Raw genomic sequence first — 57,539 nt, 5'->3', positions numbered from 1 at the left:
TAGAGGTTGGCGAGGGTCTGGGCCTCGATGCCCTGGGCGGCGTCGACGAGGAGGACGGTCCCCTCGCACGCGGCAAGCGACCGCGACACCTCGTACGTGAAGTCCACGTGCCCGGGGGTGTCGATCATGTTGAGGATGTGGGTGTTGCCCGGATCCTCGGTCGGGGCCCAGGGCAGTCGGACCGCCTGGGACTTGATCGTGATGCCGCGCTCGCGCTCGATGTCCATGCGGTCGAGGTACTGAGCGCGCATCTGCCGCTGATCGACCACCCCGGTCAGCTGGAGCATGCGGTCGGCGAGCGTGGACTTGCCGTGGTCGATGTGCGCGATGATGCAGAAATTGCGAATCAGAGCCGGGTCGGTACGGCTCGGCTCGGGCACATTGTTAGGGGTCGCGGGCACGCAGGGTCCTGTCTCTTGAGGCGCCTGTCGCCTCGGGTCGGATCGATACGTAGGCTCCATGGTCCCACGGGTGGGGAGCTGCGACCGGTTTGGGCCGGTCGTGCGGCTACTGGTAGCCTGAGTGGCTGTGTCTCGTGCCCTCTCTGCAGGAGACACACCCCAAGGAAATCAAACGGCGAGTGAGACGTGCTGTCTCGCGCGCCTGAACCTGTAAAGGCTCATTCGTGGCGAACATCAAGTCCCAGATCAAGCGGATCAAGACCAACGAGAAGGCCCGGCTGCGCAACAAGTCCGTCAAGTCTTCTCTGAAGACCGCGATCCGCAAGGCCCGCGAGGCCGCTGCCGCGGGTGACGTCGAGAAGGCCACCGAGTACACGCGCGAGGCTTCGCGCAAGCTCGACAAGGCCGTCTCGAAGGGCGTCATCCACAAGAACCAGGCCGCCAACAAGAAGTCGGCGCTTGCTTCGAAGGTCGCTTCCCTCAAGGGCTGAGTCGGCTGAGCCCTGCTGGGCTCAACCCCTGACTTGACCGTCGGCTGGACCCGAGCGGGCCCTCTCTCTCCGCTCCCATCCGACACCCCCGGACCTGTGCGCGGCCTGCGTTCGCCACGCGGGCACGGGTCCACCATCTTTAAGCGACGGCCCCGCTCCTCCTCCTTCCCCAGGAGGGCGAGCGGGGCCGTCGGCGTTTTGGTGCTTTCAGCCGGTCCGGCGCTTGAGCTTTTTCAGCCCGTCCGGCGCTGGAGCTTTCCAGCCCGTCCGGCGTTTGAGGACGAGCGCGGAGCGCGATACGGGGGGTCTGGGGAGCGGAGCCCCCCAGGTACGGGACGGGTAGGGGCGGAGGGGGCGAAAACCCGCCTACGCCGGCACCCGCGCCGGGAACTCAACCCCGCCGGGACCGGGCGGCCCGAGCAATGGCCACGACCGCCTTCTCCAGGGCGTACTCGGCATCATCCCCGCCCCCCTTGACGCCCGCGTCGGCCTCGGCGACGGCTCGCAGGGCGACAGCGACCCCGTCCGGAGTCCACCCCCGCATCTGCTGCCGAACCCGGTCGATCTTCCAGGGAGGCATACCCAGCTCACGGGCAAGGTCCGCGGGACGGCCCCCCCGCGCGGACGACAGTTTCCCAATCGCCCGCACCCCCTGCGCCAACGCACTGGTGATCAAGACTGGCGCGACCCCGGTCGCCAGAGACCACCGCAACGCCTCCAACGCCTCCGCGGCCCGCCCCTCCACCGCCCGATCGGCCACGGTAAAACTCGACGCCTCGGCCCGCCCGGTGTAGTACCGCCCGACAACGGCCTCGTCGATCGTCCCCTCGACATCCGCCGTCAGCTGGGACACCGCGGAAGCAAGCTCCCGCAGATCACTCCCGATGGAGTCGACCAGCGCCTGACAGGCCTCCGGCGTGGCAGACCTCCCCAGCGCCCGGAACTCACCGCGCACGAACGCCAGCCGATCCGCCGGCTTCGTCATCTTGGGGCACGCCACCTCCCGCGCCCCCACCTTGCGCGCCGCGTCGAGCAGCCCCTTGCCCTTGGCCGCCCCCGCGTGCAACAGCACCAAGGTGATTTCCTCGGCCGGTGCCTCCAGGTACGCCTTCACGTCCTTGACGGTGTCGGCCGACAGATCCTGCGCATTGCGTACGACCACGACCTTGCGCTCGGAGAAGAGCGACGGACTTGTCAGCTCGGCGAGCGTGCCTGGCTGCAACTGGTCCGGGGTGAGGTCCCGCACATCCGTGTCGGCGTCGGCGGCCCTGGCGGCGGTCACCACCTCCCGCACGGCACGGTCGAGCAGGAGATCCTCCTGGCCCACGGCAATCGTGACGGGGGCGAGAGGGTCGTCATTAGCAGTCTTCCTGGCCATCCCGGAAAGCATCCCACGCGCCACTGACAACGCACGCCGCGCGGCCCGTCCCCGGCGACAGCGCCGCCGGGGCGACAGCACCGCCGGGGCGCAGGGCCGCCGGGCCACCAGGCCACCGACGCGCCGGGCACAGGCACGCCGGGCACAGCAAAGGAGAGAGGAGGCGCGCCGGGCAGCGAAGGACGAAGGAGGCGCGCCGGGCGCGGCGAAGGAGGGAGGAGGCCGGTCACGTCCGCGCGCGGCGCGGCCCCACGTCACCCTCCCTCAGGTGAGGCAAGAGGCCAGTCGCATCCACGCGGCAAGGCCCCGTCTCACCGCCCCCATCGGAGCGTTACGGCTCTTCGCGCCAGCCGTCCCACTCCCCCGCGAACTCGTCCAGCTCCTTCGGGTCGAGTCGCTCGTCGGGATCGGTCAGGACCAGCAGCCACTGCGCGTCCTCGGCGTCGTCCTCGCCGGCCAGGGCGTCCCGTACGAGCTGCGGCTCCTCATGGAGCGCGAAGCGGTCGCCGAGCGCCTCCGCCGCCTCTTCCGCGGCATCGCGGTCGGGCAGTACCAGCACATGTCTCACATCGCTCACGTGCACATTTTCCGATACGCCCGGCAGACCTGACGACGGGGTCGGCCATCACGGCAGCCGATGCCCGAACGATGTGACCTACCGTGCCTCCCTCACCTCCGGCACCTGCTCCAACGTGATCCCGAAGCGCTCTCGATACGTGGCCAGCACCTCCTCCTCCGTGCCCAGTTCCGACACCTCCTTCGTCCCCGTCGCCGCCGTCACCGTGAACTTCCGGCCGCTGAGCGTGATCCTCCCGCCGTCCTCCGTGACCCGTGAGCAGACCAGCGACTGGGCGAAGTGCGACGCCGGCGAGGTGCTGTGCCACCACGCCCCGGTGACGAAGTCCCCGAGCACCCGCGGCCGCACCTCGAGGCGGTACTGCGCCATGCCGTCCCGCATGACGTCGAGGTCGTCGCCCTCCCGTGCTCCGCCGACCCCCCGCACCCCCGCCCCGTCCGGCCCCGACTCGACAACCCGGAACATGCCGCCGGGATCACGCTGTTCGCCCCGCTCCCCGAAGGCCAGCGGATAGTGGCTGTGCGCCCCGAATCCGACATCGGTCAGCCAGTCGCCTCCGTCCACCGTCCGCACCCGCAGCGCGAGGTGGTCGTAGGGGATCCCGAGCCGTCCCTGCTCGCCGTACACCCGCGCCGCGAGCAGCGTCACGTCGAAGCCCAGCGCCCCCAGCAACGCCCCGAACGCCCCGTTCAGTTCGTAGCAGAAGCCGCCTCTGCGAGCGCCTACCAACTTGTCCAGCAGCCTGTTCTCCTCCAGCACGATCTCCTCACCGAGGTGGATCGACAGGTTCTCGAACGGCACCGTCTCCAGATGGCGCAGCTGGAGCTCGCGCAGTGCATCGGACGTGGGCCACGCGGGGTGCGGGGCCCGGATCCGGCGGAGGTAGGCGTCGGCCTGTGCGGAATTCATGGGTTCAGTCTCTCGCTACACTCAGTCCCGCGCCCGCACCGGCGACGGCCAGCGCACCGTCCTCGTCCGTACGCAGCACCACCGCGCCCCCGGCCCGCAGCGCCGCGACCGTACTTGGCGCGGGATGCCCGTACGGGTTGTCCCTGCCGCACGAGATCAACGCCAGCCGCGGGGCCACCCTGCGTATGAGGTCAGGGTCCTGGTAGGCCGATCCATGATGGGCGACCTTGAGGACGTCCACCGCTCCCAGCTCCGCGCCGGCGGGCGACCTCAACAGGGCTCGCTGGGCCGGGGGTTCGAGGTCCCCGAGCAACAAAAGCCTCAGCCCCGCGGACCGTACGAGCAGGGCGACACTGGCATCGTTCGGGCCGTCCGGTGTAGGTGCCGGGCTCGGTGGCGGCCACAGCACCCGCCAGTCGAGGCTTCCGGTGCGCCGCCGCTCCCCCGCCACGGCCCGGGTCACGGGAATGCGCCGTGCGGCCGCCTGTCTCCGTACGAAATCGGCCTGGTCCAGCGGCTCTTCGAAGCCCGTCGTCTCGATCGCGCCCACCGAGCGCCCGTTCAACACGCCCGGCAGGCCCGCCACATGGTCGGCGTGGAAGTGCGTCAGTACGACGAGCGGAATCCTGGTGACCCCGAGCGCGCTCAGACAGCGGTCGACCAGCACCGGGTCGGGCCCGGCGTCCACCACCACCGCGCTGCCGTCGCCCGCCGCGAGTACCGTCGCGTCCCCTTGTCCGACGTCGCACATGGCGAACCGCCAACCGGGCGGCGGCCACCCCGTGATCACCCTGGTGAGAGGCGGCGGCTGCACCACGGCCAGCAGGAACAGCACACCGCAGGCACCACACAGCCACGGGTGTCTCAGGAGCCGTCGCCCGACGACCACGACGACCACCGTGACAAGACCCAGCGCAACCGCGCCCGTCCAACTGCCCGGCCAGTCCACTCCCCCGCCGGGCAGCGCCGCGCCGGTCCGCGCGATGTCCGCGATCCACCGGGCGGGCCAACTCGCGCACCACGCCAGCCCCTTGGCTGCGGGCATCGCCACGGAGGCCGTCGCCAACGTCGCGAAGCCCAGCACCGTGGCCGGCGCGACCGCCAGCTCCGCGAGGAGATTGCACGGCACCGCCACCAGGCTCACCCGGGCCGACAGAACGGCGACCACTGGCGCGCACAGGGCCTGCGCGGCGGCAGCGGCGGCGAGCGCCTCGGCCAGGCGTGGCGGCACACGGCGCCTTTGGAGCGCCGCACTCCATCGTGGGGCGAGGGTGAGCAGGGCGCCGGTCGCCAGGACGGAGAGCAGGAAGCCGTAACTGCGGGCCAGCCAGGGGTCGTACAGCACCAGGAGCAGGACGGCCGTGGCCAGCGCGGGGATCAGCGATCTGCGGCGCCCCGTCGCGATGGCGAGCAGCGCGATCGATCCGCAGGCCGCGGCGCGCAGCACACTCGGATCCGGTCGGCAGACGATCACGAAGGCGAGCGTGAGCCCTCCACCGAGCAGTGCGGTGGCTCGGAGCGGAACACCGAGCCGGGGCGCGAGACCGCGCCGCTCGGCACGCTGGGCGAGGCCCGGAGGTCCGATGAACAGAGCGAGCAGGATGGTGAAGTTGCCCCCACTGACGGCCAGGAGGTGCGTGAGGTCGGTCGCCTTGAACGCGTCGTCCAGCTCCGGCGTGACACGCGAGGTGTCCCCGACGACGAGCCCCGGCAGCAGCGCCCGCGCATCCGCCGACAGCCCGTCGGTCGCCTTCCTCAGCCCTTCGCGCAGTCGGCCGGCGAACCGCTGCGGTCCGGACGGCTCCCCCACCACGTCCGCAGGCGCGCTCCCCCGCACCCGCAGCACGGCCGCGATGTCGTCCCCACCCGACAGGGCGGGCACGAGCCGCGCCGGTACGCGCAGCCGAGTGGACGGCAGCAGCGACAGCCAGGGCGAGCGCTTAACGGAGAGCCGAGGCGAACCTCGTGGCGAGTGCGCGTCGACGATCATCAGCACCGGTGCGCGCGTGGCCCATTCCGTCCCGTCCTCCCGGGTCACCCGCCTGACCTCGGCGTCGAGCAGCACAGCTGTGGGAGCCATGTGATCCCCCTTGATCCGGGGCCGGGTGAGCCGTGGATCGGAGGTGATCTCCACCTCGGCGGTCACGGTGGCGAACTGCCTCGCCAGGGAAGGAACTGGCCCGCGTCGCAGATCCGCCCCGTGCAGTCCCGCGGAGGCGGCGGCCGCGGCGGCACACAGCAGCACAGCGGCAACGGAGACCCGCCGCCATGAACGCGACCGCCCTGCCCCGCGCCGGTTCGCCGCGCGCGCCCCTCTCCGCCCGACCAGCAGCAGTGCGAAGCCCGCGACCAGGCAGACGACCACCGCACCCGTGGCCCATGCCGATGGGGCGCCCACCGTCACGGCCGCCGTCACCCAGGCCGCCAGAGCGGGCGGCACGAGTCGAAGATCCGTCGGTCCTTCCTCCCTCGGGTGCGACGCACCTAGCCGCTTCCCCGAGGCCGCATGCACGGCGGCCCGTCGACTCACGGCGCCGGAAACCTCTGGTCGGTCCGGTGCCGCGAGCTCCGGGCCGTCTGGTCCCTTTCCCTGCTCCGGTCCGCTCATGGCCGTACCAGATTCCGCAGATCGGCGAACCGGCGATCCCCGATGCCGTTCACCTCGCGGAGTTCGTCGACCGAACGGAAGCCGCCGTGCTGGGTGCGGTAGGCGATGATGTGCTGGGCCAGCACGGGGCCGACGCCGGGGAGGCTGTCGAGCTGGTCCACGGTGGCCGTGTTGAGGGGGACCGGAGCGGAGGGGGCCGCACCGGCGGCGGATCCGCCTGTGCCGCCGCCTGCGCCGACCGGGCCCGTGCCGCTCGTGCCGGGCCCCGTCACGGATGCGGGGGCTCCGACCAGGATCTGTTCGCCGTCCACGAGGAGACGCGCGCGGTTGAGGCCGTCGGTGTTCGTGCCGGGACGCACCCCGCCGGCGGCGCGCAGTGCGTCCGCGACGCGGGAACCGGCCGGCAACCGTTGGAGCCCGGGGCTGCGCACCTTGCCGCTGACGTCCACGACCAGCACGGTCCCGGTCGCGCCCACCGCGCTCGGCGCCCCGGGCGACGCCTCCGGGCCCGCGTCCGACTGTTCGGCCGACCCGCCCTTTTCCCCGAAGGGAGCCGCCGCCCGCACCACCTCGGGGGCCCGGACCGACTGAGTCCTGCCGGCCCAGAAGTGCTGGACGGCGAAGACCCCGGCGACGACAAGCAGGACAGTGAGTGCGGCCACGCTCCTGCGCTCAAGACCGCACCTCGACTGCAGCCACAACGGCAGCCGCTCCCGCACGGCAAGCCCGACCCGATCCCGCCAGGGCCCCGGCTCCACCGCGCTCGAAGCGACGTCGACGTGCGCGTCGGCATGAGCGTCTGCGTAGGCGTTGCCATGCCCGTCGCCATGCGCGTCTCCGTAGGCGTCGCTATACGCGTCGCCATGCGCGTTGCCAAGCGCGTCTGCGTAGGCGTCGCCAAGCGCGTCTCCATGAGCGTTGCCATGCCCGTCGCCATGCGCGTCTCCGTAGGCGTCGCCATGCCCTTCGGCATGCGCGTGGGCATGAGCCAGAGTCTCGGCGCGGGCGTCGACCCGCGCGTCGGCGAGAGTTTCGGCGTCAGCAGCCCCGCCCGCGCCCAGCACGCCGTGGTCCACAGCCGCACTTGCCTGGCCGCCGTCAGGGCGCACGACTCTGCTCGTCCTCGGGGCGTCGCTCCCCACATCCCGGTCCGCCGCCCCCGGCGGTCCGTTCCCCAACTCCCCTAGCGCGCTGGCCCTTTCCGCGAAGAGCGCCTCCGCGCGCAGACGGAGAGTCTCGGCCGACGCCTCGTGACGTCGGGTCCGGCTTCGCGGGTGGTGACGGCGATGACGGGTGCGGCTGTCGGATAGGGGGCCGCGGCCCGGGCCGCTGGTCGGCGCGGCGGTGCGTGAGCGTGATCGAAGTGCCATGCGACGAGGGTCCGGCACCTCGCCCCTCGCGCGATGATCTTGCTCAATTCCGGTGGACTACCGCCCAGTTGTGGATAACTCCATCACCCACAAGAAGCACACCCGAGCAGTGCCCGCCTCACCGAGGCGAGACAACTACCCCCAGCAGCCCTGGCCCCGTATGCGCCCCGATCACCGCGCCGATCTCACTGACGTGCAGGTCCGCGAGCCCGGGCACCCGCGCCCGCAACCGGTCGGCGAGAGCCGACGCCCGCTCGGGAGCGGCGAGGTGGTGGACGGCGATGTCGATCTGGGCGCTGCCCGCACGCTCGGCCACGATCTCCTCGAGGCGGGCGATCGCCTTGGACGCCGTCCGTACCTTCTCCAGGAGCTCGATGCGGCCGTCGTTCAGTTGCAGCAGCGGCTTCACCGCGAGGGCTGAACCCAGCAGCGCCTGAGCGGCCCCGATCCGGCCGCCGCGGCGCAGATAGTCGAGGGTGTCGACGTAGAAGTACGCGGAGGTGCCCGCGGCCCGCTTCTCGGCGGCCGTGACCGCCTCGTCGATGGTGCCTCCCGCCTCCGCGGCCTCGGCCGATGCCAGCGCGCAGAACCCGAGGGCCATCGCGACCATTCCGGTGTCCACCACGCGCACCGGCACCGGGGCATCCCGGGCCGCGAGCACCGCGGCGTCGTAGGTGCCCGAGAACTCGGACGACAGATGGAGGGAGACAATGCCGGTGGCACCGGACTCGGCGATCTCACGGTAGGTCTCGGCGAAGACCTCGGGGCTCGGCCGGGACGTGGTGACGGGGCGCCGCTTCTGCAGCGCCTGGGCCAGGGAGCGGGCCGAGATCTCGGTGCCCTCTTCGAGTGCCTGGTCGCCGAGGACGACGGTCAGGGGCACCGCTGTGATGCCGTGGCGCTCCATCGTCCGCGGCGGCAGGTAGGCCGTTGAATCGGTGACGATCGCGACATGGCGGGACATGAGCTGGAGGTTACCTGCCAGGACGGGTGGGCGGCAGACCGGCCCCTCCCACCTGCACCTGGAGCGGCCGAATCGCGTCGTGCTCGAGCGGCGGGATCAAGTCGTGCTCTCGGGGCGGGGTTTCTTCTGCCAGGGGTAGGTGGGCCGTCGGCCCGGCGGGGTGATGGCCGAGCGCGTCGGCTCCTCGGCCGTACGGGACTGCGGGCCTTCCGGCCAGGTCTGGCCGCCGGAAGCCGCGCCGTCCGGCGCAGGTGCCTCCGGCCAGGACGCCGCGGGCCTCGGCTCCGTCGTCCAGTGCCTCAGTGCGCCGGCCTCGACGTCTATCTGGGCGCTCAGCGAGTCCAGGTCGTCGTCTGCGAAACGGCGGGCCCGGTCGCGCGCGGCCCAGCGCAGCGAGTCCGCCGACTGTGTGATCCGCTCGGTGCGCCCGCGCAGTCCGGGCAGTCGCGAGGCGAGGGCTTCCCGGTCGGGCTCGGTCTCCAGGCGCTTGAGCTCGTCGTCCAGTTCGCGCCCATGCGCGCTGAGCCGCTCGAAGAGGCCCAGGGACTCCTTCAGGGACTCGTCCTCCGCCACGCCCGCGTGCAACGCGTCCTGGGTGGCCCGCATCGATGTGCGCAGCTTCAGGCGGAGCTGGGCCACCTCGCCCAGCGGGCCCGGCTGGGCGAGGGTCTTGGCGCGCAACGTGGTGTCCTCGACCGTGCGGCGCGCCTGCGAGATCGTGCGGTCCACACCGCGCTTGGCGGCGCCGACCACCTTCACCGTGGCGTACGCGCCGAGCACCACGAACAGCAGGAAGAGCAAGGCGATTACTGCGATCACGGCTTCCACCACGCTCCTCCTCCGGCCGGGCACGACGGCTGCCGCCGCGCTCTTCAACGGTAAACGCAGCGGGCAGATCCGGAGTTCCGAACGAACCCCGAACCTGCCCGTAGGGGACTACCCCGAGTCGGTTCACGTCATCGGTGCCGACCCGGCGCAGACCGTTACGCCGTGACGATGTTCACCAGCTTCGGCGCCCGCACGATCACCTTGCGGATCCCCACGCCGCCCAGTGCCGCGACGACCTTCTCGTCGGCCAGCGCCACCTTCTCCAGCTCCTCGTCGGAGATCGACGGGGAGACCTCCAGGCGCGCCTTGACCTTGCCCTTGATCTGCACGACGCAGGTCACGGCCTCGTCCACGACGTACGCCGGGTCGGCCACGGGGAAGTCCTGGTGGACGACCGAGTCGGTGTGGCCCAGCTTGCGCCACAGCTCCTCGGCGATGTGCGGGGCCAGCGGCGCGACCAGCAGCACCAGGGACTCGGCGACCGTGCGGGAGACCGGGCCGCCCGCCTTGGTCAGGTGGTTGTTCAGCTCGGTGACCTTGGCGATGGCGGTGTTGAACCGCATGCCCTCCAGGTCCTGGCGCACGCCGTCGATCGCCTTGTGCAGGGCACGCAGCGTGTCCTCGTCAGGCTCGGTGTCGACGACGGTGACCTCGCCGGTCACCTCGTCGACGACGTTGCGCCACAGCCGCTGCAGCAGTCGGTACTGGCCCACCACCGCGCGCGTGTCCCACGGCCGGGACACGTCCAGGGGGCCCATCGCCATCTCGTACAGGCGCAGCGTGTCCGCTCCGTACTCGGCGCAGATCTCGTCCGGAGTGACCGCGTTCTTCAGGGACTTGCCCATCTTGCCCAGCAGCCGGGAGACCTTCTCGCCCTGGTAGTAGTACGCGCCGTCGCGCTCCTCCACCTCGGCGGCGGGCACCGCGATGCCACGGCTGTCGCGGTACACGAAGGCCTGGATCATGCCCTGGTTGAACAGCTTGTGGAACGGTTCGGGTGAGGAGATGTGCCCCAGGTCGAACAGCACCTTGGACCAGAAGCGCGCGTACAGCAGGTGCAGTACGGCGTGCTCGGCGCCGCCGACGTACAGGTCGACGCCGCCGTGCGGCTGGCCCTCGCGCGGGCCCATCCAGTACTGCTCGATGGCCGGGTCGACCAGCTTCTGGTCGTTGTGGGGGTCCAGGTAGCGCAGCTCGTACCAGCAGGAACCGGCCCAGTTGGGCATGGTGTTGGTCTCGCGGCGGTACCTCTTGGGGCCGTCACCCAGGTCCAGGGTGACGTTGACCCAGTCCTCGTTGCGGGACAGCGGCGTCTCCGGGGACGTGTTCGCGTCGTCCGGGTCGAAGGTGCGCGGCGAGTAGTCCTCGACCTCGGGCAGCTCCAGGGGCAGCATCGACTCGGGCAGCGGGTGGGCGACGCCGTCCTCGTCGTAGACGATCGGGAAGGGCTCGCCCCAGTAGCGCTGGCGGCTGAACAGCCAGTCGCGCAGCCGGAAGTTGACGGTGCCTTCGCCGATGCCCTTGCGCTCCAGCCACTCCGTGATGCGCGCCTTGGCGTCGACGACGCCCAGACCGTCCAGGGAGACCTCGTCACTGGCGGAGTTGACGATCTTCGCGTCGTACGAGGCGAATGCGTCGTCCCACGTGGAGGCGTCGGTGCCGCGGTCGTCGCTCGGCTCGACGACGCAGCGCATCGGCAGCTCGAAGGCGCGCGCGAACGCGAAGTCGCGGGTGTCGTGCGCCGGAACGGCCATGATCGCGCCGGTGCCGTAGCCCATCAGCACGTAGTCGGCGATGAAGACTGGGACCTGCTCGCCGTTGACCGGATTGGTCGCGAACGAGCCGGTGAAGACGCCGGTCTTGTCCTTGGCCTCGGCCTGGCGCTCGACGTCGGACTTCGAGGCGGCCTGCGCGCGGTAGGCGGCGACGGCCTCGGCGGGGGTCGCGTGACCTCCCGTCCAGACCTCGTGCGTGCCCTCGGGCCAGGCTCCCGGGGTGAACTTCTCGACCAGCGGGTGCTCGGGGGCCAGCACCATGTAGGTGGCCCCGAACAGGGTGTCCTGGCGCGTGGTGAAGACGGTGATCGCTTCGCCGTCGATCGGGAAGTCGACTCGGGCGCCCTCGGAGCGGCCGATCCAGTTGCGCTGCTGCAGCTTGATGGCCTCGGGCCAGTCCAGAGCGTCCAGGTCGTCCAGCAGGCGGTCGGCGTAGGCGGTGATGCGCATGTTCCACTGGCGCAGCTTGGCCTTGAAGACGGGGTAGTTGCCGCGCTCGGAACGGCCGTCGGCGGTGACTTCCTCATTGGCCAGTACGGTGCCCAGTCCGGGACACCAGTTGACGGGCGCGTCGGAGGCGTACGCCAGCCGGTACTCGCTCAGGACGTCGGCGCGCTCGGCGGCGCTCAGCTCGCTCCACGCGCGCGTGGAGCCGTTTACGGCCGGTACCGCGCGCTCACCACTCTCGAACCGGGCGACCAGTTCCGCGATCGGGCGGGCCTTGTCGGCCTCGTCGTCGTACCAGGAGTTGAAGATCTGCAGGAAGATCCACTGGGTCCACTTGTAGTAGTCCGGGTCGATGGTGGCGAACGACCGGCGCTTGTCGTGGCCCAGGCCCAGGCGGCGCAGCTGGGACTTCATGTTGTTGATGGCCGCCTCGGTGGTGATCCGAGGGTGCTGTCCCGTCTGCACGGCGTGCTGCTCGGCGGGCAGGCCGAAGGCGTCGAATCCCAGGGTGTGCAGGACGTTGTGGCCCGTCATGCGCTGGTATCGGGCGGATACATCGGTGGCGATGTAGCCCAGAGGGTGGCCGACGTGCAGGCCCGCACCGGAGGGGTACGGGAACATGTCCATGATGAACTTCTTGGGCTTGGCGACCAGCTCGGGGTCCCCGGCCAGGTCACCGGTCGGGTTCGGCGCCTCGTACGTACCCTCCGCGTCCCAGAAGTCCTGCCAGCGTGCCTCGATCTCAGCGGCCAGGGCGGCCGTGTAGCGGTGCGGCGCGGCCACCTCGGCGGTGGCAGCGGTATTCGTCTCGCTCATGATCCTCAAAGCTCCATCGATCGTCTCTGCCAGCGGCTGCGACATTCAAGAAACGAAAAATCCCCTCGCACAGGAGGGGACGCCGCGCCGATTCCGGCCACGATTTCTTCAGCGGTCGGGACTGATCAGCGCGGCTCGCTAAGCAGAAGGCGTACGGCACGCATGGCGTCAGGGTACCGCAGCCCCCGCGCGCCCCGCGACGAGCTTCCGGGACCGCCCGGCACCCCGTGCCACCTCCCTGCCACCTCCCGACTAGCAAAAGAAGCTGAATAATATTCAAATATTACTTCGCGTAACGGACGCTACAGGACAATGCAAAGACCTCGTGACCCTTTGATAACAACGCAATAACTCAAACCTCGTACCCCTCGGTATGGCTCGACTTAGAGTGCGGCTTCGGGACCGCTTCCCCGAACCGTTGGGAGTACCCCCCATGAACCCTCGTCGCAACAACAGCTCGCTGCCCCGCCCGGGCCGCTCCGCCTACGGGGCGCTCACGGCTGCCGCTTTGTTGCTCATACCCCTGATCGTGCTGGTCGGAGGTGACGGCCTGCGCGACTTCCTCAACTTCGGGGCCGGCGTGCTCTCGCTGGTCGCCCTCACCTGCTCGGTCGTCTGGGGCCTCGTGGCCACCGACCGGCTGTTCCTCAACACGCGCCAGCGGCTGGTCGCCCAGGCCGTACACCGGACGACCGCGGTCTCCTCGGTCGCCTTCCTCCTGCTGCACATCACGGTCAAGCTGGCCCTCGACCACACCACGCTGGTCGCCGCGCTGATCCCCTTCGGACTCGGCGTCACGGGCACCAACGGGCTCATCGGCTTCGGCTCACTGGCCGGCCTGCTCATGATCTTCACGGCCATCACCGGCGCCCTGCGCAGCGCCTTCGCGTCCCCCGCGCCCATCGCGGCACGCTGGCGGGCCGTGCACATGCTGGCCTATCCGGCCTGGTGCTCGGCCCTGGTGCACGGCCTGTACGCGGGGCGCCCCGCGAAGACGTACGTCACCGTCCTGTACTGCCTCTGCCTGGTCGCCGTCATGGGTGCACTGCTGCTGCGCTCGGCCTCCGGCCCCGTCAAGCGCAGGGTCGCCGACCGGATCCTGGCGATCATCGGGGAGAACAACGGCCCCGGCGCCCGCGCGCGCGAGGAGCTGGAGGCATCCCGTGCCGCCGCCGCGGACTCCTCGCTGCCGGGCTTCGCCGCACGCTCGACCAGGCAGTCCCTGGAGGACACCTTCGTACCGCCGCAGCGCACCCAGTCCCCCTCGCCGCTGTACGAAGCCGCGCCCGACACCGCCACCACGGGTCAGATGCCCGGCTTCGCGGCCGCCTACCGGGCCGTGTCCGGCACGCCGGGAGGGGACACCCCGGCCCCCGACCCGACCCAGCGCTTCCAGATGCAGATGCCCCTGGACATGCAGGCCACGGACTCCCTCCCGCGCTACGACAGCGGCAGCACGTCGGGCAGTTGGCCCATCCCCTCTCCGCCGCCCGTCGGCGAGGCGCCCCAATCGGCGTACGACCCTCTCAACGACACCGGATACAACATCCCTGTCTATGACAATTCGGCCGCGAACGCGTACGGCACGAGTGATGTGTACGACACCGGTGAGACGAACCCGGCCTACGGCACGTACAACACCAACGACACGTACGACAGCGGTCCCACGACTGAAGTACTGCCGGGCGCCTTCGACGCTCCTGGCTCCGGTGAATCATGGAACGCCCCTTCCGGAGGCTTTTAAGTGAACGAGGCCCTGCCCGACGTACCGGAAGTCCGCGTGGTCGGACTTCCGCAGCTCACGTCGGGCTTCGACCTGGTTGAACGACTCGATCTCCCGATGCACCTCAAAGTGCACGGGCCGCTCGAACCGATGGGCGGCGAGCAGCTCGCGGGCCTGGCCGAAGCGATCTCCCTGAAGGGCCGCGGCGGCGCGGGTTTCCCCTTCGCCAAGAAACTGCGCTCAGTCGCCGAATCGGCCATCAAGAAGGGCATCCGCCCCGTGGTGGTCGTCAACGGAAGTGAGGACGAACCGGCCTGCCGCAAGGACACGGTGCTCATCAACCGTGCCCCGCACCTGATCCTGGACGGCGCGCTGCTCGCCGCGGAGGCCATGGGCGCGCGCACCCTGGTCATCGGGGTGACACGTGCGTCCACGCAGGCGTCGATGGAAGCCGCGCTGGCCGAGCGCGGGCTGAGCAACCGGCGCGGGTCCCCGCTCCGCGCGCGCGTGCAGCGCAATCCGGTACGGATGGTGACCGGCGCGGCGGCCTCGCTGATCCGGTCCATCGACGGCGGGCCGGCCATCCCGCCCGGCCGCAAGATCAGCGCCTCGCAGATCGGCGTCGGCGGCGCGCCCACCCTGCTGTCCAACGCCGAGACCTTCGCCCAGCTGGCCATCGCCGCGCGCATCGGCCCCGACCGCTACCGCAACACCGGCCTGTACGACGAGCCCGGCACCGTCATGCTCACCGTCTCCGGGGCGGTCGCCCGGCCCATGGTGATCGAGGTACCGACCGGTGTGCCGCTGCGCTACGTGCTCCAGCTCGCCGGTGCCCCGCCCATGCCGCAGGGCGTGCTGACCGGCGGGTACCACGGCAAGTGGCTGGACGCGGCGACGGTCAACGAGGCGATCGTCTCGCGCAATTCCCTGGACGCGGTGGGCGGTGCGCTCGGCGCCGGCGCGATCCTGCCGATCACCCAGCAGACGTGCCCGCTGGGCGAGTCCCTGCGGGTGGCCCAGTGGCTGGCCGAGGAGAGCGCGGGACAGTGTGGTCCCTGCTATCTCGGCCTGCCCGCCGCGGCGCGCGGCCTCGAGGACATCCTCAACGGCGGCGGTCCGGCCGCCCTCGAGGCGGTCAAGCAGGTCGCCAAGGCCGTGAAACGGCGCGGCGCCTGCTCACACCCGGACGGCTCGGCGATGTTCATCGAGTCGACGATCAAGGCGTTCACCGACGACCTCGCCGCGCACGTCCTCGGAAACGGCTGCGGAAGGCCCGTGGAGGGCGTTCTGCCGCTCTTCGAGGGCGGCCAGCTGCCCACGGGCGTCCCGGGCGGCCAGGGGCAGCAGGAGGCGGGTCCCAGCCGCCAGAAGATCTACGTCGACTGGACGCTGTGCCGTGGGCACGGACTGTGCGCGGACATCCTTCCGGAGGTCTTCGAGCTGGGCGCCGACGGCTTCCCGACCGTCGCGCAGGCGCCGGTGCCCCGGTACGCGGAGGCGAAGGCCCTGCGCGCCGTACGCCGCTGCCCGGCGCTCGCCCTGCGCATCGAGGAGGAACGGTCCGCCGCCCCGGCACGCAACAACCTGCCGGTGCTGTCCCAGGGGCGCGGTCGCCGGGCGCTCGGCAGCGGCCGCTGAACACGAAGAAGCGGGCCACCCTGATCGGGTGGCCCGCCTTCAAGAAGTGTGGAGCTAAGGAGAATTGAACTCCTGACCTCCTGCATGCCATGCAGGCGCTCTACCAACTGAGCTATAGCCCCTCGCGGCCACGCGGCGGAGCCGCATATTGACCGTGCCGCCCGGTTCCCCCGGCGGCGACGCCAACATTACACGGTCCCCCGGGTGCACCACCAAATCGTTTCCCTTCTGTACGGATTCGGGGGCTAGTGTCGGCCTTCGTGACCGTGATCGCGCTCCCTCGTGTCCGCAGCCGTGCGCCCGTCGCCCTGGGGGTGTGCCTGCTGTCGTTCGTGGCCTTCTGGTGCGCGCAGCGGGCCGCGCATGTGTCGATGATCGACCTGTCGGTGTACCGGGCGGAGGGCGAGACGGTCCGCGCGGGCGGTGACCTCTACGCGCTGCGTACGACCGAGGCCCATCTGCCCACCACGTACCCGCCGTTCGCGGCACTGCTGTTCACCCCGCTGACGCTGCTGGACACGGCGGCCATGCGCGCCGCGGCGACCGCCGGAAACCTGGCTCTCCTTGTGGCGTTCGTGGCCCTCTCGCTGCGGCTCGTCGGCCACGCGCGCGTGGAGCTCGTCTGGTGGGTCGCGGCGGCGGCCGTGTGGTGCGAGCCGGTGTGGACGACGCTGCGGTACGGGCAGATCAATCTGCTGCTGGCCGTGCTGGTGCTGTGGGATCTGTCACGGCGGCCCGGACGGCTCGGTGCCGGGGTGGGCATCGGGATCGCGGCGGCGATCAAACTGACACCCGCGCTCTTCGCGGTGTTCCTGCTGGTCACCGGTGTCGTGGAGCAGATCAGGCGGGGGTCAGGAGGGCCGTGGCTGCGGCACGCGCGCGGGGCCGCCGTCGCGTTCGCCGGGGCGACGCTGCTGGCGGCGGCCGTCCTGCCGTACGACTCCTCGCGCTTTTGGACACGCATGGTGTTCGACGCGGGCCGGGTCGGGCTCGTGGAGGACACCGCGAACCAGTCGCTGCGTGGTGTCCTGGCCCGGCTGCTGCACACGACGGAACCCGGCGGCCGGTGGGTCGCCGGGGCGGCCCTGGCCGGTGCCGCGGGTCTCGCGGTCGCCGTGGCCGCGGAGCTGCGCGGGCGGCGGGCCTGGGCGACGGTCGCCTGCGCGGTGACGGCCCTGCTGATCAGTCCGGTGTCGTGGTCGCACCACTGGGTGTGGTGCGTCCCGATGGTGCTGGTCCTCGCGGCGGTCGGTCGGGCGGCCGCGCTCTGCACGGCCGCGGTCTTCTGCACATACGCGCTGTGGTGGGTGCCGCATGGGCCGGGCAGGCTCGAACTGCACCAAAACGGCACGGAGTTGACGTTGTCGGCCCTCTACGTAGGAGCCGGTTTCGTCTTCCTGGCCCTCGTCGGGGTCACGCTGTGGCGAACGAGTAGAACCGTTTGAGAGTGCAGTGCTCGTCGAGGAGCCGGCCGTAGATCGGCTCGCCCTCCAGTTCGCGGTACGTCTCGATCGGGTCGCCTTTTATGATCAGCGCCCGCGCGCACTCCTCGCACCAGTACTGGTAGTCGTGGTTGACCGGTTCCATGTCGCGGACGATGGGCGTACCGCTGCCGCACCAATCGCATTTCCGCCTGTGCGCACCCATCGATCAGCTCCAGCTGTGGCCGCAGGCCGTGCACACGTAGGAGATCCCGCCGTTGTCACCGAGGACCTGGGCGACGTGGACCGATCCGCAGGAAGGGCAGTCGAGGAGCGTGGCTTTCTTCCGTGTCAGTGCCACTTCGAGGAGATCGTCGACCTCCTCGAGGATGCTCGCAGGCATCGCTTCTCCCTCCCGTCGGGCCGCGCCCCCTTCCGGCCGTTTGATTCTGCCACGGCCGGAGCAATACGGTCAGCGACGCCTTCGTACCAGTCCGGACACGGCAGCCGGCGTGTCCGGCTCGTACCCGCACGCCAAGAGCGCGTGGCGCCTTAGTAGAGGTATACGCCCCACAGCCCCGAGTGACTCAAATCGCGCCGAGAAGACTCCGCCCACCTCAGGCGACGGGACACGGCGTACGGGCGGCACTTCGCGCGGATCGGCGCGGCCTTTCCTCGCCCGCTACCCCGCCGACCGCCAAGACCCCGCGTCCGCCGCGCCGTCGCTGCGGGACCAGCGCGCTCTGCTCGGCCGGTCGGCCCGCTCCCCGACGGACCGCGCCGGGCCGGGGCCTCGGCGGGGCAGCACCGCGAGGATCACGGCCGTGACGGCGGCGATCTCGTCCGGGGTCGGGTCACCCCTGATGATCAGGACGGGGTTCGGCGGCCGCGCGGGGCCCGACGCGCCCGAGTCCGCGGCGGAGGGAGAGACGGGGAAGGGCGAAAGGCGCTTCGGAGAGGTCATTGCGGCTGGTTCCCATGCTTCCGGGCCGGACCGCCCTGGTGCTTGGCGCGCAGCATGGTCAGCGCGCCGATCAGCACCGAGCGGGTGTCGGCGGGGTCGATGACGTCGTCCACGAGGCCGCGTTCGGCCGCGTAGTAGGGGTGCATCAGTTCCGAGCGGTACTCCTCGACGAGCCGCGCCCGCGTCGCCTCCGGGTCGGAGGCGGCGGCGATCTGCTTGCGGAAGACCACGTTGGCGGCGCCCTCGGCGCCCATGACGGCGATCTCGTTGCTGGGCCAGGCGTACGACAGGTCGCAGCCGATGGAGCGCGAGTCCATCACGATGTACGCGCCGCCGTACGCCTTGCGCAGAATCACCTGCACCCGCGGCACGGTGGCGTTGCAGTACGCGTACAGCAGCTTCGCGCCGTGCCGGATGATCCCGCCGCGCTCCTGGTCGACACCCGGAAGGAAGCCGGGCACGTCGACGAGGGTGACGAGGGGAATGTTGAACGCGTCGCAGAACTGCACGAACCGCGCCGCCTTCTGGGATGCCTCGATGTCGAGCACCCCCGCGAACACCGACGGCTGGTTGCCGACGATGCCCACGCTCCGGCCGCCGAGCCGGGCGAGGGCGCACACCACGTTCGGCGCCCACAGCTCGTGCACCTCCGTGAAGTCGCCATCGTCGACGATCTCGCCGATGACCACGCGGATGTCGTAACTGTGCCGCGGCTCGGCGGGGACCAGGTCGAGCAGTGCCTCGCAGCGCCGGTCCGCCGGGTCGTCGGTGTCCAGTTCCGGCGGCAGTTCGCGGTTGTTGGACGGCAGCAGGGACAGGAGGTAGCGCACCTCGGCCAGGCACGTCTCCTCGTCGTCGTGGACGAACCCGGCGACGCCGGTGCGGGCCCCGTGGACCTCGGCGCCGCCCAGTTCCTCGTGGCTCACCTGCTCGCCGGTGACCGCCCGCACCACGTCCGGGCCGGTGACGAACATCTGCGCGGTGGAGCGCACCATGAACACGAAGTCGGTGAGCGCGGGCGAGTAGGCGGCCCCGCCGGCGCACGGTCCGAGCATGACGCTGATCTGCGGGACCACACCGGAGGAGCGGACGTTGCGTTGGAAGATCCCGCCGTAGCCGGCGAGCGCAGCGATGCCCTCCTGGATGCGGGCGCCCGCCCCGTCGTTGAGGCTGACGAGGGGCGCGCCCGCCGCCTCCGCCAGGTCCATCACCTTGTGGATCTTCGTGGCGTGCGCCTCACCGAGCGCACCGCCGAAGATCCTGAAGTCATGGGCGTACGCGAAGACCTTCCGCCCGTGCACGGTGCCCCAGCCGGTCACCACGCCGTCCGTGTACGGCCGCCGGTCTTCGAGGCCGAACCCGGTCGCCCGGTGCCTGCGCAGCGTCTCGATCTCGGTGAACGTGCCCGCGTCGAAGAGGAGTTCCAGCCGTTCCCGGACGGTGAGTTTGCCGCGCCGGTGCTGCGCCTGGGTCGCGCTCTCTCCGGGCCCGGCGGTGGCGAGCGCCCGCAGCGCGGCCAGCTCGGCGGTCAGCTCCCGCATGCCGGCGGCACGGTCGCCGCTCCCCGCGGCCTGCTTCCCCGGCACCGGTCCGTCGGGCGCGCTCACCGACCTGTCTGGTGCGTTCACCGGTCTTCCCGGCGCGCTCACCGACCCGGGTGCCGTCGCCGGCCTGTCCACCTCGTACACGCTCATACGCCCCCTTCACCTTCCTGTGGATAGTCCTGCGGGTACGACGGGCAGGCCCGCCGGGTGCCCGCGGCGATCTCCTCCAGCGGCTGGACCAGCGCGTCCGGCGACGGCAGCGCCGCGATCTGCGACCTGAGCCGCTGCGCCGCGGCCACGGCCCGGCCGCCGTAGAGCAGTTCGGCCAGCCGCCGCCGCAGGCGCAGCGCGTGGGTCATGTCCGACGCGTCCTGTGCTTCGGCCAGCACGAGACGGTGTCCCGCGCCGATGCGGCGCAGCCGGTCGCCGGACGGCCGGGTGTCGGCGAGCACCAGTTGGGGGCCCCGTGGGCGGCGGCGGTCAGCGTGACATCCGGTCCGCCCTCGTGGACGACTCCCATGCAGGTGGCCGGCACCGGGCCGAGCAACTGCGGCCCGGCGAAACTGACCTGACGTCCGAAGGCCTCGCGGTAGGCGTACCGCTGGGGCTGGGCCACCACCGCGATCAGCTCGGCGTCGAGTCCGAACACCGCGCGGGTCACCTGGCGCACCCGGTGCACGGACCAGGCGTCGGAGGTGCCGGCCATGCCGGGCCGCGGACACACCCGCAGTTGTCCGGGCGGCCGCTCCAGCCAGCGCGGCATCCGGACCTCGGTGACGACTTCGTGGCGTACCGACAGCGCTCCGGCCTCCGCGTCCGTCCGCAGGCCCGGGGGCACGGGTCGACGCACAGTCCGTCGGCAGCGGCCGACTCCTGCGGGCCGGGCGCGGTGGTTCGTTGTCCCAGGGGCGACCAGCGCACGACGCGCCCGTCCGTCCAGCCGCCGGGGTCGTCGCCGGGTTCGGCGCGCACCACACGGTGCGGGTGCCAGCCCGGTTCCGGCACCGCGGTGCCCAGTCCGCCGTACAGCGGGGGCCGCCCGCCCGGAGCGGAGCGGCGATCCGGACCTCGTGCCCGGCGGCGACACACGCCAGCGCTGTCGGCGCCATGGCGTACAGATGCGGCAGGGAGCGCCGCGCGGCGAACAGCACACGCATGATTCCCCCTCGCGTCCGGGGCCCGTGCGCTCCCGCCGCGCACGCCCTCACCGACCAGCACAACGCCGGCCGGTGGAGGCGGATTAGGGGGACGCTGGAGAGCGGGCTCCGGGCGAGCCACACCCGCCGGTCCCCGCGGCGCGGATCACGCACGCGACGCGCGGATCACGCGCGTGCCGCGCGCCCCGGCCCCGCGGCACGGATGGGTCGCGAGCCGCGCCCGCCGACCCCCGCAACGCGGATGCAGCACGAACCACATCCCCCGACCGCCGCAACGCGGAAGCAGCACGAACCGCACCCCCCGACCGCCGCAACGCGGAAGCAGCACCAACCGCGCCCCCCCAACCCCCGCAACACCAACCACACGTACCAGCCGCCGTGCGACGGATCACGCGCGGGCCGCGGTCGCCGCGCGGTCGCGCACCTCGCGCTCCAGGCGGCGCAGGCCGGGGGACGGGAGGAGGCCGAACTGCTCGTCGAGGCGGGCGCGGACGGTCTCGTAGACGGCCAGCGCGCCCATCGGCCGACCGGAGCGCTCCAGTGCCGTCATGAACAGCGCGTGCAGCGCCTCGTCGTGCGGGCGGCGAGTGGTGAGGTCGGCGAGCTCCGACAGCAGCCGCTCGTGGGCGCCCAGCCGCAGCTCCGTGGCGATGCAGCGCTCCAGGACGCCCGCCCGGCTCTGCCCCAGGCGCATCGCCTCCAGACCGAGCACGGCCCCGGCACGCACGCCGCTGAACGCCTCGCCGCTCCACTGGTCCAGCGCCGCACGGAACAGCCGTGCCGCACGGGCGTCGTCGCCCCGCTCGACGGCCGTCTGCGCCTCGGCGCACAGACGGTCGTACACATGCACGTCGACGGCGTCGGGTCCGGCCAGCAGCGCGTAACCGCCGAGCCGGGTGACCAGCACCTCGCGGGCCGCGGCCACGTCGCCCAGGGCCTGGCCGATGAACGTGCGCAGTTGCAGGACGTATGTCTGTACGGTGATGCGGGCCTTCGGCGACGCGGCGTCCCCCCAGACCTCCTCGATGACGGAGGACACGGGCACGACCTGCCCGGCTTGTACGGCCAGGAGGGCGAGGATCTGGCGCGGCTTGCCCGCGCTGGGCGCGATGGGGACACCGTCGATGGCCGCGGAGAAGGGGCCCAGCAGGGCGATCTTCATGGCTGTTCCTCCCTGAACGGTCAGTGCACCGCGGACCCGTGGTCCCCGAACGTGTCGACCGTCGCACGCGGTGCCCCCGCCGGAACAGTGAGCCGAAAACCGATCACCGGTGAATCGACCATGTCCCGGCCGTGAGAAATTCACGGCCGGGAGGAATTCACGGCCGGAACATGAAGCGGCCGGACGTGAAGCGGCCGGACGTGAACGCCCCCTGTCCGGTGGGCGGTTCAGGGCCCACCGGGGCGGGGCGTCACAGCCAGCCCGACGACTGGGCGATGCGGATCGCGTCCACCCGGTTTCGGGCACCCAGCTTGTAGACCACCGTGGTGAGGTAGTTGCGGACGGTGCCCACGGACAGATGCAGCGTGCCCGCGATCTCGCCCACGTCGTCGCCGGACGCGGCCAGCCGCAGGACGTCCACCTCGCGGGGCGTCAGCGGTGACTCGACGTGGTCCAGCGCGGCGAGTGCCAGCTGGGGGTCGAAGACCCGTTCGCCCGCGGCGATGGCGCGGATGGCGTCGGCCAGCCGGTCCGGACCCGCGTCCTTGAGCATGAAACCGCGGACATTGGCGTTCAGGGCCCGGCGCAGATGGTTCGGCCGGCCCAGGCTGGTGAGGATCAGCACCCGGGTGTCGAGGGCCCGCCGGTCCAGCTCCTGCGCGGCCGAAAGACCGTCCAGGACGGGCAGTTCGATGTCCAGGACGGCCACGTCCGGCCGGAGGGCCACCGTCGTGTCCACGATGTCCCCGCCCGACTCGATCTCGGCCACCACCTCGATGTCGGGCTGCATGGAGATCAGCTCGACCAGCGCACGGCGCAGCATGCGCATGTCTTCCGCAATCAGAATCCTGATCACGAGCGCGTGTTCACCCCCTCCGGCCACCCCGTACCCCCAGCACGGTGTTGGCCAGAAACCACAGTACTTGGCGATTTTGATGTCAGGAGGGATCGGGCCGAGCCCAGTTCCGTGAAATTTCCAGTGTTTGAGCACCGAGAGGGAATCAGAGGAACATCGACACCGGATTGAGCTGCTCGTACGGTGTCGGCTCGGGGATACGGCCCAGTGCCACGGGTACGTCGAAAAGGCGGCCGGGGGCGAAGCGGGCCCAGAAGTGCCGCATCCCGGGCACGATCGCCTTGACCACCGGCAGGCCGATGTCTGGCCGGGTCTGGTCGAGGACGAGGAGTTCCATGCCACGCTCCTCGACGGCCGCGCGGACGGCCGTCACGTCGTCCAGGAGGTCGGCCCTCGGCGCGTAGGCGAAGTCGGCGCGGGTGCGCGGCGAGGTCGCCGGGTCCGGCGACAGATACGGGTGGCCGGCCACGGTGGCGGTGCTCCACCAGTGGCGCAGCCGCTCGTCCGAGCAGCCGTAGCCGGTTCCGTCGGGTCCGGCCCCGACCACGGCCGGCATCATCTGGTTCATCTCGGCGAGCGCGCGGCACAGCGCCACGGACGGGTCGAAGTGGGCTCCGAAGCCGAACAGGATGTCCTCGGCGGACCCGTTCGTGCGCCGGGTCAGCGCGGCGAACGCGGGGATGCCGAAGTCGGAGGTGACGTCGAGTGCCCACACCTCGCGGCCCAGCGAAGCGTGCACCGCGCGTATCCGGCCGATCCAGGGCTCGGCGAAGGAGTCGAGGTCCACGCCGGGCTGCCGGGTGCGGTTGTACCACCACAGGGCGACCGCGTCGCGCTCCACCAGCTCCAGGAAGCCCTGGACGACGGCGTCCTCCGGGCTGCTGCCGCCCGCGTTGCCGTTGGAGTCGGCCTGGACGCAGCCGAGGCCGGGGGTGCGGGGCGCGTCGAAGTACAGCAGGGCCGTGGGCAGCAGCCGGTGCTCCCCGCGGGTCAGGGACCATACGGGCGTCCAGTCGACGAGGGCGTCCTCGTCGAAGGGCTCGGCGCCCTGGCGCGGATCGTAGAGCTGGCAGTCGGCGGGGTGCACCGCGCGGTCGGCCACGTCACGCCAACGGGCCCGTACCGTGGGTTCGTCGCCCTGGTGGGTGCCGGAGTGACGTTCCAGCGACTCGCACAACGCGCTGACCCGTGCGTCGAGTTCGGTCATTCCCTTGCCGCCGCTCTCGCTGCGCAGCCGGGACGCCGGCCCGGTCAGCCCGCGCGCGCCCGTCGCGTGGTTGTGCCCCGCCCGGAAGGAGTTGAACTCCGCCGGCCCCCGCACATCACGCTGAACCGCCTTGACCACTCCGGTGATGGGGCTGACCAGGTGCTCGTACGTGCGCAGCGTCCGCTCGGCGGTGACGGCGCGATGCCCGGAACCGGTGCGCTCGGCTTTGGCACGCGGGCGCAGGGTCACCGGTCCGTTCAACTGGCGGGCCACCAGAGTGGGATCGCCGCAGGACGGGCACTGGGGGCGGGCCCGCAGCGCGTGCAACCGGCTGGCGAAGGTGAGGGTTTCGAAGGTCAGCACGCCGTCCTGGCCCGGATAGCGGTGCCCGGCAAGCCACTTCATGCCCTCGGCGACCGCCAGCTGGTGGCCGAGCAGCAGACTCGCGGGCGTCTCCGCCGGCGGGTGCGGCACCCGTCGGCCGAGCCGGGCCCGCAGATGGGCCTCGGCGCCGCGGTGCCCGGCCATCCGGTGGGCCAGGCACTGCCAGCAGGCCGACTCGCCCGGCCGGAACACGGGACCCACCCAAGGGGTGGTGCCGTGCGGCTTGGCCAGCAGCCAGGGCCGGCCCACGGCGCGCTGCCGCGCGTCCAGCTCGCGCAGCGCGGGGTCGAGGTAGTCGTCGCAGACCACCAGGGTCAGGCAGGCGTCGTCGGCGTTGTCGGTCACGGTCAGACCCGAGGCGGCACACGCCCGTGCGGCGGCCCCCGCGTCGGCACCGCCGACCGCGCGGACTCGCACCACGGCGGAGCTCAACGGGCCCGGCACTCCGGCGAGTTCCCAGTAAGCCGCGGCCGCGCCGGCCGCCGGGGCCGACTGCGCGGAGGCGGTCCAGGCCGGGCCCGGTGATCCCGCGCTCTCGCGGGCCTGCGGCTCGAGACGGCTGCTGAGCAGATCGGCCTCGTTGAGCCGGCCGATCGCCAGCGCCACGTCCATGGGCGAACACCGGGGGGCCGCGTCGGCGACCAGGGCCCGGAAGTCTCTGGTGCCGTCCAGCAGCGGCGCGACCACCGCGACCCGGTTGTCGTCGAAGGCGACGATGCCCCGTTCGGACACCACATACGTACCCTCACCCGGCACCACTTCGGCACGTACGTGTCTCTTGAACCCCACTCGCATGCTCTGTCCCCCTGTCATCGCGTGTTGGGTGTGCCGGTTCGCTCAGTGGGCCGCCGCCACCGCTTCGACGCCGGTCGCGGACAGCGTGTCGATGGTCCAGCAGAACGTCAGCAGACAGACGCCGGCCGGGCCGAGGTCCGTGAAGTCCTCGCGGACGACGCCGAGTTCCATGGCCTGGGGCAGTGCGGGAGCCTCGGCGTCCGCCCCGAGGGAGAGGCCGAACTCGCCGAGGACGGCCGAGGGGGCACTCGCGTAGCGGTCGGCGATGGCCGGGTCGAGGAATGCCTGCACCATCAGCTCGGCGAACTTGACCTCGTCCTCCGGGGTGTTGAGCACCGCGGTGAACTCCTGGCCGGCGAACGCGGACTGGTTCATGGTCACTCCCTGGATGTCGTCTGATGCCGTCAGCGGTCATCAGGTGCGTCAGATGTGATGGACGACTGCGATGAACGACGTGCTGTGAGCTGCCGTGCCGTGCGGAATGCGGTGCGGCCTTGCCGACGTACCGATGTGCAGGTGGCGCGAAGTGCACCCTCGCGGAGCGCGGATGGTGCGGATGGCGCCGGGCTGTCCTTGCGATCGGTGGCGCTGAACGCGCTGCGGTGCTGGGCATGAGTTAACGAAATATGGCTGGCTACCAGCCAGTGATCACCTCACGTCTGACGTGTGAATTCCTCACTGTCGGCGCATACCGGATGCAAGTGCGCCTTTATTAAAGGGCGTTCACGGAGAAACCGGTCATGATGCGGGCGGCTTCAATGAGAGCCTGCACATGATGCGCACCTCCGTTATGATTCGGACGCCGATTCGGGGGAATCCAGGACGAGTGGGGGTCCGGTGTCGCAAAAGGCTGAACCGAGACGCAGAGTTCCGCCCAAGCGAACAGTTTCCGCCGAGCCCGATCTGGCGGCCGTCAGTTCCGAGGCGCCCAGCCCAGCCATCGCCTCCGTCCTGGTGGCCGTGGTCTTCCTGGGCTTTCTGGTCATGCAGCTGGTCAACATCCTCGGCTCGACGCCCGGTGGGCCCGAGTTGCTGTTCAGCGCGACCGTTCCACTCCTGCTCGTCACGCTCCAGTACATCCATTCCGCTCCCCGGGCGGCGGACCTGCGCCGCCGGGTGGTGCCGTGGAGCCTGGTGCTCCAGGCGCTGCTGACCTTCACCCCGCTCGTCGCCTTCGGATGGCAGTGGGGCGGCATGGCTGGCTTCCTGGCCGGCTCGCTGCTGCTGTTGCTGCCGCCGGTCGCCGGCTGGGTGACGTTCGGTCTCACCGTGGGCGCCGCCGCCCTGGTCGCGGTGCTGCAGTCGCTGAACTTCGTGGACGTCATGTACATGGGCGTGTCCACCGCGCTCACCGGGCTGATCCTGTTCGCGCTGGCCCGGCTCTCCCGGCTGGCCACGGCGATCCATGAGTCACGCGACGAGCTCGCGCGGATGGCGGTGGCCAGGGAGCGGCTGAGGTTCGCCCGCGATCTGCACGACCTGCTGGGCTACAGCCTGTCGTCGATCACCCTGAAGAACGAGCTCATCCAGCGGCTGATCGAGAACAACCCGCAACGCGCCCGCGAAGAGGTCGCCGAGGTGCTCGTCATCGCGCGCCAGGCGCTGGCCGACGTACGCGAAGTTGCCCGTGGGTACCGGGACATGTCGCTGCTGGTGGAGGCGGAGTCGGCCCGGTCCGTGCTCAAGGCCGCGGGCATCGACGCGCACATCGACGTGTCCGTCACCGGTCTGTCGTCGACCGCCAACACCATCCTGGCGACGGTGCTGCGCGAGGGCGTGACCAACGTACTGCGCCACAGCCAGCCCAAGACGTGCTCGATCACCACCTCCATGGACGACGAGGACGACACCGTCCAGCTCCAGATCGTCAACGACGGCGTGGGCGCGGGCAGCGCGGTGCCCTCGAGCTCCGTGCCCAACGGCACCGGGCTCGGCAATCTCGCCTGCCGGGTCGCCGCGGTGTGCGGCGGGCTGCGCGTGGGTCCCGACGAGGGCGACGAACCGGGCGTCTTCCGCCTCGTCGTCCGGGTCCCGTTACACGCGACCCAGGCCGCGGAGAGCAACTCACCCCGGGAAACCTCGTCACGGCTGACGGTGTGACACGACGATACCCGCGCGGGGCAGACGCCGAGATCTGACGCCACGCCCCTACTGCGGCACCGGCCGCGGAGTCTGACGCTGCGCCATTTTTACGGCACCGGTAGCGGAGCCTGACGGCGCTTCGTACGGCACCGGCCGCGGGGTCTGACGCCGCACCATATTTACGGCACCGGTAGCGGAGCCTGACGGCGCTTCGTACGGCACCGGCCGCGGGGTCTGACGCCGCACGTTCCGTACGCACCGGTCGCAGAGTCTGACGGCGCACGTTTCGTACCGCACCGGTCACAGAGTCTGACGCCGCACGTCTCGTACCGCACCGATCGCGAAGTCCGACGCCGCACTCTTCGTACGGCACCAGCCGCGAGGGTCGACGCCGCGCTCCCCTGCTGCACCGGCCGCGAGGCCCGACACCTTGGCGCCCACGCGCCGTCCGCGACAGGCGTGCGGCGCGCCGTCCGCCCCGCTCAGCGGCGGTTCAGCTCGCGGCGCAGTCTGCGTTCCAGGGGGCTGAGCGGGATGTCCTGGCGCAGCCGCTCGGGGTGACCCGGGGGCGGACACGTGGCCAGCTGTCGGGGCGGTCGTCGCGCGGCGGAGTCGCGGCGGCCGGAGCCGGTCGCCTTCCCGGCGACGTTCCCGGAGCCGCCGTGGTCATTGCGCAGGATCAGCTTCAGCTGCTCGTCGGGCAGCGTCACCCAGATCGCCCCGAACGCGATCAGCGCCCGGTACACGGCCAGTGCCCCGCCCAGCAGTCGGCGGCTAACCCACTCTCCCCTTCTCCTGCCCACTTCTCCCCCTCCGTTCGGTCTCCGCGCCCGTGGCCACGGCCCGTCCGAGCACCGTCTCCCCGCCGGCTCACGTCCGGCTCGAACCCCGCTCGATCCTGCGCCCCGGCGACTTCAGCGGATTTCTAGCGCTTGCGGACAGACTCGTGCCGTTTCCCCGTGGGCCGCCGCGTGCCCCGTGCCGCCGTGAGAGGAGTGACCGATGAGCAGCCCGGTTCCCGGCGTCACGGCGAGGGCCTGATGACCGGGATGACGCGCGGCGACCCGGTGTGGTGGAGCGGCGGTCTCGACCAGAGCCGGCCGCGCCCCCTGGTCGTGGTCGTCACGGGGGCGCTCGGCGGAGGACGGGAGTGCCTGCCACTACTGACCCGACTGGTGCGCCGAGGCCATGCCGTGGTCGCCGCGCGGTTGTCCGGCGTCCTGCGCCACACCGGCCGCCCGGGCCTGCCGCTCTCCCGGCTCATTGACCGCTACACGCGCGTGGCCCTGACGGAGCGCACCAGCGTCATCGGGTTCGACCTCGGCGGACGGCTCGCGCTCGGAGCGGCCCTCGCGGACACCAGGATCCGCGTCGTCCAGCTCGTCGGCGCCCCCGTGGCCCGGTTGTTCGACGAACCGGAACTGCTGCTCTCGCTGCCCGCGCACGCCCTGGACGCCCTGGTACGGGTCACCGGCGCCGACCGCCGCGAGCTACTGCCCAAGGTGCTCGGCGGCTTGGCACTGCGCCCGGAGACGCTCTATCCGCTGAGCGGACTCGTCCGGGTCGGCTACGCCGCCGACGACCCGCTGACCCCGCCGCAGGACCTGGCCCTGCTGAAACTCACCCTGGAGCACTGCGAGTTCCGTGCCTTCGCGGGCGAACGCGGGACGCCACCGGGCGGACGAGCGGTGCGGCTCTGGCTGCTGGAAGGGGTGACGCGCCGGCGCTGACCCGTGTGCGCTCGCGGATCGCCGAGATCGAAGACGGCCTGGACGGCCCGACAGCGAGCAGGTGTACGGCGCCGGCGCCGTGGTGCTGTCCAACCGGGGCGGCTTCGCCCGGCAGCGGTCCACCACCAGCTCCTCCGACTCCTCCCTCGAGCCCATCCACCGGGGCGTCACGGTCTGGACCGACGGCCCGTTCCTGGACGGCAAGCCGGTCGACCCGCGCTCCCGCAAGACCGACTACCCCCTGCAGACCGACTACCCCCTGCAGGAGGAGGGCGCGTACGACCGGGTCATGCAGCAAATGACGAGGCACGCCTCCCCGGTCCTCCAGGAAGCGCTTGACGACGCCGACGCGAAGTTGTCGGACGCCTGCTGGTCAGGAGGGGCGTCGGAGTCGGTTTCCTGCGGACCGTCGCCGTCCTGGAGTTCCTCGACGTGCCCCAGTGGTGACCGTCACTGCTTCCACAGCAGCCGCAGCGCGGCGTTGACGACGTAGACGACGACGAAGGTCGCCGCCCAGCCCTGCTTGCCCGCCGCGGCCAGGGCGGCGGCACCGGCGCCGAACCACAGCACCTCCAGCACGACCCGGCCGCTCCCGTGCACCGCGTGCGAGGCGCGGGGCGAGCCGAACATCGCCCACACCACCATCATGGTGGCCGGCGCACCGACGCCGAGGGGCAGTTTGAGCATCCACTTGTCGCTCGCGGTGAATCCCCACAGCGCGACCGCCGCGTACACCGCGAGTTCCAGCAGGAACATCACCAGCAGGTTGAAGGCCTTGAGGGACGAGAGCATCGCTGGCTCCTGGCGTGAGCATGGGGGCGGGTGCTTCGGGCGTTCTCGCCCCCGCCGCCCCTACCCCCTTCCCGTCCTGCGGAGGGAGGCGGCAGACGGAGAGACCGGGGTCCGCGCGGCGTCAGACTGTCAGTTCGGCGCGGGAGGTGAACCGGTCCAGCTGAGGGTCGGAGACGAGGATCGCGTGCTGGAGCTCCCGCAGCCGCGGGGACGGCTCCACGCCCAACTCCTCGACGAGGCAGTCGCGCAGCGCCGTGAAGGCCTCGAGGGCCTGCCACTGCTGACCGGAGCGGTAGAGCGCGACCATGTACTGGGCGCACAGGCTCTCGTGCATCGGGTGCCGGGCGGCGAGCACCGCGAGTTCGCTGAGCAGCGCGTGGTGCCGGCCCAGGGCCAGATCCGCCTCGATCCGGGACTCGACGGCGACCAGCCGGTTCTCCTCCAGCCGGGTCACCTCCACGCTCAGCCGCATCCCGGTGTACACATCGACCAGGGCACGGCCGCGCCACACGGCGAGGGCCGACCTCAGCAGCCGTGACGCGGTCTCATGGTCTCCGAGATCCAGTGCTCGCCGGCCCGCGGCGGTCATCCGCTCGAAGGCGTAGACGTCCACCTCCTCGGGTGTGATGTCCAGCAGATAGCCGCCGTACCGAGTGGCCAGCACGTCCTTGGCGCTGCGCGGGCCGCTGTCGGGCAGCGCGGCCGCCACGCGCTTGCGCAGCTGCAGGATGTACGTCTGCAGCGTCGTCTGGGCGCTGCGCGGCGGCTTGGTGCCCCACAGCTCCTCCATCAGTGTGGACACGGGGACGACCTGGCCGGCCTGAAGGGCCAGCAGGGCGAGGATCTGACGCGGCTTTCCCGCGGTCGGCAGCAGAGCGACCCCGTTCTCCGTCGCCTCGAAGGACCCCAGGATCTTGATGTCCATGTCGGACTCCTCCCGCATGAGCTGGGTCGCATTGATGTCCTCATGATCGGGGGCGAGCGGGCCCCGGGGGCAGTGCACGGATCATCAACCGGCTGTGAATCCCCACCTGTTCGAAGCGTGAAAAACGCATGCGCCCCAGCGGGCCCCCCAACTGGCGTTGCAGGCCATGGCGAGCGGGGCTCAAGTGCCGCCGATCACACTCGGCGTGCCCGGCGCGACCGTGCCTGCACCCGTCCTCAAGCCCGGCGCGGCCGCGATCCTCGCCGCCGGGTCACCACCCTCGCGCCGAGCTTCGGCCACCGGCTGGTGGACGGCGAGCCCGGCTCCAAGGTCATGGCGGACATCGCCGCGGTCCTGGAGCGGCCCAAGCGGCTCGTCACCTGGGCGTAAAAACGCGAACGGTCCGTACGAAATCTCGTACGGACCGTTCTTCTGTGGAGCTAAGGAGAATTGAACTCCTGACCTCCTGCATGCCATGCAGGCGCTCTACCAACTGAGCTATAGCCCCGCGCGTTCTTCCCGCTCCGCGGGCCGAACAAGAAGAACTTTAGCCTGCGACCAGCCGGAAAGTGAAATCCGGTCCAGCCAGGTCCACGGGACCGGACAGGGGCCGTTCGGTGCCGCTCAGTCGTCGTCGCCGAGCACCGGCTCCGGCAGGGTGCCGGCGTTGTGCTCAAGCAGCCGCCAGCCGCGGGCGCCCTCGCCGAGGACGGACCAGCAGCAGTTGGAGAGGCCGCCGAGGCTTTCCCAGTGGTGGGAGTCCAGGCCGAGGAGGCGGCCGATCGTGGTGCGGATCGTGCCGCCGTGGCTGACGACCACGAGGGTGCCGTCCTCGGGGAGCTTGTCGGCGTGCCGCAGCACCACGGGGGCGGCGCGGTCGGCGACCTCGGTCTCCAGTTCGCCCCCGCCGCGGCGCACCGACTCGCCGCGCTTCCAGGCGGCGTACTGGTCGCCGTGCCGGCCGATGATCTCCTCGTGCGTCAGGCCCTGCCAGACGCCCGCGTAGGTCTCGCGCAGGCCCTCGTCGTGGGTGACGTCGAGGCCGGTGAGCACGGCCAGCTCGGCGGCCGTGTTCGCGGCGCGCCGCAGGTCCGAGGCGACGATCGCGTCCGGCTTGAGGGAGGCGAGCAGCCGGGCGGCGCGGCGGGCCTGCCCGACGCCGGTCTCGGTGAGCTCGACATCCGTGGTGCCCTGGAAGCGGCGCTCCACGTTCCAGGACGTCTGGCCGTGCCGCCAGAGGATGACGCGGCGGCCCCGGCCCGGCTTCCTGTCGGCCCCGGCGCTCACCGCAGCTCCCCCAGTTCGGCGGAGTCCTCCTCGGCCTGGAGCTTGGCGTGCTCGGCGGCCTTGCCACGGGTCGCCTTGGCTTCGGTCGGCAGGTCCAGCTCCGGGCAGTCCTTCCATAGCCGCTCCAGGGCGTAGAAGACGCGCTCCTCGCTGTGCTGTACATGCACCACGATGTCGACGTAGTCGAGCAGCACCCAGCGGGCCTCGCGGTCGCCCTCGCGGCGCACCGGCTTGGCGCCGAGCTCCTTGTTCAGCCGCTCCTCGATCTCGTCGACGATCGACTTGACCTGGCGGTCGTTGGGGGCGGACGCCAGCAGGAAGGCGTCGGTGATCGAGAGAACATCGCTGACGTCGTAGGCGATGATGTCGTGCGCGAGCTTGTCGGCGGCCGCCTGCGCGGCGGTCTTGATGAGCTCGATGGAGCGGTCCGTGGCGGTCACTACGCGGCTTTCGGTCGGCGGTCAGTAATGACTCAAGGGTCTCACGGACCGCCGACGACACCCCACGCGTTTCTCCGCGCACGCCCCGGGACCGCCCGGGACCTGCCCCGGGCCGCGCCTAGCACGAGGTCTCGTAGTCATCGCCGAGCACCACGGACACATCCGCGCACGCCCCGTGACGCCCCGGGACCTGCCCCGGCCCGCGCCTAGCACGAGGTCTCATAGTCCTCGCCGAGCACCACGGACACATCCGCGCACGCCCCGGGACGCCCCGTGACGCCCCGGGACCTGCTCCGGGACCTGCTCCGGGCCGCGCCTAGCACGAGGTCTCGTAGTCCTCGCCGAGCACCACGGACACGCCCGCGCACGCCCCGTGACGCCCCGGGAAGTCCCGGGAAGTCCCGGGAAGTCCCGGGACCTGCCCCAGGCCGCGCCTAGGACGAGGTCTTGTAATCCTGGCCGAGCACCACGGACACGTCCGCGTTGGAGGTGACCGTGCCCTTCTTCACGGCGCCGGCGGGCAGGCCCAGGGTCTTGGCGACCTCGGCGGCGTCGTCCTTCCTGCCGGCGTCGGCGTAGGTGATCCGGGACACACTCTGGGCGGCGCCCGCCGTGCCGGAGTCGAGGAAGGTGTAGCCGCCGTTGACCAGGACGACACGGGCCTGCTCGGTGGCGGCCTTGCTGCCGGTGGCGTTCCTGATGCCGACCCGGACGGCGTCCCCGGCCTGTGGGCTCTTCGCCGTACCGCCGAGCACGTTCTTGATCACGCTGTCGGAGGCGCTCGCGCTGAGGGTGCCGTCCTGCTGCACGGGCAGCAGCGCGGTCTTGTAGTCGCCGCCCTTGGCGAGGTCGGCGAGCTTGGCGAGGAAGGCGCCGAGGTCCTGGTCGGTCAGCGGCGGGTCGAGGATCTGGGCCAGCGTCTGCACGGTGGTGGTCGCGGCCTGCTTGTCGGAGGACAGCTTGCGCAGCACGCCCTGCATGACCTGTCCGAACCGCTCCAGCTGCGCGTTCTGGGCCTCGCCCGAGGCCCGGTAGGTGGCGTAGGCGACGGCCATCTTGCCGCTGAGGGTCTGGTCCGCGCCCTTCTTCACGAGGGGCGCATCGCCCTTCTTCTTGGAGTCGGGGTCCGGCACGTCGGCGTTGGTGGTGACGTCGATGTTGCCGACGAGCTCGACGAGGTTGTTCAGGTAGGGGGTGTCCAGGCGCCAGGTGCCCTGGATGTTGGTCCCGAGCACCGTGTCGATCGCGTCCTGTGTCCCGGAGGAGCCGTCGTCGTCGACGGACTTGGCGAGTGTGGTCGTCGAGCCGTCGTCGCCCGTCAGGGCAAGGGAGTTGGGCAGCAGGACGGTGGTGCCCTGCTTGGTGGTGGTGTTGTCGACGAGCAGCGCCGTGGAGGTGCCGCCGCCCTTGGTGTTGTGCAGGTGGACGACGAGCACGTCGCGGTTCTGGGCGCCCACGGGGGTCGTGGCGGCGGACTTGCCGTCGGAGGAGGTGCCGGGCAGCTTGCCCGCGTACCAGAGGTAGCCGACGCCGCCGACGGCGACCAGGGCGAGCACCACGACCAGGGCGACGATCCGGCCGCGGGCGCGGCGCCTGGCCTCCTCGCGCCGCTCGGTGCGGTTCTCGGTGAACTTCAGCCAGTCGATGACGTCTTCGGACTCGGCTTCCTGCTCCTCGACGAAGGCGAACTGCTCGGTGCGGTAGTCCCGGTCGGCCCGGGGTTCACTGTCCTCGGCGGGCCCGGCCTGCTGCGGGATGTACGCGGTCTGCTCGGCCACCCGCGGCTGCTGCCCGGTACTCGCGGTCTGCCCGAAGGGGTCGAACGCGGTCCCCGTGGCGGCGGTGCCGTACGGCTCGTAGGAGTCGTACGGCGGTACGGGTTGCTGCTGACCGGTGTCGTACGACGGCTGCTGCTGACCGGTGTCGTACGACGGCACGGGCTGCTGCTGCCCCGTCGCGTACGGGTCGTAGCCGTAGCCCTGTGGGTGCTGTTGCTGTGAGTGCTGTTGCTGTGAGTGCTGTTGCTGCGCGTAGGAGTCGTACCCCTGGGAAGGCTGCTGCGGCACCTGTCGGTACACAGGCTGCCCGAACTCGTCGTAGCCGACGAGCTCGTACTGGTCGCCGCCCACGTATCCGTCGTATCGGTCGTTCACCGGTGCCCCTCTCGGCTCACTCGCCGCGGTACAGCTCGCGCTTGTCGATGTAGCGCACCACACCGTCCGGCACCAGATACCAGACGGGATCGCCCTTGGCGACCCTCGCACGGCAGTCTGTGGACGAGATGGCGAGCGCGGGAACCTCGACCAGCGAGACACCGCCCTCCGGGAGTCCCGGGTCGGTCAGCGTGTGGCCGGGCCGGGTGACCCCGATGAAGTGCGCGAGGGAGAACAGCTCCTCCGTGTACCGCCAGGTGAGGATCTGGCCGAGGGCGTCGGCGCCGGTGATGAAGAAGAGGTCCGTGTCGGGGTTGAGCGCGCGCAGGTCGCGCAGGGTGTCCGTGGTGTAGGTGGGGCCGCCGCGGTCGATGTCGATGCGGCTCACCGAGAACTGCGGGTTCTCGGCGGTCGCGATGACCGTCATCAGATAACGGTCCTCGGCCGGGGTGACCTTGCGGTCGGTCTTCTGCCACGGCTGCCCGGTCGGCACGAACACCACCTCGTCGAGGTGGAACTGCGCGGCGACCTCGCTGGCCGCCACGAGGTGCCCGTGGTGGATCGGGTCGAACGTTCCGCCCATGACGCCGAGCCGGCGCTTGCCCGGATTAGAGGGGCCGTTTCCGGGGCCGGTCGTCAGACGCCTGGCCGCGCCACCCGTGGCGGTGCCACCGACGCCGCTCTCCGTGTCGCTCGCCGGACCGGTAGGCATGTCCTGCTCTCCCATGCGTGCAGACCCTACCGGCCCGGCCTGCGGGCTCCGGTCGACAGGGGGCCCCGAGCGGGCCCGGCGGGGCTCAGCGGTCCCGGTTGAAGCGCGTGGTGATCCACAGCAGCAGGAGCAGGATGAAGAGGGCGCCGCCGCCGGTCAGGAAGGGGCTGAGGCTCTCGTGGCTGCCGCCTTTCTCGCCCTCGGCGGCGACGGTGACCAACTGTGCGGCGGTGCTGTGAAAGCTCATCTCGGCAGGACCTATCCGGTGTGGGCGGGATAAAGACGTCGGCCCATCGTATGCGGGGGTCTGGGCCGCGATCACGCCGACTCCGCCGTTGGGGACACCGGTTGCCGGGCACGCGCCTTGGGGATACGCGGGGTCTCAGTCGTCCCGCTTGTACCCGCGCAGCAGGAACCAGGCGGTCAGGACCACTCCGACGACCATCACGATCAGCACGACGCGGAGCAGATTGCCCGGGCCCTGCCTGTCTGCCGCGTTCGCGGCCTCGGTGAGCCAGCTGGCTGCGGGGATGTGCTCCATGGCGTACGACTCCTTCTCTGTACTGCCCGTCCACGGTATATCCGCCTAGGCTGGGCTCTGCCTTGGGGGCGCATAGGGCACTCAGACGCACATGGGGGAACACATGTCCGATCACGAGCAGAACGGGCACGAGAACGTGCCGAGCAGGCAGCGCAGGCGCTTCGAGGGGATCTCCTCGCGGGCGTACGAACACCCGGCGGACCGCTCAGCCCTGGTGGCCCTGCGCAAGCTCAGCGGCTTCGACACGGTCTTCAAGGTGCTCAGCGGTCTGCTGCCCGAACGCAGCCTGCGGCTGCTGTTCCTGTCCGACTCGGTGCGCGTCTCGGACGCGCAGTTCACGCACCTCAACGACATGCTGCGGGACGCCTGTTACATCCTGGACCTGGAGAAGGTCCCGCCGATGTACGTCACCCAGGACCCGCAGCCGAACGCGATGTGCATCGGCCTGGACGAGCCGATCATCGTCGTGACCACGGGGCTGGTCGAGCTGCTTGACGAGGAGGAGATGCGGGCGGTCGTCGGGCACGAGGTCGGACACGCGCTGTCCGGCCACGCCGTCTATCGCACGATCCTGCTGTTCCTGACCGCCCTCGCGCTCCGGGTCGCCTGGATCCCGCTGGGGAACCTGGCGATCATGGCGATCGTGACCGCGCTGCGCGAGTGGTTCCGCAAGTCGGAGCTGTCCGCGGACCGTGCCGGGCTCCTGGTCGGCCAGGATCTGCGGGCCTCGATGCGCGGCCTGATGAAGATCGCGGGCGGCAACCATCTGCACGAGATGAACGTGGACGCGTTCCTCGCGCAGGCCGAGGAGTACGAGGCCGGGGGCGACCTGCGCGACTCCGTGCTCAAGATCCTCAACGTGCTGCCCCGCACCCACCCGTTCACCACGGTCCGCGCGGGCGAGCTGAAGAAGTGGGCCGAGTCCCGCGACTACCAGCGGATCATGGACGGTCACTACCCGCGGCGCACCGAGGACAAGGACACCTCGGTCTCGGACTCCTTCCGGCAGTCGGCGGCCAGCTATGCCAGCGACGTGCGCAGCTCCAAGGACCCGCTGATGAAGCTGGTCAACGACCTCGCGGGAGGCGCGGGCGACCTCGGAGGCCGGGTACGACGCGGCTTCGGCGGCTTCGCGAGCGGCGCGTCGAAGGACCAGAACGCACCTCAGGACCAGCCGCCCCCGAACGGGGCCCCTGGAGCGCCTGGAGCCCCTGGGGACGACGAGTAGCCGTCACTGCCACAGACCTACAGCTTCGGCTGCGCGCTCGTCGCGAGCGATCCGCACAGTGCCGTGGCGCCCCCGGTCGCGTACGGGTCCGTGCCGGCCGGGCCGCCCGCCTTCGCCGTCTGTCCCGCGAGCAGCGGACGCAGCCGGCTCACCGAGTCCTCGGAGCAGGCGAGCGGGCCGGCCTGGACGTAGGAGACGACCAGCTCGGCCTGGTGCATGCGCAGGTCGTCGCGGTTGAAGCGGAACTGCAGCTCGCGCCGGACGGTGAACAGCGAGGCCTGCGCCTTCGCGTCCGATCCCGTCGGCCTCAGCGCGTACACGAAGGTGTGGTCGGTGGTGACCTCGAGGGTGTTCGAGTCGAACTCGGTGGCCTGGAGGGTGCCCTGCACACGGATCTTCTTGTCGGCGAGCTGGGCGCGGGTGGAGTCGAAGCGGACCAGCCAGCCGGTGGGCGCGTGCCGTCCGTCGGCGGTCGGGCGGTCGATGCTCTGGTCGAACTGGTCGAGCTGCTGCGGGTCGAGCAGTATCCGTACGGGCCGGGTGGCGCCGCCGGTGAGCACCTCCGGGTCGAGGGAGGACTCGACCAGGTAGTCCTTGGCGGTGGTCAGGGCGGTGACGACCTGGCTGTCGGAGAAATGCGTGGTGCGCCGGGAGGCGGGCAGGTTGATGCCCTCGGCGCCGACCCGGAACTGGGCGGCCGGGCTGTGCGCGTACAGCCCGTCGGTGCTCGTGGAGCCGGGCACGGCGGTCTGCGGGGCGAGCGGTATGACCGTCATCCGCAGCGGCTCGGGCGGCTGGGCGACGGGGGTCTGGTAGGGGTGGCGTACGCCCATGTAGATCGCGGTACCGAAGGCGAGGGCGATCAGCAGGACGAGGATCAGCGCCTGCCGGGACAGTCCGCGCTGCAGGGCCGGGCGGCGGCGTACCGCCGGGGCGTGGTCGGCCATGCGCTCGCGGGCGGAGAACTCCTGGAGGCGGGCAGCACGGACGAACGACTCGTCGAAGACGACGGATCGGTACTCGTCCTCTCCACCAGTGGGGACACCCTCGGGTGTCCCCTCAGGTGGGTCTCCAGGCCCGCCCATACCTTCAGAGTAGGTCTCCCGGAGCTCACGTAAACGCCCTGGTACACGACAAGTTCTGACAGGTTCTCACCAGAAGCGTGCCGCCGTTCGAGGGATCGTCGTCACGGTGTTCGAGGGACCGCCGAGAGCGCCGGCTGGGCGGAGTCGGCCGAAGCGGAGGGACCGGTGCCGGTGACCTTGTCCTGGCCTTGCTCCAGGCCCGTCGAGGCGGGCAGGGGCGGCTGGTCCTGGTGTCCGGAAGACGCCCCTCGGTAGACCGCCGTGAAGGCGAGGGCGACCATGCCGATGCCCATTACCAGGGCGAGGATCCAGGCGACGGGGCGGTGCCAGCGGGTCTGTTTCCCATAGGGCCTGCCGTACGTCCCTGCGGCGCCGTAGCGGCCTTCGAGTGTGTCTGTGTCGTCCAGGTCGGGATCATGGCCGAAATCGCCACGGTCGTCGGGGCCGAAGCCGTCCTCGTAGCGCTCGTCGTCGCCGCGGGTGCGGCGGGTGCGCGCCCGGCGGGCCTCGGCCTCGGATGCCTCCGCGCGGGCCTGGGCGGCGGCCAGGAGTCTTTCCACGGCGGTCGGCTCGTGGATCACCGCCGCCCGTACGAAGTCCTCGTCGAAGACCACGGAGGCGAACTCTTCGTCCGCACCCCCGCGGTCGCGGTCGTCGTCGGGCTCCCAGCCGTCAGGAAACGGCGTACCCCCCACGTCCTCCGGCACGGATCCAGAGTAGACCTGGGGGGTCAATTTGGGCAGACGGTATGGAAATTCATCCACCTGACGAGACGATTTGGCCGGGGCGGGGCTCAGGGCCTGATGTGTCCGTCGCCCGTCACGATGTACTTGGTGCTCGTCAGCTCCGGCAGCCCCATCGGCCCGCGCGCGTGCAGCTTCTGGGTGGAGATGCCGATCTCGGCGCCGAAGCCGAACTGGCCACCGTCGGTGAAGCGGGTCGAGGCGTTGACGGCGACCGTCGTGGAGTCGACCAGTTGGGTGAAGCGCCGGGCGGCCTGCTGCGAGGTGGTGACGATGGCCTCGGTGTGGCCCGAGGTCCACAGCCGGATGTGCTCCACGGCCCGGTCGAGCGAGTCGACGACTGCGGCCGCGATGTCGTACGAGAGGTACTCGGCCTCCCAGTCCTCGGGGGTGGCCTCGACGAGGGTGGCCTTGGTGTCCTTGGCGTAGGCGAGGACACGCTCGTCGGCGTGCACGGTGACTCCGGCGTCCGCGAGGGCGTCCAGGGCGCGCGGCAGGAACGCGGCGGCGATGTCCTGGTGGACGAGGAGCGTCTCGGCGGAGTTGCAGACGCTTGGCCGTGAGGCCTTGGAGTTGATCAGGATGTCGACCGCCATGTCGAGGTCGGCGTGCGCGTCGACGTACACATGGCAGTTGCCGGTGCCGGTCTCGATGACCGGGACGGTGGACTCCTGGACGACCGTGCGGATCAGCGAGGCGCCGCCGCGCGGGATGAGGACGTCGACCAGGCCGCGTGAGCGCATCAGCTCGCGCACGGACTCGCGGCTCTCTCCGGGCACGAGCTGTACGGCGTCGGCGGGCAGCCCGGCTCCGCCCACGGCGTCCCGCAGCACCCGTACGAGGGCCGTGTTCGACTCGTACGCGGACGACGAGCCACGCAGCAGGACCGCGTTGCCGGACTTCAGGCACAGCGCGGCGGCGTCGACCGTCACGTTCGGGCGGGCCTCGTAGATGATGCCGACGACACCGAGCGGGACGCGGACCTGGCGCAGGTCGATGCCGTTCGGGAGGGTCGAGCCGCGGACGACCTCGCCGACCGGGTCGGGCAGCGCCACGACGTCGCGGACGTCGGAGGCGATCGCGCGCACCCGCTCGGGCGTCAGGGTGAGCCGGTCGATGACGGTCTCGCTGGTGCCGGCCTCGCGGGCGCGTTCGATGTCCTTGGCGTTGGCCGCGACGATCTCGCTCGTACGGACTTCCAGGGCGTCCGCGATGGCGAGCAGCGCGTCGTCCTTCTCGGCCCGCGGCAGCGGGGCCAGGTCGGCGGCGGCGGCCTTCGCGCGATAGGCGGCCTGGGTGACCGGGGACATCGAGTCGTACGGCGAGAGCGTGGTCATGAGGGAAGGGTAGTGCGCCGGGCGGGCCCGTTCACCGGCTATCCCAAAGCGCGAGACAGCCTCAAAAGGGGTGAACTCCGACAGGCGTCGCCGGCAGCGGTCCGTACCCCTCCGCGATCCGCTGGTGGTAGGTCTCGCGGTCGATGACCTCCAGGCCGACGATCTCCCAGGGCGGCAGCTTGGCGGTCTGGCGGTGCTCGCCCCACAGGCGCAGCGCGACCGCCGCCGCGTCGTGCAGATCGCGGGCCTCCTCCCAGTAGCGGATCTCCGCGTGGTCGCCCGCGTACCGGCTGGTCAGCAAAAAGGGGTGGTCGTGGGCGAGCTGTTCGAGACCGCGCCTGACCTCGTGCAGCGGGGCCTCACCGCCCGAGACGCTCAGCGTGACGTGCCACAGCCGCGGCTGCTCCGCCGGCCTCTCGCCCTCGTACGTGTCTCCGGCCGCGACGCTCGTCAGGGCCCGCTCCTCGCCACCCGCACGGGATGCGGCACCACCCGCACGGGACGAGGCTCCACCCGCACGGGAGGCGGGGCCACCGCGGGACGCCGCCGCCCCAGGGCGCACTCGTCTCACGACGGCCTCCTTTACGCAGTGGTCGTACCGAATCCCGGACTCTCCCTGCCTCAAAGTTGAGCAGGTGGGGCGCGTTCGTGTGGCGGTTTTACGGAACGTCCCCCGCCGGGGGCGGCGGAATCGGCCGTTTACGGGTGCGGTGGGCAGCGGTCGCGGGGGTGGCGCAGAACGTCTGTCTTACGGATGCAGGAGCACGAGGTCGTCCCTGTGTACGACCTCACGCTCGTACGCGGGGCCCAGCTCGCGCGCCAGTTCCCTGGTCGAACGGCCGATGAGCTGGGGGATCTCCTTGGCGTCGAAGTTCACCAGCCCTCGCGCCACCGCCCGGCCCGTGCTGTCGCGCAGCTCCACCGGGTCGCCCGCGGTGAACTCGCCCTCGACGGCCGCGATACCGGCCGGCAGCAGCGACTTTCGCCGCTCGACGACCGCGCGTACGGCCCCGTCGTCCAGGGTGAGCGCGCCCTGCGGGGCGGAGGCGTGCTGGAGCCACAGCAGCCGGTCGGCGGACCGCTTGCCGGTGGCGTGGAAGTAGGTGCCGGTGTCCCGGCCCGCGAGGGCGTCGGCGGCGTGGACGGCGCTGGTCAGCACCACCGGGATACCGGCCGCGGCGGCGATCCGGGCCGCCTCGACCTTGGTGACCATGCCGCCGGTGCCCACGCCGGCCTTGCCCGCGCTGCCGATGTCGACGTGCGCGAGGTCCTCGGGGGCGCGTACTTCCGCTATCCGCGAGGTACCGGGCTTGCTGGGATCACCGTTGTAGACGCCGTCCACGTCGGAGAGCAGGACGAGCAGATCGGCCCGTACGAGATGGGCGACGAGGGCGGCGAGGCGGTCGTTGTCGCCGAAGCGGATCTCGTCGGTGGCGACGGTGTCGTTCTCGTTGACGACCGGCAGGGCGCCCATCGCGAGGAGCTTGTCGAGGGTGCGGGAGGCGTTGCGGTGGTGGGCACGGCGGCTGGTGTCGTCGGAGGTCAGCAGCACCTGTCCGACGCGGACGCCGTGGCGGGCGCAGGAGGCGGTGTAGCGGGCCATGAGGAGGCCCTGGCCGACGCTGGCGGCGGCCTGCTGCCGGGCGAGGTCCTTGGGGCGGCGGCGCAGCCCCAGCGGCGCGAGGCCGGCGGCGATGGCTCCGGAGGAGACGAGGACGACTTCCTTCTCGCCGCCGCTGCGGGCCTTGGCGAGAACGTCCACGAGGGCGTCCACCCGGTCCGCGTCAAGGCCGCCGGAGGCGGTGGTCAGCGACGAGGAACCCACCTTGACGACGATCCGGTGGGCCTGCGCCACGGCTTCCCTGTGGGCCTGCGCCACCGTGTCGCCGTGGGCGTCCGTCGCGGTCTGCCTTGCGCCTGCCACCTGCTGTGTGTCCCCTCGCGTCGGTCCGGGTGCCCCACCCGGCAATCTACGCGAAGTTGACCGAGCGCCGCCCGCCGGTCCAGGACGCGGACGCGCCTCGGACGGGGTGACGGCGCGGCACCGGAGCCCTATGCCGCCGCGCGCCGCGCTCCCAGCACCCGCCGGGCCACCCGCCGCAGTCGCGGGAAGTGGGCGGTGCGCGGCTTGAAGCCCTCGATCGTGACCGTCTCGCGGGTGGTCGGCACGAAGCAGCTGTCCGGGATGCCCGCGGCCGGGTCACGGAAGTGCGGGTAGGTGAGATAGGCCTTGCGGCCGCGGGACTCCAGCAGGACCTCGGGGGCCTTCTTCGCCCTGATGAACTCCAGGACGTCGACCAGGAGATCGCCCCTGCCCTGGGCCACCAGCTGAAGGCGCAGCCGCTCGTGGACCTTGAGGCGCGCGGCGACACCCTCGTGCCAGTAGGCGTCCAACAGGGGCTTGGCCAGCTCGAGTTTGTGGCGCTGCACCTTCTCGCTCTGCTTGAGGTAGCCCGGGCCGAACTGCGGGAGCAGCGTGATCAGTAAGGGGCGGATCATCAGGGCGTCGCGGCGCGGTCCGGCGGGGACGTGCTCGGCGATCAGGCCCATCAGGGCGCGGGCGGAGTCGAAGCGGAGGGTGTAGCTGCCGCTCTTGGTCAGGTGCTTGCCGTCGTCGCGGCCGACCAGGTAGTAGCACTCGTGGTCGGCGATCACGGAGACGCCGTTCGCGCGGAGGTAGGCCTCCATGGTGAACAGGGCGTCCTCGCCGGTCTTCAGCGACTCGTCGAAGTGCATGCCGTGCCGGGTGAGCAGCTCGCGGCGGAAGAGCTTCTGCGCGCTCAGGGTGAACTTGATGTTCGAGGAGAAGACGTCGGTACGGGGCTGGTTCTTGCCCCACATCGACTTCGGGGCGGTGCGGTTGACCCCGACGACCTTGCCGAGCACCACGTCCGTGCCCTGCTCGTCGGCCATGGCGACCATGCGCTCAAGGGCCTCGGGGCCGAAGTAGTCGTCGGCGTCGAGGAAGAAGACATAGCGTCCGCGGGCCTTGTCGAGGCCCGTGTTGCGGGGGCCGCTGGGGCCGCCCGAGTTGGGCTGCCGGATCACGGTGACGGGCATGGCCGCACGCTCGGCGAACGTCTCCAGGTACTCCCCCGTGCCGTCCGTCGACCCGTCGTCGACGGCGATCACCTCGATGCGGGCCGGGTCGAGCGTCTGGTCCTCCACCGACTCCAGGCACTTGACCAGGTACGGCATCGCCTCGTACGCCCCGATGATGACGGTCACATCAGGCTGCGTCACGTTTCCCCCTCGTTACGGGAAGTGTCACTGGAACATTTCCCTTTAATCACCGCAATCGCTACCTAGAAGACGGTTGGATGTACGGACGGGTTGCCCAGAGGCACTCATTTCGTGAGCCAGCTCACAGGAAACCGGCGGTGTCCTCACAGCCAAGGCTCACAGAAGAACGTAAGAGCCCGCGTAAGAAAGGGGCCCGGCTCCGAGGAAGGTTCCTCGGAGCCGGGCCCCTCGCCCAGGTCGGTCGGGTCAGCCGGTGACCGCCGCACCGTCCGTCTCGCCGGTCACGCGCTGCCTGGGTACCGCGCCGGCCAGGTCCACGGCGGCGGCCGAAGTCCCGGTCTCCTGGCCGATGTTGCGCCGCTCGGCCTTCCGCGCCAGCTCCCGCACAGCGGAGTTGAACTGGTCGATCGACGCCGGCTCGTCGGGGCCGAGCAGATACCGCTTCAGCTCCAGGCGGGCGGCGGCCTGCCCGTCGGCGGCCGGGTCGGCCACCGCTGCGAGCAACTCGCCCAGCTCGGCGGCCGAGTTGGACAGGATCACGGCGGCACGCACCGCGGTGTTCTGCCGCTTGAACTCCTCGACGCCCAGTTCCGCGGAGTCCGTGACGGCGTACGGCTTGCCGCTCGCGATGAAGTCGGAGACCACGCTGGAGATGTCCGAGACCATCGCGTCGGAGACGTTGAAGCAGTCGTACAGGCGCGGCTCGGCGCCCGTGATGACGCGGTGCTCGGCGGTGCCGAAGGAGCGCCAGTACGCGTCGTCCCACTCGGCGCGCAGCCGGGCGACCTCGGCGTGCTTGGCCGTGTCGACCATGCCGTCACGGGTGGCCTCGGCCTCGTCGCCCTTCTCGGCGGCGCCGGTCAGCTCGGCGATCCGGGCCTCGATACGGGCCAGCTCGGCCTTCGCCGCGCCCTGCGCCGCGCTGTCGGCGGCGAAGCGCGGATCGGCGGCGCGCTCGGCGGCGGCCTTCTGGACCAGCGCGGTGATCCGCTCGTGCGCGGCCTTGGCCTGCGCGCTGCGGGTGCCGGTGAAGGGGTGCGGCTTGTAAAGCACACGGACCGGCCGGTCGGCGGCGAGCAGCCGCTTCACGATGTTCTCGCCCGCGAGCAGGATGGAGGTGTTGCCGGGGTTGTCGTCCCAGCCCTCCCACGTGGGGGCGTACAGCACGGTCGGGATACGTCCCTCGGGCACCCCGCCCCACGGCTGGATCGGCGCCAGCTGCGGGCGGCCGACCTCCACGATGTCGTCGTCGCGGACGCCGACGTCGGCGATGGCGTAGCGGTCGCGGCCCGCGCGGCCCGCGGTCCACACCTCGTCGTACACCTTGCTGAACGGGTTGACGCTGGCGAGCTTGTCGCTGTCGCCGTGGCCGATGAAGACGTGCTTGATGGTCGGCACCCGCAGCATGTGGATGTTCTTGCCGACGTTCGCCGCGTACAGCGCGACCCGCACGGTGGACAGGTCCATGTTCATCAGGTGCACCCCTCCGGGCACGCAGATGACCGGCACGGTGGTGGGCGCCATGCGCTCCAGGATGGCGCGCTCGCGCAGGATGATCAGCGGCCGGGTGTCCAGCTGCTCCATCGTCTCCAGCCACATGTTGACCTGGTACGCCGAGTCCCTGGAGCCCGAGAAGTAGAGCACCGTCTCCGGGCGGTAGGCGCGCAGCCAGTCGTCGACCGCGCCCAGCACCTTCTCCGCGTTCGGCGGGACCTTCCGGCCGCGGACGAACGGGACGAGCACCGCGACATAACCGAAGCCCAGGGCCAGTGTGAGCGCTATGCCCGCGAACCCGTAGACGTTGTTGTCGGTCGCCCCGCAGACGAGGACACCGACGACGGCACCCAGGTCGAGGTGGAGCATCTTCTCGGCCGACCGGGACAGCAGCCGGCGCGGGGGCGCGTCGGGGATGCGCAGGCGCGAGGCGAGGTCCACATTGCGGGTGGCGACCGGCATCTTGCGGCGCAGCCGGATCAGCGTGATCAGCGCGCCGTGCGGGGCCTGGAAGCCGTAGAACGCCAGGAAGCACGCGATGGCCGCGTAGAAGACCAGGCTGTCGGAGAGGTCCAGCCGTGCCAGCAGCAGCACGAGGAGCAGCTGCCGGATCAGGAATCTTATGGACAGACCGGCCCGCACCTTGCCGAGGCGGTTGATCAGATAGCTGCCGCGCCGGTGCAGATAGTGGTCCGCCAGATACGTCACGGCGGCCGCGGCCGCGAAGGCGGCGACGCTCGGCAGGAGCGCGGCGAGCATCAGGCACGGGAAGCCCAGCATCATGAGGGCCGCCGCGGCCAGCTCGGCCGCGCTGCCCACCCGGGCAACGCGAATAGCGGTGGAAATCACGAAGAAACCTGCTCTTGAGGGGTGAGTGCCGGTTTGGTACCGAAAGTGAGCTTTTTGGTACTAAAAGAGAAATTTACAGATTCAGGCCTCTGTGAATGCGCGGTAAATGCACACACACAGAGGCCTGAATTCCGTAAGAAGACTATTCGATTTTGATTATGCCACGCCGTCCTGGCGGTCCAGGACGCTGGCCAGGGCCGCCTCGAAACCGGAGGCCTGGCCGGCCCCGGCGGTCGGGTCCTGCTGACGGACGTCGATGACGTGACCGGTCAGTTCGGAGACGAGGACGTCGAGCGAGGTGCGCGCCACGGCCTCGGAGGAGAGCAGCGACCCCTGGGGCTCCTGGCCGAAGGCCTTGGTCCGCATCGGCGTCGCGGTGCGCTCCGGGTTGATGCAGTTGACGCGGATGCCGTCGCCTGCCCACTCGTCGGACAGCGCCTGGGTGAGGTTCACCATGGCGGCCTTGGTGGAGGAGTAGAGGCTGTACTCGGCGCGGCCGCGGGTGTAGCTGCTGGAGGTGTAAAGGAGCAGCTGGCCCTTGGTCTCGGCCAGGTACTTGTAGGAGGAGCGGGCGATCTGCACCGGGGCCAGGTAGTTGACCTTCAGCGCTTCCTCGATGGTCGCGTTGTCCGTCTCGGCGAGCTTGCCGATGCGCAGCACACCGGCGGTGTTGATGACGTAGTCGATGCGCCCGGTCTCCGCGTACGCCGTGGACAGCGCGTCGTCGACCTCCTCGGGGTTCTCGACGTGCGTGCCGGTGGTGGAGCGGCCCAGCGCGTAGGTCTTCGCGCCGTAGCCCTCGGCGAGTTCGGCGATGTCCTTGCCGATGCCGTACGAACCGCCGAAGACCACCACGGTCTTGCCGGTGAGCAGCTCGCGGTAGGCGGCCTCGTCGGCCTGCTCGGGCGCGGCGGTGGAGGCGAGCTGGAAGAGCTTGTCGGCGATGAAGACGTCGACGGGCTGGGTGACCTTCATGTTGTACTCGTCGCCCGCGACGACGTGGATCGGCACGTCCGGCAGGTACTTGAGCACGACCGAGCAGTCGTCGGTGGCCTGGAAGTTGGGGTCGTTCGCGGCGACCTGGTAGGCCCGGCGGATGGTGGACAGCTTGAAGGCCTGGGGCGTCTGGCCGCGGCGCAGCCGGGAGCGGTCCGGGATCTCGGTGATGAACTCGCCGTCCTCGCCGTGCGTGCGGGTCACGATGATCGTGTCCGCGGACGGGATGGCGACGTCGACGGCCTGGTAGCGCTCGAGCGCGGTCACGCAGTCATCTATGACGCGCTCGGACAGCAGCGGGCGTACGGCGTCGTGGAACAGGACGTTCGCGTCCTCGCCCTCGGCCAGCCCCTCGCCGAGCGCCGCGATGGCGCGCTCGGTGGTCTCGTTCCGCGTCGAGCCGCCCTCGATCACCCTGGTGACCTTCTTCAGCCCGGCCTTCGCGACGATCTTCTCGACGTCCGGCACATAGCCCGGAGCCATCAGCACGATGATGTCGTCGATCGAGTCGGCCTGTTCGAAGGTGGTCAGCGTGTGCTCGATGACCGCCTTGCCGGCGATCTTCAGCAGCTGCTTCGGAATCGACAGACCCACCCGCTGACCGGTGCCGCCGGCCAGGATCACTGCGGTGGTACGGGGCTTGGCAAAGTGCTCAGACACAGGTGACCTACCTTGGGGCGACAGGGAACCAGGGAATGTTCCCACTTACGGTTACTGCGGTGCAAGGTGAGCGACCACTGCTGCATATGTGCGCGCAACCGTTTATTCACCTTGCATGCTGGTGACTTCCGAGAACTGGGACCGGATTGTCCGTATTTGCTGTGAGTAACTGCACACGTTTTTCGTACGTGCTCTCCTCAGGTGCGCGTGAAGTCCCCCGCACCCGCGCGTGAGGCACGCGTCACGTGCGCCTGAGGCGCCTGAGCGCCCGGCGCCCGAGGACGCGGACGAGTTCGCTGGACGGCGTCTGCTGAACCGTACGGACAGCGGCCGGGCGCGCGGGAGCTTCGGCCGCCACGGCGAGCGCCCCGTACAGCGCGTGCGCCGCCACCTCCGGATCGATCCGCGCGGGCTCCCCCTTCGCGCCCTCCGACGGGGGTACGACGGACAGCAGCGCCGGCTCGCCGATGATCCGTACGCCCATGGCGGTGATCCGCCCGGCCATCTCCGAGCCGATTCCGCCGGCCGCCTCCAAGGCCCATGCCGGGGTCGTGATGCGGGCGTCGTCCGGCGCCGGGAGGCAGCTGTTCTTCATATGCATGACCGCGCCGTTACGCACGAGCTTCGAATAAATCTCATCCGGCAGTCCATTGCCGCGAAATTCCATGTTGAGTTTTCGCAGCATTTCGGTCTCGGCGAGAGTCAGGGAGCGGTTGGCCGTGTCCGGCATCTCCGTCAGGAGACCGGCGGGCAGACCGAGGAGGGATTCGAAGGTGCTCAGCAGGCCGCCGCGGTCCTGGTCGTCGACCACCACGACGGTGACGTGCTCGGCGCCCGCGACCCGTGCCCAGCGCTCGACGAGCCGGTCGTGGCGGTGGCGGCGCCAGAAACTCGGGTTGGGCTTCTCGTAGGGGGCCTTGCGCAGCATGTGCTCGAGCCAGTCCTCGTAGCCCATGCGCAGACCGTTCTGCACGTACTGCTGCCACTGCGAGGGCATGATCTTCGCCAGCGGGCGCAGCGTGATCAGTACGTGCGCGCGCTCCTGGCCCAGGTCGTCGACGATCCGCGCGATGGTCTCGTCGTCGGGGGCGTCGGCGAAGAACTCGCTGCTGATCACCGAGGTGTTCTTCCTGGTGGCGTGCACGGCGTCCACGAGCCGCTGCCAGTGACCTTCGGTGGGCCGGATGTCGCCCATCATGCCGGGCCGGGCGCAGACCGCGAGGGCGGCCTCCATGGGGTGCCTGCTGTGCGCCGGGAAGGCGACGCCGTGCCCGGCCATCGCGTCCTTCGCGGCGAACAGCGCGCCCTGGATCGATGTGGTCCCGGTCTTGTGCGGGCCTATGTGCAGCAGCCGGGTCCCGGCGGGCAGCGTCGCGGGTGCGGCCGTCTCAGCGGCCGTCGTGTGAGCGGTCGAACAGTGGGTCTCCATGGTAAGAGGACGTTAAGGAGCCTCCCTGAGGGCAGGCTGAGAATGCCCTGGGACTCTTGTGAGTCCCAGGGCACATGCGTCACGCGAACTGCACTCCGGGCTCCCCGGCCTCCACCCTCAGCCGTGCCAGCGTGCTGGAGGCGGCCTCCGGCCGGAGCACCGTCTCCGGGACGCGCACCTGGGCGTCGATGCCGTCGCGGCGGATGTCGAAGAGGTGGTAGCCGCGGTGGGCGTCGATGAACTTCCAGTGCGGGTTGTCCGCCATCCGCGGGTCCCACTCCGCGTGGAAGGCCGCCTGGTCCTGGTCGCCGCCGCTGGAGATGGAGGTGCCGACGAACTCGGCGCCCACGACGTCGGAGTCCGGGTCGGCGAAGTCCTCCTTGAGGTCGCTGATCATCGTGAGGTGGCGGTCGCCGGTGAGCACGACCGGGTTGCGGACGCTCGCGAACTCCCCCATCAGCGCGTTGCGTTCGGCCTGGTAGCCGTCCCAGGCGTCGTAGTACCAGAGCTTGCCCTCGCCGACCTGGAGGTCGGTCTCGGCCATCATGATCTGCGAGGCGACGAGATTCCAGCGCGTCGGCGAGTGGTGCAGACCGTTCAGCAGCCACTCCTTCTGCTCGGCGCCGAGCATGGTGAGCGAGGGATCCTCGGCGCCCTGCCGGCTGGTCGCCTGGTCGCTGCGGAACTGCCGGGTGTCCAGGACGTTGAGGCGGGCGAGGCGTCCGAAGTCGAGCCGCCGGTACATCTGGATGTGCGGCCCGCTCGGGATCGCGGTGGCGCGGACCGGCATGTGCTCGTAGTACGCCTGGTAGGCGGCGGTCAGCCGGGCCACGAAGGCGTCGTGCGACTGCTTGTCGGGGTCCTGCGGGATCTCACCGGCGAAGTCGTTGTCGACCTCGTGGTCGTCGAAGGTGACCACCCAGGGCGCGTTGGCGTGCATCGCCGCGAGGTGCGGATCGGTGTGGTACTGCGCGTACCGGTTGCGGTACTGCACGAGGGTGTACGGCTCGTCGCTGCCCTCGTGCCTGCGCACGGCCGCGGCCGAGGGCTTGGACTCGTAGATGTAGTCGCCGACGAAGAGGACGACGTCCGGGTCCTGGTCGAGCATGTCGGCGTACGGCGTGAAGTAGCCGTTCTGCCAGTTCTGGCAGGAGGCGAGCGCGACGCGCAGCGAGCCGCCCGAGCTGTACGGGTGCGGGGCGGTACGGGTGCGGCCGGTCGGCGAGAGCTGTCCGTCCGCACGGAAGCGGTACCAGTACGCCCGGTCGGGGCGCAGTCCGCGGACGTCTACGTGGACGCTGTGGCCGTACTCGGGCCGTGCCTGGGCGGTGCCGCGCCGCACCGGCTTCCTGAAGCCGCTGTCCTCGGCGATCTCCCAGTCCACCGAGACCGTGCGGTCGGGCATGCCGCCACCGTTCAGCGGGTCGGGGGCAAGTCTGGTCCATAACACGACGGCGTCGGGCAGCGGATCACCGGAGGCGACGCCGAGCGTGAACACGCCGTCAGGCAGGGGGGTTTCGGCAGCCCGGGCGGAGCTGGGCAGCCACAGCTGGGCGGAGGCGACGGCGCCGAGCACGGCGGCCGAGGCGGTGAGAAAGCGGCGTCGATCGCGTGAGACTGCTCCGGTCATCGGCGAACTCCCTTGCGTCGGTGGCCCCTTGTACACCGGGAAGCCCACACGGCGCAGCAGCCCGCTCGTTGAACAGAGTGCATCATAGGCATGACAAATGCACGAGCAACGAACGACTCACCGCGATCTAGACATGCCGAACGCCGGAGAGGCTGAGAATCAGCCTCTCCGGCGTTCGAGGAGCGGGGGCTTGGGGGCGGAGCCCCCAAGGACGCGAAGGGAAGAGCGGCGGGGCCGGGCGAAACCCCTAGAACGGCTCGAAGTCGTCGTACTCCTTCTCCGAATCGTCCCGCTCGGCCTGCCGGTCACGGCGACGCTGAGCAGCGGGACGAGGAGCCTCGAACCGGTGGTCCTCGCCACGCCGGCCGAGCATCTCCGCCCCGGCCATCACCGTCGGCTCCCAGTCGAAGACGACCGCGTTCTCCTCGGGCCCGATGGCCACACCGTCACCCGAGCGGGCGCCCGCCTTCATCAGCGACTCCTCGACACCGAGGCGGTTGAGGCGGTCGGCGAGGTAGCCGACGGCCTCGTCGTTGCTGAAGTCCGTCTGGCGCACCCAGCGTTCGGGCTTCTCGCCGCGCACGCGGAAGAGGCCGTCCTCCTCCTGGACCACGGTGAAGCCGGCGTCGTCGACCGCCTTCGGGCGGATGACGATCCGGGTCGCCTCCTCCTTGGGCCGCGCGGCCCGCGCCTGTCCGACCAGTTCGGCGAGCGCGAAGGACAGCTCCTTCAGACCCATGTGCGCGACCGCGGACACCGCGAAGACGCGGTAGCCGCGCGCCTCCAGGTCGGGGCTCACCATCTCGGCCAGGTCCTTGCCGTCCGGTACGTCGATCTTGTTGAGGACGACCAGGCGCGGCCGGTTGTCGAGGCCGCCGTACTGCTTGAGCTCCTCCTCGATGATGTCGAGGTCGGAGACGGGGTCACGCTCGGACTCCAGCGTCGCCGTGTCCAGCACGTGGACGAGCACGCTGCACCGCTCCACATGGCGCAGGAACTCCAGGCCCAGGCCCTTGCCCTGGCTGGCGCCGGGGATGAGGCCGGGCACGTCCGCGATCGTGTAGACGGTCTCACCGGCCGTCACCACACCGAGGTTGGGGACGAGGGTCGTGAAGGGGTAGTCCGCGATCTTCGGCTTGGCGGCCGACAGGACGGAGATGAGCGACGACTTGCCGGCGCTCGGGTAACCCACCAGGGCCACATCGGCGACGGTCTTCAGCTCCAGGACGATGTCCTGCGTGTCCCCCGGCACACCGAGCAGCGCGAAGCCGGGCGCCTTGCGGCGGGCCGACGCCAGCGCCGCGTTGCCGAGGCCGCCGCGACCGCCCTGCGCGGCGACGTAGGAGGTGCCGTGGCCGACGAGGTCCGCGAGCACGTTGCCCGCCCTGTCGAGCACGACCGTGCCGTCCGGGACCGGCAGGATCAGGTCCTGGCCGTCCTTGCCGGAGCGGTTGCCGCCCTCGCCGGGCTTGCCGCCTGTCGCCTTGCGGTGCGGGGAGTGGTGATAGTCGAGCAGCGTGGTGACGGACTGGTCCACGACCAGCATCACGTCACCGCCACGGCCGCCGTTGCCGCCATCCGGGCCGCCGAGCGGCTTGAACTTCTCCCGGTGTACGGAGGCACAGCCGTGACCTCCGCTACCCGCGGCGACGTGCAGCTCGACGCGGTCCACGAAGGTGGTCATGGGATGTGCCTCCAGTTACGTACGGAAAATCTCTACTCAGGTGAAACACGCGAAAGGCGGACCCACTTCCCGTAGGGGAAGTGAGGTCCGCCTCGCGAAGAACTGTTCTACGAAGCCTGAGCCCTAAAGGGACTGGATCAGGCGACCGGAACGATGTTCACGACCTTGCGGCCACGGTGCGTGCCGAACTCGACCGCACCCGCGTCCAGCGCGAACAGCGTGTCGTCCTTGCCACGGCCGACACCGGTGCCGGGGTGGAAGTGGGTGCCACGCTGGCGGACCAGGATCTCACCGGCGTTGACGACCTGACCGCCGAAGCGCTTCACGCCGAGCCGCTGAGCATTGGAGTCGCGACCGTTCCGAGTGGACGATGCGCCCTTCTTGTGTGCCATCTCTCCTCAGTCCCTTACTTCGCAGCCGCGGGGATCTCAGTGACCTTGATCGCCGTGTACTGCTGGCGGTGGCCCTGACGACGGCGGTAGCCGGTCTTGTTCTTGTAGCGAAGGATGTCGATCTTCGCGCCCTTGTGGTGGTCCACGACCTCGGCCTGGACCTTGATGCCGGCAAGGACCCACGGGTCGCTCGTCACGGCTTCGCCGTCGACAACGAGCAGGGTCGAGAGCTCGACCGTGTCGCCAACCTTGGCAGTGGAAATCTTGTCAACCTCAACGATGTCGCCGACAGCAACCTTGTGCTGGCGACCACCGCTGCGCACGATGGCGTACACGCGGATCTCTCTCTCGCTCGGAACGAAACCCCGCAGTCCAGCCACCGGCTCGCGCGAGCGGCCTCTCCCGAAGCACAGGGCGTCGAACGCGCTGATCCCGGGAGGAAGAGGTTTACGGGGATGCGGCGCGTCAGGGGACACGCCGACGGTCAAGGTTACGGGTCCCCGGCCGAAAGGGTCAAACCAGCCCGGGTCCCGCGGGTGTGCCACCGGTCACGCCGACGCCCCCGGCCCGGCGGATTCGCCGGGCCGGGGGCGTCGGCCCCGATGACTTCTCAGCCCTCGTCGGTGGAGGCCGTGACGGAGGACACCGTCTGCTCCGCCGCCGCGGTCTTCTTCGACGCGGTCTTGCTCGCCGCCTTCTTCGCGGTCGCCTTCTTGGCCGTGGCCTTCTTGGCGGCTGTCTTCTTGGCAGCGGTCTTCTTGGTGGCGGCCTTCTTCGCCGTCGCCTTCTTGGCCGTCTTGCGGGCGGCCGTCTTCTTGGCGGCCGGAGCCTCGGAGTCGGCGGCCTCCGCCTGCTCCTCGGCAGGAGCCGAGGCCGACGGGACGACCACGACGGCCGCCTCCTCGGACGCGGTCGGCGCGGTGGCCTTGCGGACGGCACGGCGGCGCGGACGGGCCGGGGCGGCGCTCTCGGCGGGCGCCTCGGCGACCTGCTCGGCCACGGGCTCGGCGGCCTCCGGTGCGGCTTCAGGCTCCTCGACGGGCGCGGAGACCGGCTCCGTGACCGTCACCGCGGCCTCCTCCGCCGCCTTCGGCGAACCGGCCGGGGCGGATACCTTGCGGGTCGCACGACGGCGCGTACGCCCCTTGGGAGCGGCCTCTTCCTGAACGGGCTCGGGCGCGGGCGCCTCGGGCGCCTCGACGACCGGGTCCTCGACCGCGACGGGCTCGGCCTCGGCGGTCTCCCGCGACTTGGGAGCCCGCTCGGCGCGCTCCTCCCGCCGCGTAGGACGCCCCTCGGCCTTCGGCGCACCCGCCGGGGCCGACGCACGCCGGGTGGCCCGGCGCCGCGAACGGCCACGGGTCGCCGCGGCCTCCGCCTCGGCGGCGCTGCTGTACAGCTCCTCGTCCGGGAAGAACTCGGGCGTGGGCAGCGCGGCGGGCGCGGCGGCCTCGGCGGCCACCTCGGCCTCGCTCTCCACCTCGATCTCGTCGACCTCATCGACCTCGGCGGTCTCTGTGGCCACGGCCTCGTGCTCGTGCTCGTGCGGCTGCTCGGCACCACGGCCGCGCTTCTTGCGCTTGCCGCCGCCACCGGCGGAGGTCGGCTGCTCCATGTGCACGATGACACCGCGGCCGTTGCAGTGGACGCAGGTCTCGGAGAAGGACTCCAGCAGGCCCTGGCCGACACGCTTGCGCGTCATCTGCACCAGACCCAGCGACGTCACCTCCGCCACCTGGTGCTTCGTACGGTCACGGCCCAGGCACTCGAGGAGGCGACGCAGCACCAGGTCGCGGTTGGACTCCAGGACCATGTCGATGAAGTCGATGACGACGATGCCGCCCAGGTCGCGCAGCCGCAGCTGGCGCACGATCTCCTCGGCCGCCTCCAGGTTGTTCCTGGTCACGGTCTCTTCGAGGTTGCCGCCCTGACCGGTGAACTTGCCGGTGTTGACGTCGACCACGACCATCGCCTCGGTCTTGTCGATCACCAGCGAACCGCCGCTGGGCAGCCAGACCTTGCGGTCCAGCGCCTTCATCAGCTGCTCGTCGATCCGGTACGTCGCGAAGACGTCGACCTCGGAGGTCCACTTCGACAGCCGGTCCGCCAGATCGGGCGCCACGTGGGAGACGTACCCGTGGATGGTCTCCCACGCCTCGTCGCCGCTGACGATGACCTTGGAGAAGTCCTCGTTGAAGATGTCGCGGACGACACGGACGGTCATGTCCGGCTCGCCGTAGAGCAGCGTCGGCGCGTTCGAGCTGCCGCCGCTCTTCGCCTTCTTCTGGATGTCCTCCCACTGCCCCTGCAGCCGCTCGACGTCACGGCGCAGCTCGTCCTCGCTCGCGCCCTCGGCGGCGGTGCGCACGATGACGCCCGCGTCCTCGGGGACGATCTTCTTGAGGATGGTCTTCAGACGCGCCCGCTCGGTGTCGGGGAGCTTGCGGCTGATGCCGGTCATCGAGCCCTCGGGCACGTAGACCAGGTAACGGCCGGGGAGGGAGACCTGACTGGTGAGACGTGCGCCCTTGTGACCGATCGGGTCCTTCGTCACCTGGACGAGGACCGACTGACCGGACTTCAGGGCGGACTCGATGCGGCGCGGCCCGTTGGCCATGCCCAGCGCCTCGAAGTTGACCTCACCGGCGTAGAGCACCGCGTTGCGGCCCTTGCCGATGTCGATGAAGGCGGCCTCCATCGACGGCAGCACGTTCTGGACCTTTCCCAGATAGACGTTGCCCACGTACGAGGTCGACTGCTCCTTGTTGACGTAGTGCTCCACGAGCACGTTGTCCTCGAGGACGCCGATCTGGGTGCGCTCGCCGCTCTGGCGGACGACCATCACTCGCTCGACGGCCTCGCGGCGGGCCAGGAACTCGGCCTCGGTGATGATCGGGACACGCCGGCGGCCCTGCTCGCGCCCTTCACGGCGGCGCTGCTTCTTCGCCTCCAGACGGGTCGAGCCCTTGATGGACTGCACCTCGTCGGACGGGTGCTCGTCCTTCTTGCCGCGCGGCTCGCGGACCTTCACGACGGTGCGCTCGGGGTCGTTGTCGCCCGGCTCGACGTCCGTGCCGGAGTCACCGGCGCGACGGCGACGGCGACGGCGGCGACGGCTGCTGCTGGAACCGCTCGACTCCTCGCGCTCGTCCGCCTCCTCGGCGTCTTCGGCGTCCTCAGCGGACTGCTCGGCGGTGTCCTCGGCGTCCTGCGCGGCCTGCTCGGCGGCGAACTCGTCCTCGCCGATCTCGCCGTCCGACTCGGCGGACTCGCCACGGCGGCGACGACGGCCACCGCGGCGGCGACGGCGACGGGAGCCCGCGGACTCCTCCTCTCCCTCGTCACCCCCGATGACGTCCTCAGCCGACTCGTCGGCCTCCTCCGCCTCGTCGGCCTCGGAAACCTCGGGAGCTTCCGCAGTCACCGCCACGGGCTCGTCCTCGACGCCCCGGCGACGACGGCGCCTGCGTCCGCCCGTCCCCTCCTCGGGGGCCTCGGGGGCCTCAACGGCCTGCGGGACCTCGACGACCTCAGAAGCCTCGGGAACCTCCGCGGCCTGGGCCGCGGCAGCGGCGGCGGCCCGCTCGGGCGTCTGGAACATCGGCTCGGTGAACACCGGCGGCTGGAACACGGCGACCGCCGGGCGCCCGGGGCGCCGCGCCGACTCGTCGGCTTCCTTCGGCGCGGGCGCGGAGAAACCGCCCGCGGCCTTGCGGGTGGCACGGCGGCGCGTACGACGCGGGGCGCCGTCCTCGGCCTGCTCGGCGTCCTGCGCGGCCTCACCGCTCGCGGCGGGCGTGGTCTCGCTGCTGGTCACGGGCGCCTCCACACGCTCGTCGGCGGCGTCGCCCTCGGGCGCGCCGGCGGGCGCGGAGACGCGCCGGGTGGCGCGACGACGGCTGGTACGGCGGGGAGCGGCGTCCTCGGCCTCCGCGGCGGGCGCCTCCGTCTCAGCGGCGGCGGGGACCGTCACCGGCTCCTCGGCGGCCTCCACGGCCTCGGGCGCGCCGGTGGGCGCCGAGACACGCCGGGTGGCGCGACGACGCGTCGTACGGCGGGGAGCGGCGTCCTCGGCCTCGGCGGCGGGCGCCTCCGTCTCAACGGCGGCGGAGACCGTCACCGGCTCCTCGGCGGCCTCCACGGCCTCGGGCGCGCCGGTGGGCGCCGAGACACGCCGGGTGGCGCGACGGCGCGTACGACCGGCGGGGGCCTGCTCCTCGGCGGGGGAAGCTTCGGTGGGCGCGGCGGTGGCCTCGGCGGACGCGGCGACAGTGTCGGCCGCTGCTTCGGTCTCGGCCGCGGTCACCACGGTCTCCGCGGCCTCGGTCGGCGCGGGCGCACCGGCGGGAGCGGAGACGCGACGCGTGGCACGACGACGCGTACGGCGCGGGCCGGCGTCCTCGGTCTCTTCGGGCTCAGTGGCCTGTTCCGCACCGGTGACCTCAGCGGCCCCGGCAGCCTCGTCGACCTCGTCGGCCTCTTCTGTCGCGTCGGCCCCGGTGTCCACAGAGGTCGCCGCGAGGTCGGCGGACGCCACCGGCGGTATGGCCGGCGCGGTGGTCTCGGCCGCGGCCTCGGAGGCGGCCGTGGGCGGGCCCGCCGGGCGCGACGCCGAACTGCAGAAGCTGCACGGCATCACCGTGGCACCGGCCACCGTGCACCGAGTCCTCGTCCGGCGAGGGCTCAGCCGCC

General features: G+C 70.9%; 50 protein-coding genes, 2 tRNA genes and 1 pseudogene (1 of these 53 running past the window's edge). 9 read left to right on the top strand and 44 right to left on the bottom strand.

What is annotated here, in order from left to right:
• A protein-coding gene (lepA, locus tag AB0D27_RS16630) for a translation elongation factor 4 (RefSeq protein WP_362508324.1) crosses the window boundary here: on the bottom strand, window positions 1-401 show its 5' portion. The gene continues 1,468 nt to the left of window position 1, outside the view; the window shows 401 of its 1,869 coding nt (coding positions 1-401); its start codon is at window positions 399-401; its stop codon lies off the left edge, out of view.
• A 224-nt stretch (window positions 402-625) separates the two neighbouring features.
• Here lepA and rpsT point away from each other — a divergent pair, with 224 nt between their 5' ends.
• The gene (gene rpsT, locus AB0D27_RS16625) at window positions 626-892 is read left to right on the top strand and encodes a 30S ribosomal protein S20 (protein ID WP_362508321.1); all 267 of its coding nucleotides are present in this window, start codon (window positions 626-628) and stop codon (window positions 890-892) included.
• 391 nt (window positions 893-1,283) lie between these two features.
• Here the strand turns inward: rpsT and holA are convergent, their stop codons facing one another.
• The 8 genes from holA to leuS all read right to left on the bottom strand — a co-directional run bounded on the left by holA (window position 1,284) and on the right by leuS (window position 12,564).
• Complete coding sequence (gene holA / locus AB0D27_RS16620) at window positions 1,284-2,270, bottom strand: DNA polymerase III subunit delta (protein ID WP_362508318.1); 987 nt, start codon at window positions 2,268-2,270, stop codon at window positions 1,284-1,286.
• Between the two features lie 331 nt (window positions 2,271-2,601).
• Window positions 2,602-2,847, bottom strand: coding sequence for a hypothetical protein (locus AB0D27_RS16615; protein WP_362508315.1), 246 nt, complete (start codon window positions 2,845-2,847; stop codon window positions 2,602-2,604).
• Window positions 2,848-2,925: 78 nt separating this feature from the next.
• The gene (locus tag AB0D27_RS16610) at window positions 2,926-3,756 is read right to left on the bottom strand and encodes an arylamine N-acetyltransferase (RefSeq protein WP_362508312.1); all 831 of its coding nucleotides are present in this window, start codon (window positions 3,754-3,756) and stop codon (window positions 2,926-2,928) included.
• A 4-nt stretch (window positions 3,757-3,760) separates the two neighbouring features.
• The gene (locus tag AB0D27_RS16605) at window positions 3,761-6,268 is read right to left on the bottom strand and encodes a ComEC/Rec2 family competence protein (protein ID WP_362508464.1); all 2,508 of its coding nucleotides are present in this window, start codon (window positions 6,266-6,268) and stop codon (window positions 3,761-3,763) included.
• Window positions 6,269-6,360: 92 nt separating this feature from the next.
• Complete coding sequence (locus AB0D27_RS16600) at window positions 6,361-7,356, bottom strand: ComEA family DNA-binding protein (protein ID WP_362508461.1); 996 nt, start codon at window positions 7,354-7,356, stop codon at window positions 6,361-6,363.
• 496 nt (window positions 7,357-7,852) lie between these two features.
• Window positions 7,853-8,698: a DegV family protein gene (locus AB0D27_RS16595; RefSeq protein WP_362508309.1), complete on the bottom strand. Its 846-nt coding sequence runs from the start codon at window positions 8,696-8,698 to the stop codon at window positions 7,853-7,855.
• A gap of 96 nt (window positions 8,699-8,794) precedes the next feature.
• A complete protein-coding gene (locus AB0D27_RS16590; RefSeq protein WP_362508307.1) occupies window positions 8,795-9,526 on the bottom strand; it encodes a hypothetical protein in 732 nt (243 codons plus the stop codon).
• A 155-nt stretch (window positions 9,527-9,681) separates the two neighbouring features.
• Window positions 9,682-12,564: a leucine--tRNA ligase gene (leuS, locus tag AB0D27_RS16585; protein ID WP_362508304.1), complete on the bottom strand. Its 2,883-nt coding sequence runs from the start codon at window positions 12,562-12,564 to the stop codon at window positions 9,682-9,684.
• A gap of 433 nt (window positions 12,565-12,997) precedes the next feature.
• Here leuS and AB0D27_RS16580 point away from each other — a divergent pair, with 433 nt between their 5' ends.
• Together AB0D27_RS16580 and AB0D27_RS16575 are read left to right on the top strand one after the other, a co-directional pair.
• Window positions 12,998-14,308 carry a cytochrome b/b6 domain-containing protein gene (locus AB0D27_RS16580; RefSeq protein WP_362508301.1) on the top strand — a complete coding sequence of 437 codons (1,311 nt, stop codon included), beginning with the start codon at window positions 12,998-13,000 and terminating at the stop codon, window positions 14,306-14,308.
• The gene (locus AB0D27_RS16575) at window positions 14,309-15,925 is read left to right on the top strand and encodes an NADH-ubiquinone oxidoreductase-F iron-sulfur binding region domain-containing protein (protein ID WP_362508299.1); all 1,617 of its coding nucleotides are present in this window, start codon (window positions 14,309-14,311) and stop codon (window positions 15,923-15,925) included.
• Between the two features lie 49 nt (window positions 15,926-15,974).
• On the opposite strand, the gene AB0D27_RS16570 is transcribed toward AB0D27_RS16575, so the two are convergent.
• Window positions 15,975-16,047 (bottom strand) — tRNA-Ala (locus AB0D27_RS16570).
• Window positions 16,048-16,185: 138 nt separating this feature from the next.
• On the opposite strand from AB0D27_RS16570, the gene AB0D27_RS16565 reads away from it, so the two are divergent.
• Window positions 16,186-17,370, top strand: a complete 1,185-nt coding sequence (locus AB0D27_RS16565; RefSeq protein ID WP_362508296.1) for a glycosyltransferase 87 family protein — start codon at window positions 16,186-16,188, stop codon at window positions 17,368-17,370.
• Here the strand turns inward: AB0D27_RS16565 and AB0D27_RS16560 are convergent.
• The 10 genes from AB0D27_RS16560 to AB0D27_RS16515 form a co-directional block, all read right to left on the bottom strand.
• Window positions 17,339-17,572 (bottom strand): hypothetical protein, encoded by a 234-nt coding sequence (locus tag AB0D27_RS16560; protein WP_010986886.1) that lies wholly within the window; start codon window positions 17,570-17,572, stop codon window positions 17,339-17,341. The two genes, AB0D27_RS16565 and AB0D27_RS16560, sit on opposite strands and share 32 nt — an antisense overlap.
• A 3-nt stretch (window positions 17,573-17,575) precedes the next feature.
• On the bottom strand, window positions 17,576-17,749 hold the full coding sequence (locus AB0D27_RS16555; RefSeq protein ID WP_362508293.1) for a hypothetical protein: 174 nt from the start codon (window positions 17,747-17,749) through the stop codon (window positions 17,576-17,578).
• Between the two features lie 279 nt (window positions 17,750-18,028).
• On the bottom strand, window positions 18,029-18,310 hold the full coding sequence (locus AB0D27_RS16550; protein ID WP_362508291.1) for an acyl-CoA carboxylase epsilon subunit: 282 nt from the start codon (window positions 18,308-18,310) through the stop codon (window positions 18,029-18,031).
• Window positions 18,307-19,851 (bottom strand): acyl-CoA carboxylase subunit beta, encoded by a 1,545-nt coding sequence (locus AB0D27_RS16545; protein ID WP_362508459.1) that lies wholly within the window; start codon window positions 19,849-19,851, stop codon window positions 18,307-18,309. Before AB0D27_RS16545 ends, AB0D27_RS16550 begins: the two co-directional genes overlap by 4 nt.
• A gap of 149 nt (window positions 19,852-20,000) precedes the next feature.
• On the bottom strand, window positions 20,001-20,213 hold the full coding sequence (locus AB0D27_RS16540; protein WP_362508289.1) for a hypothetical protein: 213 nt from the start codon (window positions 20,211-20,213) through the stop codon (window positions 20,001-20,003).
• Window positions 20,210-20,692 (bottom strand): hypothetical protein, encoded by a 483-nt coding sequence (locus AB0D27_RS16535; RefSeq protein WP_362508287.1) that lies wholly within the window; start codon window positions 20,690-20,692, stop codon window positions 20,210-20,212. Before AB0D27_RS16535 ends, AB0D27_RS16540 begins: the two co-directional genes overlap by 4 nt.
• 707 nt (window positions 20,693-21,399) lie before the next feature.
• Window positions 21,400-22,173: an AfsR/SARP family transcriptional regulator gene (locus tag AB0D27_RS16530; RefSeq protein WP_362508285.1), complete on the bottom strand. Its 774-nt coding sequence runs from the start codon at window positions 22,171-22,173 to the stop codon at window positions 21,400-21,402.
• A gap of 250 nt (window positions 22,174-22,423) precedes the next feature.
• Window positions 22,424-23,029, bottom strand: a complete 606-nt coding sequence (locus AB0D27_RS16525; RefSeq protein WP_362508283.1) for a response regulator transcription factor — start codon at window positions 23,027-23,029, stop codon at window positions 22,424-22,426.
• A gap of 145 nt (window positions 23,030-23,174) precedes the next feature.
• On the bottom strand, window positions 23,175-25,355 hold the full coding sequence (locus AB0D27_RS16520) for a TOMM precursor leader peptide-binding protein (protein ID WP_362508281.1): 2,181 nt from the start codon (window positions 25,353-25,355) through the stop codon (window positions 23,175-23,177).
• A gap of 102 nt (window positions 25,356-25,457) precedes the next feature.
• Entirely contained in the window at window positions 25,458-25,790 is a 333-nt protein-coding gene (locus AB0D27_RS16515) for a hypothetical protein (protein WP_362508278.1), read from the bottom strand.
• Window positions 25,791-26,369: 579 nt separating this feature from the next.
• On the opposite strand from AB0D27_RS16515, the gene AB0D27_RS16510 reads away from it, so the two are divergent.
• Window positions 26,370-27,515: a histidine kinase gene (locus tag AB0D27_RS16510; protein ID WP_362508275.1), complete on the top strand. Its 1,146-nt coding sequence runs from the start codon at window positions 26,370-26,372 to the stop codon at window positions 27,513-27,515.
• Window positions 27,516-27,979: 464 nt separating this feature from the next.
• Here AB0D27_RS16510 and AB0D27_RS16505 read toward each other — a convergent pair whose 3' ends face one another.
• On the bottom strand, window positions 27,980-28,300 hold the full coding sequence (locus tag AB0D27_RS16505; RefSeq protein WP_362508272.1) for a DUF6059 family protein: 321 nt from the start codon (window positions 28,298-28,300) through the stop codon (window positions 27,980-27,982).
• A 192-nt stretch (window positions 28,301-28,492) separates the two neighbouring features.
• Between AB0D27_RS16505 and AB0D27_RS16500 the strand changes: the two genes are divergently transcribed.
• Window positions 28,493-29,227 (top strand): hypothetical protein, encoded by a 735-nt coding sequence (locus AB0D27_RS16500; RefSeq protein WP_362508269.1) that lies wholly within the window; start codon window positions 28,493-28,495, stop codon window positions 29,225-29,227.
• 61 nt (window positions 29,228-29,288) lie between these two features.
• The gene (locus tag AB0D27_RS16495) at window positions 29,289-29,720 is read left to right on the top strand and encodes a hypothetical protein (protein ID WP_362508266.1); all 432 of its coding nucleotides are present in this window, start codon (window positions 29,289-29,291) and stop codon (window positions 29,718-29,720) included.
• Here AB0D27_RS16495 and AB0D27_RS16490 read toward each other — a convergent pair.
• A complete protein-coding gene (locus AB0D27_RS16490) occupies window positions 29,678-30,019 on the bottom strand; it encodes a YrdB family protein (RefSeq protein WP_362508263.1) in 342 nt (113 codons plus the stop codon). The genes AB0D27_RS16495 and AB0D27_RS16490 overlap by 43 nt on opposite strands.
• Before the next feature lie 121 nt (window positions 30,020-30,140).
• Complete coding sequence (locus AB0D27_RS16485) at window positions 30,141-30,944, bottom strand: AfsR/SARP family transcriptional regulator (RefSeq protein ID WP_362508260.1); 804 nt, start codon at window positions 30,942-30,944, stop codon at window positions 30,141-30,143.
• Window positions 30,945-31,208: 264 nt separating this feature from the next.
• On the opposite strand from AB0D27_RS16485, the pseudogene AB0D27_RS16480 reads away from it, so the two are divergent.
• Window positions 31,209-31,334, top strand: a pseudogene (locus AB0D27_RS16480) (2-oxo acid dehydrogenase subunit E2); the annotation flags it as partial.
• A gap of 45 nt (window positions 31,335-31,379) precedes the next feature.
• Here AB0D27_RS16480 and AB0D27_RS16475 read toward each other — a convergent pair.
• From AB0D27_RS16475 to AB0D27_RS16445, 7 genes are all read right to left on the bottom strand, one after another.
• Window positions 31,380-31,452 (bottom strand) — tRNA-Ala (locus AB0D27_RS16475).
• Window positions 31,453-31,568: 116 nt separating this feature from the next.
• Complete coding sequence (locus tag AB0D27_RS16470) at window positions 31,569-32,231, bottom strand: histidine phosphatase family protein (protein ID WP_362508257.1); 663 nt, start codon at window positions 32,229-32,231, stop codon at window positions 31,569-31,571.
• A complete protein-coding gene (gene rsfS, locus AB0D27_RS16465) occupies window positions 32,228-32,671 on the bottom strand; it encodes a ribosome silencing factor (RefSeq protein WP_362508254.1) in 444 nt (147 codons plus the stop codon). Before rsfS ends, AB0D27_RS16470 begins: the two co-directional genes overlap by 4 nt.
• A 434-nt stretch (window positions 32,672-33,105) precedes the next feature.
• Entirely contained in the window at window positions 33,106-34,824 is a 1,719-nt protein-coding gene (locus AB0D27_RS16460) for a LytR C-terminal domain-containing protein (protein WP_362508251.1), read from the bottom strand.
• Between the two features lie 16 nt (window positions 34,825-34,840).
• The gene (nadD, locus tag AB0D27_RS16455; RefSeq protein WP_362508248.1) at window positions 34,841-35,551 is read right to left on the bottom strand and encodes a nicotinate-nucleotide adenylyltransferase; all 711 of its coding nucleotides are present in this window, start codon (window positions 35,549-35,551) and stop codon (window positions 34,841-34,843) included.
• 70 nt (window positions 35,552-35,621) lie between these two features.
• Window positions 35,622-35,783, bottom strand: coding sequence for a hypothetical protein (locus tag AB0D27_RS16450; RefSeq protein WP_362508245.1), 162 nt, complete (start codon window positions 35,781-35,783; stop codon window positions 35,622-35,624).
• A 135-nt stretch (window positions 35,784-35,918) separates the two neighbouring features.
• Entirely contained in the window at window positions 35,919-36,077 is a 159-nt protein-coding gene (locus AB0D27_RS16445; RefSeq protein WP_362508242.1) for a hypothetical protein, read from the bottom strand.
• Between the two features lie 103 nt (window positions 36,078-36,180).
• Here AB0D27_RS16445 and AB0D27_RS16440 point away from each other — a divergent pair, with 103 nt between their 5' ends.
• Window positions 36,181-37,305: a M48 family metallopeptidase gene (locus AB0D27_RS16440; RefSeq protein ID WP_362508239.1), complete on the top strand. Its 1,125-nt coding sequence runs from the start codon at window positions 36,181-36,183 to the stop codon at window positions 37,303-37,305.
• Window positions 37,306-37,322: 17 nt separating this feature from the next.
• Here the strand turns inward: AB0D27_RS16440 and AB0D27_RS16435 are convergent, their stop codons facing one another.
• The 14 genes from AB0D27_RS16435 to AB0D27_RS16370 all read right to left on the bottom strand — a co-directional run bounded on the left by AB0D27_RS16435 (window position 37,323) and on the right by AB0D27_RS16370 (window position 57,483).
• Window positions 37,323-38,390 carry a hypothetical protein gene (locus AB0D27_RS16435; RefSeq protein WP_362508236.1) on the bottom strand — a complete coding sequence of 356 codons (1,068 nt, stop codon included), beginning with the start codon at window positions 38,388-38,390 and terminating at the stop codon, window positions 37,323-37,325.
• A gap of 101 nt (window positions 38,391-38,491) precedes the next feature.
• Window positions 38,492-39,097 carry a hypothetical protein gene (locus AB0D27_RS16430; protein WP_362508233.1) on the bottom strand — a complete coding sequence of 202 codons (606 nt, stop codon included), beginning with the start codon at window positions 39,095-39,097 and terminating at the stop codon, window positions 38,492-38,494.
• Between the two features lie 86 nt (window positions 39,098-39,183).
• Window positions 39,184-40,470: a glutamate-5-semialdehyde dehydrogenase gene (locus AB0D27_RS16425; protein WP_362508230.1), complete on the bottom strand. Its 1,287-nt coding sequence runs from the start codon at window positions 40,468-40,470 to the stop codon at window positions 39,184-39,186.
• A gap of 61 nt (window positions 40,471-40,531) precedes the next feature.
• On the bottom strand, window positions 40,532-41,041 hold the full coding sequence (locus AB0D27_RS16420) for a hypothetical protein (RefSeq protein ID WP_362508227.1): 510 nt from the start codon (window positions 41,039-41,041) through the stop codon (window positions 40,532-40,534).
• A 177-nt stretch (window positions 41,042-41,218) separates the two neighbouring features.
• Entirely contained in the window at window positions 41,219-42,325 is a 1,107-nt protein-coding gene (gene proB / locus AB0D27_RS16415) for a glutamate 5-kinase (RefSeq protein WP_362508456.1), read from the bottom strand.
• Between the two features lie 197 nt (window positions 42,326-42,522).
• On the bottom strand, window positions 42,523-43,713 hold the full coding sequence (locus AB0D27_RS16410; protein ID WP_362508224.1) for a glycosyltransferase family 2 protein: 1,191 nt from the start codon (window positions 43,711-43,713) through the stop codon (window positions 42,523-42,525).
• 246 nt (window positions 43,714-43,959) lie between these two features.
• Window positions 43,960-46,056: a hypothetical protein gene (locus tag AB0D27_RS16405; protein WP_362508221.1), complete on the bottom strand. Its 2,097-nt coding sequence runs from the start codon at window positions 46,054-46,056 to the stop codon at window positions 43,960-43,962.
• Window positions 46,057-46,212: 156 nt separating this feature from the next.
• Window positions 46,213-47,712: a bifunctional cytidylyltransferase/SDR family oxidoreductase gene (locus AB0D27_RS16400; RefSeq protein WP_362508218.1), complete on the bottom strand. Its 1,500-nt coding sequence runs from the start codon at window positions 47,710-47,712 to the stop codon at window positions 46,213-46,215.
• Between the two features lie 241 nt (window positions 47,713-47,953).
• Window positions 47,954-49,141 carry a hypothetical protein gene (locus AB0D27_RS16395; protein WP_362508215.1) on the bottom strand — a complete coding sequence of 396 codons (1,188 nt, stop codon included), beginning with the start codon at window positions 49,139-49,141 and terminating at the stop codon, window positions 47,954-47,956.
• Window positions 49,142-49,220: 79 nt separating this feature from the next.
• The gene (locus AB0D27_RS16390; RefSeq protein ID WP_362508212.1) at window positions 49,221-50,771 is read right to left on the bottom strand and encodes an alkaline phosphatase D family protein; all 1,551 of its coding nucleotides are present in this window, start codon (window positions 50,769-50,771) and stop codon (window positions 49,221-49,223) included.
• A gap of 247 nt (window positions 50,772-51,018) precedes the next feature.
• Complete coding sequence (gene obgE / locus AB0D27_RS16385) at window positions 51,019-52,455, bottom strand: GTPase ObgE (protein WP_362508209.1); 1,437 nt, start codon at window positions 52,453-52,455, stop codon at window positions 51,019-51,021.
• Between the two features lie 137 nt (window positions 52,456-52,592).
• Window positions 52,593-52,847 (bottom strand): 50S ribosomal protein L27, encoded by a 255-nt coding sequence (gene rpmA, locus AB0D27_RS16380; protein WP_362508206.1) that lies wholly within the window; start codon window positions 52,845-52,847, stop codon window positions 52,593-52,595.
• A gap of 14 nt (window positions 52,848-52,861) precedes the next feature.
• The gene (gene rplU / locus AB0D27_RS16375; protein WP_103551359.1) at window positions 52,862-53,182 is read right to left on the bottom strand and encodes a 50S ribosomal protein L21; all 321 of its coding nucleotides are present in this window, start codon (window positions 53,180-53,182) and stop codon (window positions 52,862-52,864) included.
• A gap of 275 nt (window positions 53,183-53,457) precedes the next feature.
• Entirely contained in the window at window positions 53,458-57,483 is a 4,026-nt protein-coding gene (locus AB0D27_RS16370; RefSeq protein WP_362508453.1) for an Rne/Rng family ribonuclease, read from the bottom strand.
• Between the last annotated feature and the right edge of the window lie 56 nt (window positions 57,484-57,539).

It is taken from the genome of Streptomyces sp. NPDC048415, from assembly GCF_040651675.1.
Taxonomy (GTDB): domain Bacteria; phylum Actinomycetota; class Actinomycetes; order Streptomycetales; family Streptomycetaceae; genus Streptomyces.
The sequence above is the reverse complement of the archived record's forward strand: the minus strand, read 5'-3'. Positions and strand labels throughout refer to the sequence as shown.

What these genes read in the sequence shown, in the direction of transcription:
- AB0D27_RS16540 (WP_362508289.1), bottom strand. Translation starts at nt 20,213, where the DNA reads ATGACCCACGCGCTGCGCCTGCGGCGGCGGCTGGCCGAACTGCTCTAC.
- AB0D27_RS16555 (WP_362508293.1), bottom strand. Translation starts at nt 17,749, where the DNA reads ATGCCTGCGAGCATCCTCGAGGAGGTCGACGATCTCCTCGAAGTGGCA.
- AB0D27_RS16515 (WP_362508278.1), bottom strand. Translation starts at nt 25,790, where the DNA reads ATGAACCAGTCCGCGTTCGCCGGCCAGGAGTTCACCGCGGTGCTCAAC.
- AB0D27_RS16435 (WP_362508236.1), bottom strand. Translation starts at nt 38,390, where the DNA reads ATGGGCGGGCCTGGAGACCCACCTGAGGGGACACCCGAGGGTGTCCCC.
- AB0D27_RS16530 (WP_362508285.1), bottom strand. Translation starts at nt 22,173, where the DNA reads ATGAAGATCGCCCTGCTGGGCCCCTTCTCCGCGGCCATCGACGGTGTC.
- AB0D27_RS16390 (WP_362508212.1), bottom strand. Translation starts at nt 50,771, where the DNA reads ATGACCGGAGCAGTCTCACGCGATCGACGCCGCTTTCTCACCGCCTCG.
- AB0D27_RS16395 (WP_362508215.1), bottom strand. Translation starts at nt 49,141, where the DNA reads ATGGAGACCCACTGTTCGACCGCTCACACGACGGCCGCTGAGACGGCC.
- AB0D27_RS16445 (WP_362508242.1), bottom strand. Translation starts at nt 36,077, where the DNA reads ATGGAGCACATCCCCGCAGCCAGCTGGCTCACCGAGGCCGCGAACGCG.
- AB0D27_RS16425 (WP_362508230.1), bottom strand. Translation starts at nt 40,470, where the DNA reads ATGACCACGCTCTCGCCGTACGACTCGATGTCCCCGGTCACCCAGGCC.
- AB0D27_RS16450 (WP_362508245.1), bottom strand. Translation starts at nt 35,783, where the DNA reads ATGAGCTTTCACAGCACCGCCGCACAGTTGGTCACCGTCGCCGCCGAG.
- AB0D27_RS16580 (WP_362508301.1), top strand. Translation starts at nt 12,998, where the DNA reads ATGAACCCTCGTCGCAACAACAGCTCGCTGCCCCGCCCGGGCCGCTCC.
- AB0D27_RS16560 (WP_010986886.1), bottom strand. Translation starts at nt 17,572, where the DNA reads ATGGGTGCGCACAGGCGGAAATGCGATTGGTGCGGCAGCGGTACGCCC.
- AB0D27_RS16550 (WP_362508291.1), bottom strand. Translation starts at nt 18,310, where the DNA reads ATGACCTCTCCGAAGCGCCTTTCGCCCTTCCCCGTCTCTCCCTCCGCC.
- AB0D27_RS16370 (WP_362508453.1), bottom strand. Translation starts at nt 57,483, where the DNA reads ATGCCGTGCAGCTTCTGCAGTTCGGCGTCGCGCCCGGCGGGCCCGCCC.
- AB0D27_RS16490 (WP_362508263.1), bottom strand. Translation starts at nt 30,019, where the DNA reads ATGCTCTCGTCCCTCAAGGCCTTCAACCTGCTGGTGATGTTCCTGCTG.
- obgE (WP_362508209.1), bottom strand. Translation starts at nt 52,455, where the DNA reads ATGACCACCTTCGTGGACCGCGTCGAGCTGCACGTCGCCGCGGGTAGC.
- rpmA (WP_362508206.1), bottom strand. Translation starts at nt 52,847, where the DNA reads ATGGCACACAAGAAGGGCGCATCGTCCACTCGGAACGGTCGCGACTCC.
- AB0D27_RS16595 (WP_362508309.1), bottom strand. Translation starts at nt 8,698, where the DNA reads ATGTCCCGCCATGTCGCGATCGTCACCGATTCAACGGCCTACCTGCCG.
- AB0D27_RS16440 (WP_362508239.1), top strand. Translation starts at nt 36,181, where the DNA reads ATGTCCGATCACGAGCAGAACGGGCACGAGAACGTGCCGAGCAGGCAG.
- AB0D27_RS16485 (WP_362508260.1), bottom strand. Translation starts at nt 30,944, where the DNA reads ATGGACATCAAGATCCTGGGGTCCTTCGAGGCGACGGAGAACGGGGTC.
- AB0D27_RS16545 (WP_362508459.1), bottom strand. Translation starts at nt 19,851, where the DNA reads ATGCGGGAGCTGACCGCCGAGCTGGCCGCGCTGCGGGCGCTCGCCACC.
- holA (WP_362508318.1), bottom strand. Translation starts at nt 2,270, where the DNA reads ATGGCCAGGAAGACTGCTAATGACGACCCTCTCGCCCCCGTCACGATT.
- nadD (WP_362508248.1), bottom strand. Translation starts at nt 35,551, where the DNA reads ATGGGAGAGCAGGACATGCCTACCGGTCCGGCGAGCGACACGGAGAGC.
- AB0D27_RS16610 (WP_362508312.1), bottom strand. Translation starts at nt 3,756, where the DNA reads ATGAATTCCGCACAGGCCGACGCCTACCTCCGCCGGATCCGGGCCCCG.
- leuS (WP_362508304.1), bottom strand. Translation starts at nt 12,564, where the DNA reads ATGAGCGAGACGAATACCGCTGCCACCGCCGAGGTGGCCGCGCCGCAC.